Annotated in this window: 40 protein-coding genes and 1 pseudogene; 25 read left to right on the top strand and 16 right to left on the bottom strand. The window is 71.2% G+C overall.

Annotated elements, in window-relative coordinates; all coding sequences use genetic code 11:
- From ACFVH5_RS24050 to ACFVH5_RS24040, 3 genes and pseudogenes are all read left to right on the top strand, one after another.
- Positions 1–218, top strand: a pseudogene (locus ACFVH5_RS24050) (iron transporter); the annotation flags it as partial.
- 75 nt (positions 219–293) lie between these two features.
- On the top strand, positions 294–1,283 hold the full coding sequence (locus ACFVH5_RS24045; protein WP_385835743.1) for an ABC transporter permease: 990 nt from the start codon (positions 294–296) through the stop codon (positions 1,281–1,283).
- A gap of 167 nt (positions 1,284–1,450) precedes the next feature.
- Complete coding sequence (locus ACFVH5_RS24040; protein WP_385835741.1) at positions 1,451–2,167, top strand: hypothetical protein; 717 nt, start codon at positions 1,451–1,453, stop codon at positions 2,165–2,167.
- A gap of 83 nt (positions 2,168–2,250) precedes the next feature.
- Here the strand turns inward: ACFVH5_RS24040 and ACFVH5_RS24035 are convergent, their stop codons facing one another.
- Entirely contained in the window at positions 2,251–2,622 is a 372-nt protein-coding gene (locus tag ACFVH5_RS24035) for a BlaI/MecI/CopY family transcriptional regulator (protein ID WP_385835739.1), read from the bottom strand.
- A 297-nt stretch (positions 2,623–2,919) separates the two neighbouring features.
- Entirely contained in the window at positions 2,920–3,585 is a 666-nt protein-coding gene (locus tag ACFVH5_RS24030; protein WP_385835737.1) for a LuxR C-terminal-related transcriptional regulator, read from the bottom strand.
- A 374-nt stretch (positions 3,586–3,959) separates the two neighbouring features.
- Here ACFVH5_RS24030 and ACFVH5_RS24025 point away from each other — a divergent pair, with 374 nt between their 5' ends.
- Positions 3,960–4,895 carry a M48 family metalloprotease gene (locus ACFVH5_RS24025; protein WP_385835735.1) on the top strand — a complete coding sequence of 312 codons (936 nt, stop codon included), beginning with the start codon at positions 3,960–3,962 and terminating at the stop codon, positions 4,893–4,895.
- A gap of 22 nt (positions 4,896–4,917) precedes the next feature.
- On the opposite strand, the gene ACFVH5_RS24020 is transcribed toward ACFVH5_RS24025, so the two are convergent.
- The 4 genes from ACFVH5_RS24020 to ACFVH5_RS24005 are packed head-to-tail and all read right to left on the bottom strand — an operon-like array spanning position 4,918 to position 10,121.
- Positions 4,918–6,639, bottom strand: a complete 1,722-nt coding sequence (locus ACFVH5_RS24020) for an ABC transporter ATP-binding protein (RefSeq protein ID WP_385835733.1) — start codon at positions 6,637–6,639, stop codon at positions 4,918–4,920.
- Positions 6,636–7,499 (bottom strand): ABC transporter permease, encoded by an 864-nt coding sequence (locus ACFVH5_RS24015; protein ID WP_385835732.1) that lies wholly within the window; start codon positions 7,497–7,499, stop codon positions 6,636–6,638. Before ACFVH5_RS24015 ends, ACFVH5_RS24020 begins: the two co-directional genes overlap by 4 nt.
- A gap of 58 nt (positions 7,500–7,557) precedes the next feature.
- The gene (locus ACFVH5_RS24010) at positions 7,558–8,583 is read right to left on the bottom strand and encodes an ABC transporter permease (protein WP_385835730.1); all 1,026 of its coding nucleotides are present in this window, start codon (positions 8,581–8,583) and stop codon (positions 7,558–7,560) included.
- Entirely contained in the window at positions 8,568–10,121 is a 1,554-nt protein-coding gene (locus ACFVH5_RS24005) for an ABC transporter substrate-binding protein (RefSeq protein ID WP_385835729.1), read from the bottom strand. Before ACFVH5_RS24005 ends, ACFVH5_RS24010 begins: the two co-directional genes overlap by 16 nt.
- Positions 10,122–10,405: 284 nt before the next feature.
- Between ACFVH5_RS24005 and ACFVH5_RS24000 the strand changes: the two genes are divergently transcribed.
- The 5 genes from ACFVH5_RS24000 to ACFVH5_RS23980 are packed head-to-tail and all read left to right on the top strand — an operon-like array spanning position 10,406 to position 16,563.
- The gene (locus tag ACFVH5_RS24000) at positions 10,406–11,398 is read left to right on the top strand and encodes a TauD/TfdA family dioxygenase (protein WP_385835727.1); all 993 of its coding nucleotides are present in this window, start codon (positions 10,406–10,408) and stop codon (positions 11,396–11,398) included.
- A 29-nt stretch (positions 11,399–11,427) separates the two neighbouring features.
- On the top strand, positions 11,428–12,480 hold the full coding sequence (locus tag ACFVH5_RS23995; RefSeq protein WP_385835726.1) for an ornithine cyclodeaminase family protein: 1,053 nt from the start codon (positions 11,428–11,430) through the stop codon (positions 12,478–12,480).
- Entirely contained in the window at positions 12,471–13,898 is a 1,428-nt protein-coding gene (locus ACFVH5_RS23990; RefSeq protein ID WP_385835724.1) for a Y4yA family PLP-dependent enzyme, read from the top strand. The genes ACFVH5_RS23995 and ACFVH5_RS23990 overlap by 10 nt, the downstream gene beginning before the upstream one ends.
- Before the next feature lie 56 nt (positions 13,899–13,954).
- Positions 13,955–14,995 carry a cysteine synthase family protein gene (locus ACFVH5_RS23985; protein WP_385835722.1) on the top strand — a complete coding sequence of 347 codons (1,041 nt, stop codon included), beginning with the start codon at positions 13,955–13,957 and terminating at the stop codon, positions 14,993–14,995.
- Positions 14,989–16,563: an MATE family efflux transporter gene (locus tag ACFVH5_RS23980; protein WP_385835721.1), complete on the top strand. Its 1,575-nt coding sequence runs from the start codon at positions 14,989–14,991 to the stop codon at positions 16,561–16,563. The genes ACFVH5_RS23985 and ACFVH5_RS23980 overlap by 7 nt, the downstream gene beginning before the upstream one ends.
- Here the strand turns inward: ACFVH5_RS23980 and ACFVH5_RS23975 are convergent.
- Both ACFVH5_RS23975 and ACFVH5_RS23970 read right to left on the bottom strand, forming a co-directional pair.
- Positions 16,487–17,119 carry a response regulator gene (locus ACFVH5_RS23975; protein WP_385835720.1) on the bottom strand — a complete coding sequence of 211 codons (633 nt, stop codon included), beginning with the start codon at positions 17,117–17,119 and terminating at the stop codon, positions 16,487–16,489. The two genes, ACFVH5_RS23980 and ACFVH5_RS23975, sit on opposite strands and share 77 nt — an antisense overlap.
- Complete coding sequence (locus ACFVH5_RS23970; protein ID WP_385835745.1) at positions 17,119–18,396, bottom strand: sensor histidine kinase; 1,278 nt, start codon at positions 18,394–18,396, stop codon at positions 17,119–17,121. The genes ACFVH5_RS23975 and ACFVH5_RS23970 overlap by 1 nt, the downstream gene beginning before the upstream one ends.
- 208 nt (positions 18,397–18,604) lie before the next feature.
- On the opposite strand from ACFVH5_RS23970, the gene ACFVH5_RS23965 reads away from it, so the two are divergent.
- Together ACFVH5_RS23965 and ACFVH5_RS23960 are read left to right on the top strand one after the other, a co-directional pair.
- Positions 18,605–19,393, top strand: coding sequence for an ABC transporter ATP-binding protein (locus ACFVH5_RS23965; RefSeq protein ID WP_385835719.1), 789 nt, complete (start codon positions 18,605–18,607; stop codon positions 19,391–19,393).
- The gene (locus ACFVH5_RS23960; RefSeq protein WP_385835718.1) at positions 19,387–21,888 is read left to right on the top strand and encodes an FtsX-like permease family protein; all 2,502 of its coding nucleotides are present in this window, start codon (positions 19,387–19,389) and stop codon (positions 21,886–21,888) included. The genes ACFVH5_RS23965 and ACFVH5_RS23960 overlap by 7 nt, the downstream gene beginning before the upstream one ends.
- A gap of 82 nt (positions 21,889–21,970) precedes the next feature.
- Here the strand turns inward: ACFVH5_RS23960 and ACFVH5_RS23955 are convergent, their stop codons facing one another.
- A complete protein-coding gene (locus ACFVH5_RS23955) occupies positions 21,971–22,804 on the bottom strand; it encodes an IclR family transcriptional regulator (protein ID WP_385835717.1) in 834 nt (277 codons plus the stop codon).
- Between the two features lie 111 nt (positions 22,805–22,915).
- Between ACFVH5_RS23955 and ACFVH5_RS23950 the strand changes: the two genes are divergently transcribed.
- The 3 genes from ACFVH5_RS23950 to ACFVH5_RS23940 are packed head-to-tail and all read left to right on the top strand — an operon-like array spanning position 22,916 to position 26,699.
- A complete protein-coding gene (locus tag ACFVH5_RS23950) occupies positions 22,916–23,917 on the top strand; it encodes a 5-dehydro-4-deoxyglucarate dehydratase (protein WP_385835716.1) in 1,002 nt (333 codons plus the stop codon).
- Between the two features lie 60 nt (positions 23,918–23,977).
- The gene (locus ACFVH5_RS23945) at positions 23,978–25,315 is read left to right on the top strand and encodes a gluconate:H+ symporter (RefSeq protein WP_385835715.1); all 1,338 of its coding nucleotides are present in this window, start codon (positions 23,978–23,980) and stop codon (positions 25,313–25,315) included.
- A 55-nt stretch (positions 25,316–25,370) separates the two neighbouring features.
- On the top strand, positions 25,371–26,699 hold the full coding sequence (locus ACFVH5_RS23940) for an enolase C-terminal domain-like protein (protein WP_385835714.1): 1,329 nt from the start codon (positions 25,371–25,373) through the stop codon (positions 26,697–26,699).
- Positions 26,700–26,956: 257 nt separating this feature from the next.
- Here the strand turns inward: ACFVH5_RS23940 and ACFVH5_RS23935 are convergent, their stop codons facing one another.
- Positions 26,957–28,825, bottom strand: a complete 1,869-nt coding sequence (locus tag ACFVH5_RS23935) for an acyl-CoA dehydrogenase (RefSeq protein WP_385835712.1) — start codon at positions 28,823–28,825, stop codon at positions 26,957–26,959.
- 302 nt (positions 28,826–29,127) lie between these two features.
- Here ACFVH5_RS23935 and ACFVH5_RS23930 point away from each other — a divergent pair, with 302 nt between their 5' ends.
- The 3 genes from ACFVH5_RS23930 to ACFVH5_RS23920 all read left to right on the top strand — a co-directional run bounded on the left by ACFVH5_RS23930 (position 29,128) and on the right by ACFVH5_RS23920 (position 32,065).
- Complete coding sequence (locus tag ACFVH5_RS23930; RefSeq protein WP_385835710.1) at positions 29,128–29,922, top strand: ScbR family autoregulator-binding transcription factor; 795 nt, start codon at positions 29,128–29,130, stop codon at positions 29,920–29,922.
- Positions 29,923–30,003: 81 nt separating this feature from the next.
- On the top strand, positions 30,004–31,281 hold the full coding sequence (locus ACFVH5_RS23925; protein WP_385835708.1) for a cytochrome P450: 1,278 nt from the start codon (positions 30,004–30,006) through the stop codon (positions 31,279–31,281).
- Positions 31,282–31,360: 79 nt separating this feature from the next.
- Positions 31,361–32,065, top strand: coding sequence for a ScbR family autoregulator-binding transcription factor (locus tag ACFVH5_RS23920; protein WP_385835707.1), 705 nt, complete (start codon positions 31,361–31,363; stop codon positions 32,063–32,065).
- 298 nt (positions 32,066–32,363) lie between these two features.
- Here ACFVH5_RS23920 and ACFVH5_RS23915 read toward each other — a convergent pair whose 3' ends face one another.
- The 3 genes from ACFVH5_RS23915 to ACFVH5_RS23905 form a co-directional block, all read right to left on the bottom strand.
- Positions 32,364–33,032, bottom strand: a complete 669-nt coding sequence (locus ACFVH5_RS23915) for a Type 1 glutamine amidotransferase-like domain-containing protein (RefSeq protein ID WP_385835706.1) — start codon at positions 33,030–33,032, stop codon at positions 32,364–32,366.
- Positions 33,033–33,217: 185 nt separating this feature from the next.
- Entirely contained in the window at positions 33,218–34,885 is a 1,668-nt protein-coding gene (locus ACFVH5_RS23910) for an IclR family transcriptional regulator C-terminal domain-containing protein (RefSeq protein ID WP_385835703.1), read from the bottom strand.
- 300 nt (positions 34,886–35,185) lie between these two features.
- Positions 35,186–36,478: a M6 family metalloprotease domain-containing protein gene (locus ACFVH5_RS23905; RefSeq protein WP_385835702.1), complete on the bottom strand. Its 1,293-nt coding sequence runs from the start codon at positions 36,476–36,478 to the stop codon at positions 35,186–35,188.
- 379 nt (positions 36,479–36,857) lie between these two features.
- Here ACFVH5_RS23905 and ACFVH5_RS23900 point away from each other — a divergent pair, with 379 nt between their 5' ends.
- Both ACFVH5_RS23900 and ACFVH5_RS23895 read left to right on the top strand, forming a co-directional pair.
- Entirely contained in the window at positions 36,858–37,502 is a 645-nt protein-coding gene (locus ACFVH5_RS23900) for a TetR/AcrR family transcriptional regulator (RefSeq protein ID WP_385835700.1), read from the top strand.
- A 260-nt stretch (positions 37,503–37,762) separates the two neighbouring features.
- The gene (locus tag ACFVH5_RS23895) at positions 37,763–39,301 is read left to right on the top strand and encodes an MFS transporter (RefSeq protein ID WP_384816177.1); all 1,539 of its coding nucleotides are present in this window, start codon (positions 37,763–37,765) and stop codon (positions 39,299–39,301) included.
- Between the two features lie 560 nt (positions 39,302–39,861).
- Here the strand turns inward: ACFVH5_RS23895 and ACFVH5_RS23890 are convergent.
- Complete coding sequence (locus tag ACFVH5_RS23890; protein ID WP_366784084.1) at positions 39,862–40,365, bottom strand: MarR family transcriptional regulator; 504 nt, start codon at positions 40,363–40,365, stop codon at positions 39,862–39,864.
- Between the two features lie 132 nt (positions 40,366–40,497).
- On the opposite strand from ACFVH5_RS23890, the gene ACFVH5_RS23885 reads away from it, so the two are divergent.
- Entirely contained in the window at positions 40,498–41,298 is an 801-nt protein-coding gene (locus ACFVH5_RS23885) for a dioxygenase (RefSeq protein ID WP_384816083.1), read from the top strand.
- Between the two features lie 69 nt (positions 41,299–41,367).
- Here ACFVH5_RS23885 and ACFVH5_RS23880 read toward each other — a convergent pair whose 3' ends face one another.
- Positions 41,368–41,886 carry a GNAT family N-acetyltransferase gene (locus ACFVH5_RS23880; RefSeq protein WP_385835697.1) on the bottom strand — a complete coding sequence of 173 codons (519 nt, stop codon included), beginning with the start codon at positions 41,884–41,886 and terminating at the stop codon, positions 41,368–41,370.
- Positions 41,887–42,065: 179 nt separating this feature from the next.
- Here ACFVH5_RS23880 and ACFVH5_RS23875 point away from each other — a divergent pair, with 179 nt between their 5' ends.
- Positions 42,066–43,064, top strand: coding sequence for an RNA polymerase sigma factor RpoD/SigA (locus tag ACFVH5_RS23875; RefSeq protein ID WP_384816079.1), 999 nt, complete (start codon positions 42,066–42,068; stop codon positions 43,062–43,064).
- A gap of 602 nt (positions 43,065–43,666) precedes the next feature.
- Here the strand turns inward: ACFVH5_RS23875 and ACFVH5_RS23870 are convergent.
- The gene (locus ACFVH5_RS23870) at positions 43,667–44,632 is read right to left on the bottom strand and encodes a helix-turn-helix transcriptional regulator (protein WP_385835695.1); all 966 of its coding nucleotides are present in this window, start codon (positions 44,630–44,632) and stop codon (positions 43,667–43,669) included.
- A gap of 411 nt (positions 44,633–45,043) precedes the next feature.
- Here ACFVH5_RS23870 and ACFVH5_RS23865 point away from each other — a divergent pair, with 411 nt between their 5' ends.
- The 4 genes from ACFVH5_RS23865 (at position 45,044) to ACFVH5_RS23850 (ending at position 50,730) form a co-directional block, all read left to right on the top strand.
- The gene (locus tag ACFVH5_RS23865) at positions 45,044–46,615 is read left to right on the top strand and encodes an MFS transporter (RefSeq protein ID WP_385835693.1); all 1,572 of its coding nucleotides are present in this window, start codon (positions 45,044–45,046) and stop codon (positions 46,613–46,615) included.
- A 158-nt stretch (positions 46,616–46,773) separates the two neighbouring features.
- Complete coding sequence (locus ACFVH5_RS23860; protein ID WP_385835692.1) at positions 46,774–47,535, top strand: DeoR/GlpR family DNA-binding transcription regulator; 762 nt, start codon at positions 46,774–46,776, stop codon at positions 47,533–47,535.
- Complete coding sequence (gene pfkB / locus ACFVH5_RS23855) at positions 47,532–48,479, top strand: 1-phosphofructokinase (protein ID WP_384816070.1); 948 nt, start codon at positions 47,532–47,534, stop codon at positions 48,477–48,479. The genes ACFVH5_RS23860 and pfkB overlap by 4 nt, the downstream gene beginning before the upstream one ends.
- A 148-nt stretch (positions 48,480–48,627) precedes the next feature.
- A complete protein-coding gene (locus tag ACFVH5_RS23850) occupies positions 48,628–50,730 on the top strand; it encodes a fructose-specific PTS transporter subunit EIIC (RefSeq protein ID WP_385835690.1) in 2,103 nt (700 codons plus the stop codon).
- The last annotated feature ends 95 nt before the right edge of the window (positions 50,731–50,825 follow it).

The following is a 50,825-nucleotide window of genomic DNA, read 5'->3' as shown; positions in this document are numbered from 1 at the left end:
TCCCCCCGGACAGCTGGTACGGCACCCTCCTCAAAGGCATCCTCAACTTCCAACCCGACCCCACCATCCTCCAAGTCGCCGTATGGGTCCTCTACTTGATTCCTGTGCTGGTTTTCTTCCTCTCACCTGGACGCTCTCGGAGCGCACCACGTTCAGGGAAAGCAGCAGGCCAGGCTTCGGAGAACGCATCGGAAGCGGCGGCTGCCGACAGGCCCTAGTCCTCCCCCGCGACCGACTCGCATCCAGAGCGGTCTCCACCGCAGCCAGACGCCAGACACTTCGACGGTGATGCCATGACCACAGCCTCGGCCGCGTTACTTCCGGTGAACGCGGCCCTCGCCTGGGTCCTGGCTGTGCTTCTCGCGGCCGCCGTCGCCGTGACCGCCGTGGCTCGGCTCGCGCCCGATCAGGGCACGGGCCGGGCCAGGGAAGTACTGACCGCCGGTCTGCGGGCAGCTGTTCAGCTCGGGGTGGTCTCCGTGGCCATCGGCTGGGTCGCGCACTCGCCCACGGGCCTGCCCGCGTTCCTCCTGCTGATGTACGCGGTCGCTGTGCGTACGGCCGGGCGGCGCATCACCTCCGACGGCACGTGGTGGTGGATGGCCGTGCCGATCGCCGCGGGCGTGGTACCCGCCGTCGTACTGCTGCTGTCCACCGGCCTGGTGAAGGTCACCGGGATCGCGATGATCCCGGTGACCGGCATCCTGATCGGCGGCGCGATGACGGCCACCGTCCTGGCCGGCCGACAGAGCCTGGCCGTGCTGCGGATGCGTCACGGCGAGGTCGAGGCTGCTCTCGCCCTGGGTTTCGTCGAGCGCGATGCCCGCGTGGAGATCGCCCGCTCGGCTGCTTCGGAGGCGCTCGTGCCCGGGCTCGACCAGACGCGGACGGTCGGGCTCGTGACGCTTCCCGGCGCGTTCGTCGGCATGCTGCTCGGGGGAGCCGACCCTGTCACCGCGGGTGCGGTGCAGCTCTTCGTCCTCGTCGCCCTGATGGCCGTTCAGGCCGTCGCCGTCGTCGTGACCCTTGAGCTGATCGCACGCGCACGGATCACTGCCCCGGCCCACCACGAGAAGGCAGCCGCTCCGCACCGACGGCGGATCTCGTGGTCCCTCGTGCGGCGACAGCGCGAAACCACCCCGTCCGACCCGTCCCATCCGTCCGACCCGTCCGACCCGTCCGACCCGTCCGACCCGTCCGATCGGACACTCCCCGCGAGGACCGCCCGCCGCAACCGGGCACCCACCGCGAAGACCGCCCGCCGCACACGACGGGGCTCCTGACATGAGACCGCCAGCCATGGCGACACACGGGACCACCGGCCGGGTCGGCACACGAGACCACCGGCCGGGGCGACCGCGGCACGCGCACGCGCACACGCACACGCACGCGCACACGCACACGCACACGCACACGCACGGAGACAGTGGTGCAACCGAGTGGGAGAGCAGTGTACGAAGCGAAGAAGCCCGTCACGGAAACGGACACCGCAGCGCCTGCCGTCCGGGTCGTGGCGTGGCTCGGTGCCCGCGAACAGGTCGAACGAGACCTGCGCGATGCCCTGGGCGGACAGTCCAGCCTTCGTGACGACACACTGGCGAAGATGGCCGACGTACTGCAGGCCACGGCGAACGGGCTGGGGCAGGAAGCCGCCGCCGTGTGGGCGGGCGTACCGGGCCGGGTCCTCCAGAACTGGCTCAAGCAGGACCCCGCGTTCGCCTCCGCCCTGGAAGCGGCCACCGCACTGGCCGCCGCCCACGGGCTCGGGACCGGCCGCGAAGCCACTCCCGCCATGCTGCGGGTCGCTGCAGTCGCTTTCATCCGGGGCGCCGACTGGTCGACGGCCGCCCGCGCGGCAGGATTCAAGCCGTACCGGCTCCGGCAGCTGGTGCGGGCCTCGCCCGCGCTCGGCGCTCTGCTGGACGCGGCTCGAAACGCTCGGCCGCGGAAGCACAGGAATCCTCCGCGAGCCTCCCGCCGGTCCGGCGTCACGGGGCGGACGGCGAATGAGTACGGGTACCGCTTGGTGCGCCTCGACGACCCCGCACTCCCGCTACCACCCGCCCACCACCACCCCGCACTCCCGCCCCCACACCCGCCCGTCCAAAGCGACGGACCCGCCCCCGAAGAGCTGGAGGAACGGCCCGGTGGAGGGCGCGTTCCGTAGCCGTGGAGCGAACGTCCTTGACAGGCAACGGCGGTTACGACGGAAGAGGCGTCGCCGTCCGGGTCCGTGCGTCGCCGTTCCGGTCAGTGCCCGTTCTCTTCCAGCAGCCGACGCAGCTCAGCCTCATCGGTCGGACTGAGCCTCTCGACGAAGCGGGCCAGCACCATGCTGCGGTCGCCGTCCTGGTCGAGCTCGCGGTGCATGCGGCGAGCCGTCAGGCCGTGGGCGTCCTCGACGGGGAAGTAGACGAAGCCGCGCTTCACGGGCTTGCGGTCGATGACGCCCTTTTCGTAGAGGCGGATCAGCAGGGTGGCGACTGTCGTCCGGGCCAGTGGTTGCGGCATCTCGGACCTGATCTCGGCGGCCGACCGTGGTTTCCCCGCCGCCCACAATGCGGCGAGGACGCTGGCCTCCAGCTCTCCCGCAGGCCGACGCTCACCGTCACCCCCAGCCATGGTTTCTCCCTCTCTTCGCCAGGCAGACTCTTCACCAGACAGAGCACCGGACAGCAGAAGCGTTTCCGCCACCGGGCGCGGACTGATCCGTCCCTGCGGCCATTATCAGGGGAGAGCCGCTCCGGCAGGGCCCGAGGGACGGGTACAGCAAGGCCCAGGAACCGGTACGGCGGCCGCGTACGTGCCCTGCGCGTACGCGGAGGGAACTTGAGCGGGTCCTTCGACGCCGGTCGGACAGCACTCGGACAGCAGGCGGGCAACTCGCCTACTCCTCCGGACGGCACTCGGACAGCTCCCCTACTCCTCACTTCTCCTGCCGACGAGACCCTTTCGGTGTGCCTCCGCGACGAGTTGGGCCCGACTTCTGACATTGAGTTTGATCATGGCGCGATTTATATGCGTCTTGACGGTGAGATGCGAGACGATCAGGCGGTCCGATATCTGCTTGTTGTCCAGACCGAGGGCCGCAAGGGAGACCATCTCGCGTTCCCGCGGTGTGAGATCACCGAATCTCTCTTCCGCCTCATCGCTGCCGCTGATGTGCGTCAGTGGAAATACCCTGTCGAGAACGCAGCGCGTCGCGGCCGGCGAAAGGTGTGCGTCACCACGAGCGACCGCCTTTATCGCCTCGACGAGAGCCTCCGTCCCACTCTCGACTTCAAGGAATCCGCTGACTCCCGAATTCAGCGCCCCGAGTACCCAGGTCTCGGTGATGACGTCCGCCAGCATCACCACCCGGATGCCGGTCGCCCAGGGAGCGTGCGTGATCTGGCGTGATGCCTCGATGCCGTCGATCCCGGCCGAGTGGACGTGGACCAGGACGACGTCCGGTCGCAGACTCCGGGCCAGGCGGACGCCGTCCATTCCGCCCTCGACCGCTGCGATCAGTTCGATGTCCGGCGCGTCCGCGACGAGTTGTCCGATCCGCGAGTGCACGGAATCCTGGCCGTAGACCAGCAGCACACGGAGCATCATCCACACCTTCACTGAACATTCAAGTAAAGCGCCGGGGCGCGCCCACTGGAGTGGCTTCCTGGGTCGTCGGTCTACTCCCGGCAACTCCCGTACTCCGGCGCGGTTCTGCTGCGGGAATGGCCGATATGCGCAGGCGTGCCCGACCGCGCCGAAATAGCCACCCTTCGATTCCGGCGGCCTTGGAGCGCATGTACCGTGGACCGCAGTAAATGACTGTTGGGGCAGGGCACTTCGATGCGACCTTCCAAGGAAGGAATGGGTCCGTCTACAGTCTTGTAAACGGTCTACGACACTGTAGTCGAAGCTGAGGGTGAGCGTGTAGACGGCCTGCCCGACGGTCTCGCCGTGCTGAAGGACACCTGATGCTGACTCCGCTGTTCGTCGTGCCGCTGGTGCTGCCGTTCCTGCTGTGCCTGGCGACGAGCCGGGTGCTGGTGTGGGTACGGCCGACCGCGGCCCTGTGGATCCTCACGTCGGCGACGCTCCTCTCGGCCGCGGCCTGTGTCGTCTGCCTCGGGGCTCTGATCCTGACCGGCCTGTTTCTCGTGCCGGCCGTCGCGGAGCGCAGCCACTTCGTCCACCATCTGTGCACGCCCTCCGTTCCCGTGGTCGGCGGGATGGCGGTCCTGGCCGGCCTGGCTCTCGTTCTCGGCGGGCTGAGGTTCGGGCATTCCGTGGTGCGGCACAGCCGCACGCTTCGGGCGGCGCAGCGGCAGGTGGCGCGGCTTCCCGTGGTGGGGGATCTGTGCGTCGTCGATTCGCCGCGGCCCGACGCGTACGCGCTGCCGGGCCGTCAGAACCGCATCGTCGTGACGGCGGGCATGCTGCGCAGCCTGGGGGCTGCGGAGCGGGAAGCCCTGTTCGCCCATGAGCGCGCTCACAACGCCCAGCGGCACCACTACTTCCTGACGGCCGCCGAGGCCGCGGCGCACTGTCATCCCGCCCTGCGCAGGGTGCGGGAGGAGATCCGTCTCGCCGCGGAGCTCGCGGCCGACGAAGCCGCGGCCCGAGCCGTGGGGGACCGGAAGCTGGTCGCTGTCGCGGTGGCGCGAGCCGCGTTGGCCAGTCATGACGCGGGTCCCACCACGCGCCCCTATCTGACCCTCGGAGCGGCGACGGGTCCCGTCTCGCAACGCGTCACCACGCTCCTCAAGCCGTCTGCCGTGCCCGGCAGGGCGCGGCGGTGTCTGGCCCTTCTCGTGGCTCTCGCCGTTCTTGGCTCCGTGGGCGTGACCGTGTCGGCGGTGCTGCATCTGCACCATGAGGTGGGCGAGGCGCAGGGCGTGGTCGCTCGCTGACACATCCATGGGCCGGGGATGTTCACGCCTCCAAGTTCTCGCGACCTTCCGGCTTCTCGCGATCCTCCGGCTTCTCGCGATCCTCCGGCTTCTTGCGATCCTCCGGGTTCTGGCGACCCTCCGGGGACGGGGCGGTTCGGTGGCGCCCGCTCGTGCCTGACGTGGGTACGGATGCCGGACGGCCGTCCAGCAGTTCCGCTGTGGCCGTGTGCCGCGGATCCGCGAACACGTCCGCCGTGCGACCGGACTCCACCACCCGTCCGTCGGCGAGGACGGTGATCGTCTCCGACCGGTCCCGGACCAGCGGCACGTCATGACTGATGATGACGAGGGTCATGGAGCGGTCCTGCCGCAGCCCGTCCAGCAGGTCCATGACCGCGTGGCCGGTGCTCCGGTCGAGCGCGGACGTGATCTCGTCGCAGATCAGGATCTCGGGCTCGGCCGCGAGAGCTCTGGCGATCGCGACCCGTTGACGCTGGCCGCCCGACAGCTCGTGCGGATACCGGTCGGCGAAGGCGGCCGGCAGCCCGACCTGGCGCAGCAGCTCCTCGACGGCACGACCCGTGATCCCGGAGGGAGTGCGGCGGTGGATCCGCAGGGGCCTGGCCACCGATGATCCGACGGTTCGGCTGGGGTTGAGCGCCCCGAGAGGGTTCTGGGTGATCAGCTGAAGGCGGCGGCGCTGGTCCCGGCTGCGGCGCCCCATGGCGGCGGGCAGGGCTGCGCCGTCGAGCCGTACGGTGCCGGACCGGCTCTTCTGGAGACCGACGAGTGCACGGGCCAGTGTCGTCTTGCCGGAGCCCGAGGCACCGACGACGGCTGCCGCCGAGCCCTTCGCCACGGTGAGCCGGATGCCGTCCAGCACCGGGCGCCCGGTGCTCCGGCGGCCGAACGCGACGCTCAGGTCGTGGACGTCGAGGAGGGGCGCGTCGACGGCCTCCGTGCCGGTGGCCGACGCCGTTGGTGGCCGCCGGGACGTCGCGATGCGGCCGGAGGGGCGCTCGGCCCTCTCCGCCGGGGCTTCGGTCATGGCCTCGTCCGGGCCCAGCCGTACAACGTCGTCGGCGAGTCGCTCGACGACATCCGTGTCGTGGGAGGAGAAGGCGACGCCGAGATCGTGCTCGTGCGTCAGGCGGCGCAGCAGTTCGGCCATCTCGGCGCGCAGCACCGGGTCGAGTCCGGCCGTGGGTTCGTCCAGGAGCAGCAGGGACGGGCGCTTGGACAGCGCGCGGGCCAGGGCGACCCGGCGCAACTGGCCTCCTGAGAGTTCCCCGGGCCGGCGGGAGGTGAACCGGTGGTCGGCCGGCAGGCGGACCGCGTCCAGCAGATCGCGTACGGCCTCGGGTGTGCGGTCCGTGTTCAGCTCGCGGAGAAGGGTGCGGATGCGCAGCCGGGGGTTGAGTGCCGACGCGGGGTCCTGTCCGACGTACGCGATCCTGGTTCTGCGGAGCTCGCGGCGTGCGCGCTCGTCCAGTTCGAGCATGTCGTGGCCGAGTACCCGCACATGGCCGGCGGAGCGTGCCGTACCGGGCGGCAGGTGTCCGAGCAGTGCTCGCAGCAGTGTCGTCTTTCCGGCGCCCGAGGGGCCGGTGACGGCGACGAGGCGGCCCGGGTGAAGGGTGAGGGACACGTTCTCGAGGAGAGGGTGGCCGTCCGGCGTGGTGACGTCGAGCGTGCTCACCTCGGCCACCGGCGCGGAGGGGTGACTCACTGTGTCCGTGTGCAGGTCGGGGGTGTGGCTCACAGCAGGGTTACCGCCTTCCGGCCGGTCTGCGGGGCCAGGGCCGCCGCCGCGAGGTTGACGCTCAGGGCCAGCAGGCCGATCGCCACGCTGGGGGCGAGGACGGCCCAGGGGTTCAGCAGGATTCCCGGCGAGTTCTCCCGGATCATCAACGCCCAGTCGGCGGCCGGTGGTTGGGGGCCGACCTGCAGGAAGCCCGCCATGGAGACGACGTAGACCGCCTCGACGAATCTCAGGCCCAGCACGGCGAGCAGGGTGGCGCGCAGGTTGGGCAGTACTTCGCGCACCACGAGGAACCAGAGGCGTTCGCCGGCGACGGCGGCTGCCTCGACATAGCCGGACGCGGCGACGGGTGCTGCGGCATGGGCCACGAGGCGGACGGCGTAGGGCAGTCCCAGGACGATTGCGGCGACGGCCACGGCGAGGCGTCCGCCACCGGGCCAGGACAGGGCGACCAGCATGATGCCCAGCACGGCGGGGAGCAGGATCAGCACGTCCGCGGCGCGTTCGACGATCCGGCCGACGGCCGGCCGCAGGGCGCCGATCGCGCCGGTGACGGCGGCGACCGCGGTGACCACCGCGGCGATCAGCAGTGCTGACAGCACGAGTTCGCGACCGCCCGCCAGGACCCTGCTGAGGACGTCGCGGCCGAGTTGGTCGCCGCCGAGGAGCGCTCGGCCCCCGGCCCCGGCGTAGGGAACGGTGACGGGTTCGTCCACCGCGTGGGGGGTGATCCACGGTCCGGCGAGGGCCAGGACCACGAGTGCGGCGGCGGGCAGGACCCGGAGCAGGACGGCCGTCTTGGGTGAACGCCGTTGTTTTCGGGGAGAGTTCACGCCGCGACGGCCTGCCGGTGGCTTCATCTGCGGCCTCCATCGGTGGAGCGGGTCGGCGACAAGGGGTCCACAGGGCTTCGTACGGTCATCGCTGTCCCACCGTCAGCAGGTCGCGGAGCAGGTCCGCCATCAGCAGTACGACGCTGATGGCCGCGCCGGCCAGTACGGTCACCCCGGCGATCACCGGGGTGTCGCGGTCGGCGACCGCGGAGGCCAGCACGGCGCCGATTCCTGGGTAGTTGAAGATGGTTTCCACGGCGACCGCTCCGCCGAGGAGCACTCCGGACGAGGTGGCGAGCCCGGTGGCGATGGTCGGCAGGGCTCCCGGCAGGACGTGGAACAGCACCACCCGGCGCGGCGACAGGCCGTCGAGGACCGCGGCTTCGACGTACGGCGCGCGGGCCTCGTCGGCGAGGGCCGCGCGGGCGATGCGCGTGTTCCAGCCGGTCTGCGGAATGGTCAGGGCCAGTGCGGGCAGGACGAGCATGGTCCAGGACGCGGGTGAGCCGTCGCCGTCGGTGAGGGTGACCGCGGGCAGCCAGCCGGTCCACAGCGACAGCACCAGGACGAGCCCGACCGCGACGACGAACTCCGGGACGGCGAACACGGCGGTCGACGCACCGGTGACGAACCGGTCGAGGCGTCCGCCGGGCCGCAGTGCCGCACCGGACGCGAACAGCAGCGAGAGCACGGCCGTCAGCAGCAGTGCCGATCCGCTGAGCACCAGGGTGTTGGGGAACGCGGTGGTGAGCAGGCCGGTGACGTGCTCCCCGTGTGCGGAGGTGCCCAGGTCGCCTGCGGGCAGTCCGGACATCCAGTCCCAGAACCGTTCCGGGACGGGCCGGTCGAGACCGAGTGTCTCCCGTCGGCGGTCCACGTCCGCGGCGCTCTCACCGCGCTCGGCGGTGGCGTTCGCGGCGTCCCCGGGCAGCAGCTCGACGCCGATGAAGACGACGGCGAGAAGTGTCGCGAGGAGCACGGAACGCTTGAGCACGACGAGGCCGGCACGGGCCGCGACCCGTGCCACGGGCGGTCGGGCCGACCGGTTTTCGGCAGGTACCGCCGAAGGACCCGCCGGCTCTCCGATGTCCGGGATCAACTGGTCAGCCATGCCGTTTCGAGCTGGACCCGGCCGTAACCGGGCAGCGTCGGCAGGCCGCGCACCTTCGCGGCGGCGAGGTCGACGCCGTCGGCCATGCCCCACAGCAGATAGCCGGAGCGGTCGTACTCGATCTGCTGCATCTCCCGCAGCAGTTGGACACGCCGGGTGTCGTCCGCGGTGCCGATGGCCTTCTCGTACGCCGTGTCGAAGGCGGTGTCCTTCCAGCCCGCCTCGTTCTGCCCGCTGTCGGAGACCATGGTCTTGCCGGCGAAGAAGACCACCGAGTCGTTGGTGCCCCAGTAGCTGGTGTACAGGTCGCCCTTCAGCCACGTCCTGTCCCAGAACACCGCGGACTCCTGCTTGACGACCTCGACCTTCACACCGGCCTCGCGCACCTGGGTGGCGAAGAGGGTGGCCGATTCGGCGAGCCCCGAGATGTCCTCGGTGGTCATGAGCTCGTACGTCCTGGACGTGTCGAACCCCGCCTCCTTCAGCAGCTTCCTGGCCTTCGCGAGATCGCGGGCGCGCTGCCTGATGTTCTTGGCGTAGGCGGGGTCACCGGTGCCGAGGATGTCGTTGGCGACCGTGCCGTAGCCGGACAGGACCTGCTTGACCATGGCCTCGCGGTCCACGGCCAGCCGCAGCGCCTCGCGCACCCTGACGTCGGCGAAGGGGCCGTCTGCGGTGCGCATGACGATCGGCATCGCCATGTCGTCGGGGCGGCGGACGGTCCGCACGTCCTTGCGCGTCCCGGCCGTACGGTCCGCGATGGCACCGGCGTTGGAGGCGAGGTCGAGCTGTCCGGCGAGCAGCGCGTTGGCCATGGCCTGCGGGCTCTCGAAGATCTTCACCTCGATGGCGTCCAGGTGCACGGTCCCGCCGTACCAGGAGTCGTTGCGCACCAGACGGGCGTTGCCGCCGCGGAACCAGTCGAGTTTGAAGGGTCCGGTGCCGGGTGCCTTCGCGATGTCCTTGTCGCTCGTGCCGTCGGGGACGACGAACGTGGTCAGGCGGGTGAGCAGCGGGAGTTCGGCGTTGGCGTAGTCGGAGACCAGGACGACCGTGTCGGTGCCCTCGGCGGTGATGTTCTTCGCCTGGATGCCGGGCAGCCGGGAGGCGCCGGCGGGGGTGGCGCGGAGCCGCTTGAGCGAGAAGACGACGTCCTCGGCGGTCACGGGAGAACCGTCGTGGAACGTCGCGCCCTTGGCGAGCTTGAACTTCCAGGTCTTCAGATCGGCCGACGGCTCCCAGCTCGCGGCGAGCCGGGCAGCGGTGTTCGGCCCGGCTCCCGGGACGGTCAGCGCGTCGTATACGAGGCTGAGGATCAGGTAGTCGCTCTCGTTGGACTGGGTGCCGTGCGGGTCACGGGTGAGGGCGCTCGCGCGGCCGAGGGCTCCGACCCGCAGCGTGCCGCCCTTGCGGGGCTTGGCGGACGTGCCGTCGGCGGATCCGTTCGGCTCGGCGTCACCGCCGCCGCACGCGGTCAGCGCGGATGCCGTGGTCAGAGCGGCGCCGGCCCACAGCAGTTGACGTCTCGACAGGTCCACGTGTTCCTCGGCTTCCCAAGCAGGGTTAATTACTTAGGTTTGCCTATCCTAAAAAATCGACCGGTCGCAATACTCCAAGTGGAGTACAGCCTCCCGCGCCGGATCCACCTAACTTAGGTGTGGCTTACCTGAGCCGCCGACCGGATGCGTCAACGGATCGCAACCTCGCCGACCCATGTGTCCCGTGCGATCCACGCAGCTGATCCGCTCCGTACGCCCGCGTCCGGCTCCTTCCCGCCATCGCCCCGCGCCCCCGCACGCGCCCCACGAACGGATGGTTGACCATGCCGACGGCAGTCACGCCTGTGCGCCAGCTCGACCCTCACGCCGTAAACGAACTGACCGAAGCGGCACAAGAACTCCTCTCAGCCTTCGACGGGGACCCCCGGTCCCTCGCCCTCGTACGTCGACTGCCGCACACCGCGGCCACTTTGAGCGCCGGGATCCGGCACGTCTGCCGCCCCGTGGACACCTGTGCCGGTCTGTACGTCGTACGCGGCATCCCCGTCGACGACGAGACGATCGGCCCCACGCCGGACCACTGGTCGACGGCGGGCCGCTCCGGGGCCGTCCACGACGTGGCCCTGCTCCTGCTCGCCACCGTGATGGGCACCCCCATCGCCTGGGAGGGCCAGCAGGACGGCCGGTTCGTGCACAACATCGTTCCCTCGCCCGGTCACGAGGAGGAACAGACCGGAGCCAGCAGCAGCGTGCTGCTCAGCCCGCACACCGAGGACGCCTTCCACCCCGGCCGTGCCCACCTGCTGATCCTCGGCTGCCTGCGCAACCACGACGCCGTCGCCACCACCGCCGCCTCGGTCAGGCAGGTCGAACTGGGTGCCGACGACGTGGAGTTGCTCAGCCGTCCGGCTCTGCCGATCCTCCCCGACGACGCCTACGCCGAGGCGCAGGCTTACGCCGGAACGCCACCGCCCGTACCCACGCTGTGGAGGTCTCCGGACGGGCTCACCCTGCGCTTCGACCTCGCCTACACCCCACTCGGCGACGCGTCCGCGCGACACCGCGCCGCCTACGACCGCCTGGCCGGGGAACTGTCCAGGGTCTCCGTCGCCGTCAGCCTGGAGCCCGGCGACGTCCTGGTCGTCGACAACGACCTCGTCGTGCACGGCCGGGTGCCCTTCAAGGCCCGCTACGACGGCACCGACCGCTGGCTCAAGAGGGCCTCCGTCCGCGTTCCCGGCAGGCGCACCCGCCCGCCCGCCGAAGCCGACGAGCACGGCTACGGCCAGGCCGCCCTCGAAGCGCACGCGAGCTGAACTCCCGTCCCGCAACGGAGGAATCCCCCATGACGCACGCTGCCGCCGTTCCCGCCTCCGCCACCGTTCCCGCCGCCCCCGCCGGCACCCAGGTGTCCGGCGACGACACCCACCTGCGGATCCTGTCCACCAGTGACCTCGCCGGGATCGAGATCTCCCTGGCCGACGTGGTGGCCACGGTGGAGGGCGCCTACCGGACACTCCACGAAGGCCTCTCCGACAACCCCCGCAAACTGACCGTCAAACCGCGGGACGGGCACTCCGTCTCCTACGCGATGCTGGGCCGGGACGGCTCCCGCGACGTCGTGGCGATCAAGACCTCGTACAAGCACGGACTGGACAAGGGCCGTACCCAGCAGCACTACTACACGGCGCTGACGCTCTACGACGACATCACCGGGCTGCCGGTGGCGATGATGGACTGCTCCCGCATCGGCTCACTGCGCACCCCGGCCGTCTCCGCGCTCCTCGCCCGGGAATGCGCCGCACCCGGAGCACGCTCCGCCCTGGTCATCGGCACGGGAACCCAAGGGCGCCTCGCCCTGCCGTTCCTGCTCACCACGCGCCCCGACCTCGACCGCCTGATGCTGTTCGGCACCCACTCCGACGGCATCGCCGCCGTCCGCGAGCAGCTGCGCGCCCATTTCCCCGACCGGGACGTCGAGATCGTCACCGAGTTGCGGGACGCCGCCGCGGACGCCGACATCATCCTCGCCACGGCCGGCTCGCACACCCCGGCCGCCGTCGAAGCGGACTGGCTCAAGCCGGGCGCGCTGTCCGTCCTCGTCGGACACGGACTCGCACCCTCCACGCTGCACCGGGCGGACCGGGTCGTCGCCACCAGCGAGGCACAGATGAACGTCACCGGCACCGACATGGCCGACGCCGAGGGCGAACTCCCGGCGGTCGACACCGAGTTCCCGCCCGTGCTCGCCGGGGCCGCAGCCGGCCGCACCGGCGACACCGAGCGGATCTTCGCCTACAACAGCGGTCTCGTCGTCACCGACATCGCACTCGGCCACCGCTTCTCCCAACTGGCCCTCGCCCAGGGCCTGGGCATCGAGGTGCCGCTGTGGCAGTGACCACCGTCACCGGCCGCCCGGCCCTTCCGGCACTGCCCGACCCCGCCACCGAGGCGCTGCTGGCCGGCGGGCTCCTGCCCGAACTCGCCCACGCCTTCGGCGGCCCTTTCCACTTCCTGCTGCCGGATGCCTTCGACACCAACCTGCGGTCCCTGCGCGGAGCGCTCGCGGCGGCCGGCGTCAAGGGCTTCGTGTACTTCGCGAAGAAGGCCAACAAGGCGGCCGTCTTCGCCGAACGCGCCGCGGCACTGGGCGCCGGAGTGGACGTGGCCTCCGTGGGAGAGCTGCGCGAAGCACTCGGCCACGGCGTGCGCGGGGAGCACCTCATGGTGACCGGGCCCGCGAAGGACCCGCACCTGCTGCGGCTGGCCGTGCGGCACGGCGCCCTCGTCGCGGTCGACGCGCTCGACGAACTGGACGCCGTGATCACCCGCGCCTTCGCCGGACAGCCGTACCCGGCCCGGGTGCTCCTGCGGGTCCTGCCCCCGCTCCAGCCGCACAGCCGCTTCGGAATGGCCGAGGACGAACTGGCCACGGCGATGGACCGGTGCGTGACAGCGGGGGACGCGCTGCGGATGGAAGGCTTCAGCTTCCATCTGTCCGGCTATGAAACGGGACCCCGCGCCGACCTCGCCGCCCGGCTCGCCGGCCTGTGCCGCACGGCCCGCTCCAAAGGGCTGGCCGCCGACCGGATCAGCATCGGCGGGGGCCTGCCCGTCAGTTACACGGACGCCGACAGCTGGCGCACGTTCCTCGAAGCGCAGCGACCCGCCGACTACCACGCAGGGAAGACCTTCCGGAGCGGCGACTTCTACCCCTACCACTCTCCCCTCGCCGGGGCCGACGCGCTGACCGCGCTCCTGGCGACCCGGCCGGGGAACAGTGGGACGACCCTGGCGGGTGTCCTCAGGGACGCCGGGCTGGAACTGCTCCTCGAACCCGGCCGCGCCCTGCTCGACCGGGCCGGAGCCACCGTGTTCACGATCCAGGGCGTCAAGGAACGCGACGGCTACCGGCTGCTGACCGTCGACGGTACGAGCCTGAGCCTGTCCGAGCAGTGGTTCGGCAGCGAATACCTCCCCGACCCCCGGCTGATCCCGCAGTCGTTCGAGGACTCCGAGAAGTGGGCGGAGGGGGCGGAGGGGGCGGAATCAGGGGAGTCCGAGGTGCCCGGCGGGACGTACCCCGCGAGCGTCGGCGCCGCCACCTGCCTGGAATCGGACCTGCTCACCTGGCGCAAGATCGCCTTTCCGCGTCGCCCACGCGTCGGTGACCTGCTGCTGTACCCGAACACGGCCGGCTACCAGATGGACTCCAACGAGTCCCCGTTCCACGACCTGCCCCTGCCGCCCAAGGTCGTCATCGACCGGACCGACCGCACACGGCCGCGCTGGCGCCTGGACCGCCACTTCACCTGACACCACCACCGCACGAACCGGCCCTCCGCCTGCCGTCCCCCTCACAGGAGCATTCGATGCCCGGAGCCCTTCAGCGCCCCGCCGTGGTCTCCCGCCTGTCCGAACTCATAGGCCACACACCCCTGTTGGAACTCGCCGCCACCGAGACGGGCAGCCGCCTGCTGCTCAAGCTGGAGATGTTCAACCCCACCGGAACCGCGAAGATCCGGATGGCGCGCGCCATGGTCGACGCCGCCGAGGCCGCGGGCGAACTGCGCGCCGGAGGCCGGATCATCGAGTCCACCTCCGGCAACACCGGCCTGGGCCTCTCGGTGATCGCCGCCGAACGCGGATACACCTTCACCGCCGTGGTCGACCACCACGCGGCCCCCGACAAACTCCGCGGCATGCGGGCCCTGGGCACCGAACTCGTTTACGTCGTCGCTGACGGAACCGAGGAACTGGCCACCGCCGCCCGCGAGGAACTCGCCGAGGACATGGCACGCGGCCGGGACAACACCGTCTTCACCGAGCAGCACAACAACCCCGCCAACGGGGTCGGGTACCACCCCGTGGCCCACGAACTCAACGAGGCCCTGGACGGCAGGATCGACGTACTGATCGGCGCCGTCGGCACCGGCGGGGCGCTGTGCGGCACCGGCCGGGAACTGAGCAGGCTGACAACCGGCTTCACCGTCATCGGAGTGGAACCCGAGGGCTCGATCGCGTTCGGCGGCCCCGCCCACGACTACTACCAGTCCGGCACCGGCACCCCCGAAGGAGCCGAGATCGGCGCCCTGGTCGACTTCGACCTGATCGACGAAGGAGTCAAGGTCGGCGACGTCGAGGCGTTCGCGACCTGCCGGGCCGTCGCCCGTACCGGCTTGCTGATCGGCGGCTCGGCCGGCGGCGTCGTCCACGCAGCCCTGACCCGCCTTCCCTCTCTGCCGCCGGGCACCACCATGGTCGCCCTGATCAACGACGGCGGGGAGAAGTACCTGGACACCGTCTTCAACGACGACTGGATGAGCGAACGCGACCTGCTGAGCCCCGCCACCGAGCGGGAGATCGGCGAACTCCTCACCAAACTCCGCAGGAACCGGTGGACCACATGCTGACCACCCTCCTCCGCGACAGCCGGGCCCTCGGCGTGCTCGCCGTCCCGCTCGTCCTCACCCAGCTCGCCCAGGTCGCCCTCACGACCACCGACACGGTGATGCTGGGACTGCTCGGCACCACCGAACTCGCGGCCGGCGGCCTGGCCTTCGTGATCTTCAACCAGATCCGCACGATGGGCGTCGGCCTCGTCACCTCGGTCGGCAACCAGGTCGCGGCCGCCGCGGCCCGCGCCGAACAGGCGGCCGGCGGGGCGGACAAGCACGGAACAGAAGGAAAGGGCTACCAGGGCAACGAGGGCGGCAGAGGCGGCCGGGACGGCAAGGGTGGCCGGGACGGCAGGGGCGGCGCCCAGGTGTCGGCGCACGACGAGGTACGGGCCGTCGTGCGCGCGAGTCTGGCCGTCGCCACCCTCGCCGGAATCACCGGCGCCCTTCTGATGATCCTCATCGGGCAGGCGCTGCCGCTGCTCGGCCAGGACCCCGAGATTGTCGGCCTCACCCGGAAGATGCTCTCCGCACTGGCCCCCGGCCTGCTGCCCTGCCTGTGGTTCCAGGCCGTACGCCAGTTCACCGTCGGCATGCGACGCCCGCAGGCCCTGCTGCGGATCACCCTCGTGTCCATCGGCGTGAACGCGGGCCTGAACTGGATCCTCATCCACGGCACCTTCGGTCTTCCCCGCCTGGGACTGACCGGCGTCGGAATCGCCACGTCGAGCGTCCATCTGCTGTCCTTCGCCGCCCTGTACCTCGCGGCGAAGCGGGACGCCGAACTGGCCCCGCTGCTCGGCCTCGACGTCACCCGCACCGACCCGGCCGTGCTCAGGCGGATCCTCGGTCTCGGCGTGCCGATCGCCGCCACCTACGGCTCCGAGGCCGGATTCTTCTCCGTCACCGCCCTCATGGCGGGCTCCTTCGGACCCGACGCACTGGCCGCGCACACCGCCGTCAACCAGCTCGTCTACATCGTCTTCCAGGTCGCCGTCGGTCTGTCCCACGCGGCGTCCATCAACGTCAGCCGGGAACTCGCCCTCGGCAACCACGAGGGCGCGCGACGCATCAAGAACACCGCGCTCGCCTGCGCAGGCGCCGTGACGACCTGCGTCGGCGCCCTGTACCTCACGGCGCCGCGGCTCGTCCTGGCACCGTTCCTGGACACCGGCTCCGGGCAGGCCCTCACCCTCGCCACCCACCTCCTGATCGTCACCGCCTTCCTGCAGTTCTTCGACTGCGCCCAGAACATCGGAGTCGGACTCCTGCGCGGACTCGACGACACCAGGAGCGGCTTCCGGATCACCCTGATCGGCTACTGGGCCGTCGGCCTGCCCGCCGCCTGGCTCCTCGCCTTTCCGCTCCACCTCGACACGCTCGGCATCTGGCTGGGCCTGCTGACCGGCCTCGCCGCCACCGCCGTCCTTCTGCTGCGCCGCTACAGCACCGCCCTCACCAGCGCACACCCGGCCCGTCACCCGCACAGAGAACCCCCCACCCCCCTCACGCCCGTAAAAACGCCAGCACCGCCAGCACCCTCCGATGCGTCCCCTCCTCCAGCGGAAGGTTCAGCTTCGTGAGGATTCCGTTGATGTGTTTGCCGATCGCCGCCTCGGAGACCACCAGGTCCTTCGCGATCGCGCCGTTGGATCTGCCCTCCGCCATCAGTGCCAGTACCTCACGCTCGCGCGGGGTGAGGCGTTGCAGGGGGTCGCGGCGGTGGCGCAGCAGGCGGCGGACCACCTCGGGGTCGAGTACCGTGCCGCCGTTCGCGACCTCGTGCAGGGCGTCGACGAACTCCTCGACCTGGCCGACGCGGTCCTTCAGCAGGTAGCCGACGCCGGATCCGTCGCCGGAGTCCAGGAGTTCGGAGGCGTACGTCCGCTGTACGTACTGGCTGAGGACCAGGACCGGCAGCGTGGGGCGCCCCTCGCGCAGCCGTACCGCCGCGTGCAGGCCCTCGTCCTGGAAGCCGGGCGGCATGCGTACGTCCGTCACCACGATGTCGGGCGCGTGCTCCTCGACCGCCGTGAGCAGGGCCGGCGCGTCCCCGACGGCCGCCACCACCTCGTGACCGAAGCGGGCCAGCAGGCCGATGAGTCCTTCCCGCAGCAGCACGCTGTCCTCGGCCAGCACTACCCGGAGCGTTCGGCCGCCTCGGCCGGGACCACCTCGCAAGGAACCTCCACAAGCAACAGCGTCGGGCCGCCCGGCGGACTGGACAGGGCGAGTCTGCCATCGAGTACCGACATCCGGTCCGCGAGGCCGGTGAGCCCGGTGCCGGCCGAGGCGTCCGCGCCGCCCCGCCCGTCGTCGCACACCTGGAGGATCAGGCGGCCGTCGCGGTGGCCGCCGCTGACCCGCGCGCGGTCGGCCCCGCTGTGCCGGGCGACGTTGGCCAGCGCCTCGCAGACCACGAAGTACGCCGCGGACTCCACCGGGCCGGGCAGCCGGCCCGGCAGTTCGAGGTCGACGTCCACGGGGACCGCCGAGCGGTCCGCGGCGTCGGCGACCGCGGCCCGCAGGCCGTAGTCCGCGAGGACCTTGGGGTGGATGCCGTGGATCAGTTCGCGCAGCTCCGCGAGGGCTTGGGCCGCCTGCTCGTGGGCCCTGGCGAGCTGGTCGGCGAGGGGGCCCGGCGGTGCGTCCAGCCGGGCCAGGCCGAGGGTCATGCTCAGGGCCACCAGGCGTTGTTGGGCGCCGTCGTGCAGATCGCGCTCGATCCGGCGGCGCTCCGCCTCGAAGGCGTCCACCAACCGCACGCGGGAGCCGGCCAGTTCGACGACTCTGGCGTCCAGTTCGTCCTCGCGGGAGGCGATCAGCAGCCGGGCCAGCTCGGCGCGGGCGCCGGCCGCGACACCGAGCACGTAGCAGCACAGGGCCATGAGGAGCAGGCCCAGTACGGTGACGCCGAACGCGGTCGGCCACGTGGTCACCGTCCACAGCTTGAGCACCTTCGTCTCCTCGCCGCCGCCGGCCGTGGCCATCAGCAGGGGCGTGGCGGCCATGGACAGCGGGACGAGCAGGGCGACCGTGACGGCCAGGGCGTCGACCGGCCACAACAGCACGGCGAACAGCAGCGCGTACCCGAGTTCCCGCCAGGTCGCCCGCTCGCGCAGCCTGGTCGTCAGCCAGGCCCGCAGGCCCGGCGCGGTCGGTTCCCGGTGCCGGCCGGACGCCGGATCGTCGTCGGTCAGGCGCAGTCTGCGCCGTTCCGCCCTCGCCACGGGAAGCCCGCTGAGAGCGACCACGACGAGCAGGGGAAGGCCCACCACGAGGAGAGCGAGCGCGCCGCAGACCGCGGTCACCGCCACGATCGCCGCCAGGGCGACAACGCCGGTGACCGCGCCCGTGAGCAGGTACGCGGCAGCGCGCCAGGGCCAGGCCGACAGCAGGAAGCCCGGGCGGGACATGGCCTGCCACACGTTCCGGGGGTGCATGGGGATCACCGTAGGACCGTACGAGCGCGGGATCGTCCGGCGCCATCGGGCCAGGGCGTGGATCGGGGGTAGGCCTGGCCCTACCCCAGGTCTCGTCCCTGCCGTAGCGCGCCACGAGGGTGCGCCGACCGACCCTGGAACCGCCGGCGGACAGCACCGACACCGACCTGAGCGGGGACGCATGACCCACGACGTGACCGACGACCTGACCCGAGACGACGGGACCGACCACGCCTCCGACCACGCGATCCGACTGCGGTCCGTGACCCGGCGTCACGGCTCCGGCGGTACGGCCGTCACCGCTCTCGACCAGGTGTCGCTCGGCTTCTCGAAGGGGACGTTCACCGCCGTGATGGGGCCGTCCGGCTCGGGCAAGTCGACCCTGCTGCAGTGCGCCGCGGGTCTCGACCGGCCCACCTCCGGCTCGGTCGTCGTCGGCGGGACCGAACTGACCGGGCTGAGCGAGACCGGGCTGACGCTCCTGCGCCGCGAACGCATCGGCTTCGTGTTCCAGGCGTTCAACCTCATGTCCTCCCTGACCGCCGAGCAGAACGTGGCCCTGCCCCTCCGGCTGGCCGGCCGCCGCCCTCCGAAGGCCCGGGTCCGCGAGGTGCTGGAACAGGTCGGACTCGGCGGGCGGGCCCGGCACCGGCCGACCGAGATGTCCGGCGGCCAGCAGCAGCGCGTCGCCCTGGCCCGCGCCCTGATCACGCGCCCCGAGGTGCTGTTCGCCGACGAACCCACCGGCGCGCTCGACTCGCGGACCGGCCGTGAAGTGCTCGGCCTGCTGCGCGGCATGGTCGACGGCGAGGGCCGTACGGTCGTCATGGTCACCCACGACCCGGTCGCCGCCTCGTACGCCGACCGCGTGGTCGTCCTCGTCGACGGCCGCGTCAACGGCGAGGTGACCGGCGCCGGTGCCGAGGACATCGCCGCGCGGGTGACCGAGCTGGAGACCGCGCCGTGTTGAGCACCACCCTCTGTACGCTGCGCACCCGCTGGGTCACCTTCGTCGGCAGCTTCGTCGCCCTCTCCTCGGGCGTGGCGCTGATCGCCGTCATGGGACTGGTCCTCGCGTCGTCGGCGGACGCGCCCGACCGCGGGCCCGAACGGTTCGCCGCGGCGCCCGTCGTCGTCAAGGGCATGGACACACTGCGGGTGACCACCCCGAACGGGGTCCGCACCCGCAAACTCGCCCAGCCGCGCGCCGTCCCCGAGAAGCTGGTCGCCAGGCTGCGAACCCTGGGGACCGTCGTCGAGGACCGGTCGTTCCCCGTACGGGTCCGGGGCGGGGCCGGTCCCGCCGATCTGGTCGGTCACCCCTGGTCCACCGCCGCGTTCGCCCCGTACGAGCTGGTCGCGGGACGCGCGCCGAAGGCCGCGGACGAGGTCGCCGTCAGCGGCGACCGGGCCCGCCCCGGCACACGGATACGGACCGACGACGGCACCGTACGAGTCGTCGGCGTCGTGAAAGCGGTTGGCGCCGAACGGGACGCGGGCCCCGCGCCCGGACCCGGTTTCGAGAACGCCGTCTTCCACACCGACACCGCCGCCGCCCGGCTGGCGCCCCGCAGCGTCCAGCTGGTCGTCGACGCGGACGCGGCGGCCGTGCGTGAGGCCGTACGCGAGACCGTGCGCGCGGGCGACGGCGTCCAGGTCCTCACCGGTGACGCCCGCCGGTACGCCGACGCCGATCCCGACCGGGACAGGGAGGCGCTCACCGCGATGAACGCCATGTTCGGCACGGCGGCCGGTGTCACCGGGTTCGTGTCGGTGTTCGTGGTGGCGTCGACCTTCGCGTTCGCGGTGGCCCGGCGCCGCCGGGAGTTCGGGCTGCTGCGCACGGCCGGGGCGACCCCGGGACAGCTCCGCCGCATGGTCGTCCTCGAGGCACTCCTCATCGGTGTGCTCGCCTCGGCGGCCGGGTGCCTGCTCGGCTCGTACGGGGCGCCGCGGCTCGCCGCGTGGGCGGTCGACGAAAACCTCGCGCCCCGCTGGTTCACCCTCGGCGACCACACCTGGCCGTACTGGACGGCCTTCTGGACGGGCCTGCTCGTGGCGCTGTCCGGAGCGGTGGCCGCGTCCTGGCGTGCGGGGCGCACCGGCCCCGTCGAGGCGCTGCGCGAGGCGGCCGTCGACACCGGGACGATGACGTGGGGCCGCCGGCTGTTCGGCGGCGGCCTGCTGCTGACCGCCGTGGTCATGCCGGTCCTGGCCCTGGTGGGCGACCCCGGCGAGCTGCTGCACCGCAAGACCTACATCAGCCGGCCCATGCTGCTGATCACCGCGGTGGCGCTGCTCGCACCGGTGCTGGTGCGCCCGATGGCCCGGCTGATCGCCTGGGCGCCGGCCCGGCTGCCCGGCGCCACGGGGATGCTGGTGCGGGAGAACGCCGCCGCGGGCGTCCGGCGTACGGCCGCCGTCGCGGCGCCCGTGCTGGTCATGGTCGCGCTGACGGGCTCGCTGCTGGGTGCCGTCGCCACCCTCCACGCGGCGAGGGCGGCCGAGGTCCGGGAACGGACCACCGCCGACTTCGTGGTCACCGCGCCGCGCGGGGCGGGCTTCGACGAGGGCACGTTGCGGAGGCTGCGGGACGTGCCGGGAACCGAGGTCTCCGTGACGTCGTCGAGCGCCGTGTACGTACTGGAGGACGGTGCGGCGCTCATCGGGTCCGAGGCCCGCGCCGCCGAACCCGGCCCGCTCACCCGCACCGTCCGGCTGCCGCTCGCCGCCGGGAGCGCGGGCGACCTGGACGACGGCTCGATCATCGTCAACGAGGAGTGGGAACGGCACACCGTGGGACGGCGCGTGGACGTCTGGCTCGGCGACGGCACGCGCAAGTCCCTGAGGATCGCCGCGGTCATGCCGGTCGGCACCGGCGACAACGGCGTGTACGTCACCCCGCGCAACGCTCCGAAGGCGTACGCCGACCGGGTCGACGTACGCCTCACGGGCGCCGGGGACGCGACCGCCGCGGCCTCCGTCGCCACCGAACTGCGGGACGCCGTAAGGGAGTCCGGCGGGGACGTGTTCACCGCCGGGCAGTGGGTGCGGGCGACGTACCCGCAGACCGACCGGACGACCCGCACGGGCTTCGTCCTGGTCCTCGGCATCGCCCTGCTGTACACCGGCATCTCGCTGGTCAACACCATGGTCATGGCGGCCTCCGACCGGCTCCGCGACCTGGCCGTGCTGCGGCTGGCCGGGGCCACCCGGTGGCAGGTGCTGCGGCTGGTGGGTGCCGAGGCGCTGATGGTGGTCGTGCTCGGCGGGGTACTGGGGCTGCTCGTCGCCGGGTTCAATCTGCTGGGCATGTGGAGCGCGCTGCGGCTGCTCTCCGTGCGGACGTCGGTCGAGCTGCCGTGGGCGGCGCTCGGGGCGACCGCGGGCGCCTGCGCGGTGCTCGCCGTGGTCTCGTCCGTGGTGGCCGCCGCCCTCGTCATGCGCCGCGGGGCGGTGGAGTAGGCGGTGGATCGGCCGAGGGAGTAGGGGGTGGATCGGCCGGGGGAGTGGGCGGTGGAGCAGGAGGCGGGGTGGGCCGGACCCGTCACCGCCAGTCCGGCGCCCCCGAAGCCGACGGGAGCGCACTCTCGATCTTCGTGCGGGTCTCCCTCATGACCGCGATCACCCGGGCCTCGTGGGACTCGCTGAGGCGGGCCACCGGCACCGAGCAGCTGATGGCGTCCGTGGCCGGGGAGTCGTACCGCAGGGCGAAGCCGAAGCCCGCGATGCCGGGCACCGTCTCCTCGCGGTCGATGGAGTGGCCGCGGGCGCGGACTCCCGCGAGGTCGGTGAGCAGGGTGGCCCTGGTGGTGTGCGTGTTCTCGGTGAGGGCGGGCAACGGGCCCTCGGGGAGCGGGAGTTCGGTGTCGGGGCGTTCGGCGAGCAGGGCCTTGCCGAGCGCGCCCGCGTGGGCCGGGATACGGCGGCCGACCCTGCTGATGGTCCGCAGGTACTCGTGGGACTCGCGGGTCGCGAGATAGACGACGTCCGGGCCGTCGAGCCGGGCCAGGTGGATCGTCTCGCCGAGCGCGTCCGAGGCCTGGTCGAGATAGGGGCGCACCAGGCGGACGTGCGGGTCGCTGTCGAGATAGCTCGTGCCCGTGAACAGGGCGCGGATGCCGATGCCGTAGAGGGACCCGGTCGTGTCGGAGCGCACCCAGCCGCAGTCGATGAGGGTCTGGAGCAGCTGGTACATGCTGCTGCGCGGTACGTCCAGCTCCTCGGCCAGTTCGTCCAGGCGGGCGGGGCGGTCACCGCGTGCGGCGAGCAGTTCGAGCAGCGCGACCGTCCGGGTCGCCGACTTCACCCCGCGTACGCCCCGCGCTCCCCGTGGTTCCTGCGCTCCCCGTGCCCCGCGGCCCCCGCTGCTCTCCGGCATGGCCTCATCGTAAATCCGCGCTGCCGCACCCATTGACCGTGCCCGGTTCACCGACCTAACCTCCGTTCTCATACATGTACGCCATCTGCATATAGAGATGAGAGGTCGGAGATGAGGTACAGCGCGGAGATCGGGAGCGTGGTGCAGCGGCTGCGCGACGGCATGGCGGGCGGAGTGCTGTCCTTTCCTCTCACCAGCTTCCGCGACGACGGTGAGGATGACGGTGACGGCAGCGGCGGGCTCGACCTGGAGTCCTACCGGGCCTACCTGACCGCCCAGCTGGCCCCCGGGCCCGGTGCCGCCGCCCCCGGTGCCGTCTTCCCCGCCTGCGGGACCGGCGAGTTCTTCTCGCTGGACGAGGACGAGTACCGCGCGGTCGTCGAGGCCACGGTCGAGATCGCCGACGGCCGCCTGCCCGTGGTCGCCGGCATCGGCTACGGCTGGGCGCAGGCCCTGCGTTTCGCCCGGATCGCCGAGGAGGCCGGCGCCGACGCCCTGCTCGTGATGCCCCACTACCTGGTCGGCGCCCCGCAGGACGGCCTGGTCGGGCAGCTGCGCCGGATCGCCGCCGGCACCCGGCTGCCGCTGATCGCGTACCAGCGCGGGCAGGTCGCCTTCACCGCCGACAGTTTGCGGCGCATCGCGGAGATCCCCACCGTCATCGGCCTCAAGGACGGACACAGCGACCTCGACCGGCTGCAACGGCTCACCCTCGCCGCCCCCGACGGCTTCCTCTTCTTCAACGGCGCCTCCACCGCCGAGATCCAGGCCCGCGCGTACGCCACCGTGGGCGTCCCCGCCTACTCCTCGGCCGTCCACGCCTTCGCCCCCGAGATCGCGAGCGCCTTCTTCACCGCCCTGCGCGGGAACGACGAGGCCACGCTCACCAAGCTCCTGCGCGACTTCTACATCCCGCTCGTCGAACTGCGCGACCGCGTGCCGGGGTACGCCGTGTCCCTCGTCAAGGCCGCCGCCCGGCTGCGCGGCCTCCCGGTCGGGCTCGTACGGGCCCCGCTCACCGATCCCGGCGCCGCCGACCTCGCCGAACTGGAGGCGATCCTCGACACCGGCCTCGCCCTCGTCGGAGCGCCGCTCCGACGCACCACCGCCTGATCCGCCCCACGTTCCGCCCGATCCACCGCTTGACACACGGCCAGTTCAAAGGGGAACTGCATGCCTCTGCTCGTAGTCGGGATCAGCGTCCTGGTGCTGCTGTTCCTGATGACCCGGATGAAACTCAACGGCTTCGCCGCGCTGCTGCTCGTGGCGGTGGGCGTCGCCCTGGTCCAGGGCATTCCGGTGGCCGACATCCCCGACGTCCTCGCGGACGGCATCGGCGGCCAGATCGGCGACACGATGCTCACCATCGGGCTCGGCGCCATGGTCGGCCGGGTGATGGGGGACTCCGGCGCAGCCCAGCGGATAGCCGGCCGGCTGCTCGACGCGTTCGGGCCGCGCTGGGTCCAGGTCGCCATGGTGGTCACGTCCATGCTCATCGGCGTGACCATGTTCTACGAGGTCGCGTTCATCATCATCGTGCCGATCGCGTTCACGCTGGTCAGGGTCACCGGGGCGAAGCTGCTGTGGGTCGGCCTGCCGATGTCGATCGCCCTGTCCACGATGCACAGCTTCCTGCCGCCGCACCCCGGCCCCACCGCCGTGGCCGCGACCTTCCACGCCTCCGTCGGACACACCCTGTTCTACGGCCTGTTCATCGCCGTCCCGGTGGGCGCGTTCATCGCGCTGCTGTGGCCGCGGCTGCCGTTCATCCGGGCCATGGACCCCTCCATCCCCAAGGGCCTGGTCAGCGACCGCGCGTTCGAGGACGGCGAGATGCCGGGCCTCGGCTGGTCGCTGTCCGTCGCGCTCTTCCCCGTCGTCCTCATCGCGGGTGCCGCGGTCATCGACATGACGGTCGCGGGGGACGGGCCCGTCCTGCACTTCGTCGCCTTCATCGGCTCGGCGCCGATCGCGCTCATGCTGACCCTGCTCCTGGCGATCTGGGCGTTCGGACCGCGCATCGGCCGCAGCCTCGCGGACGTCAACACGTCCTGCACCTCCGCCGCCCAGTCGATGGCGATGATCCTCCTCGTCATCGGCGCGGGCGGCGCGTTCAAGAACGTCCTCGTCGAAGGCGGCATCTCCGACTACATCAAGGACGCCACCGACAGCTGGTCCATCTCGCCGATCGTCCTGGCGTGGCTCATCGCGGTCATCCTCCGCGTCGCGCTCGGCTCGGCGACCGTCGCCGTCGTCACCGCCTCCGGGGTGGTGCTGCCGCTCCTCGCGGGCAGCGGCATCCACCCCGAGATCATGGTGCTCGCCGTGTCCTGCGGCTCGATCGCCTTCTCCCACGTCAACGACCCGGGATTCTGGCTCTTCAAGGAGTACTTCAACCTCTCGGTCATCGAGGCGATCAAGGTGCGCACCACCTATACGACGGTCCTCGCGGTCCTCGGCCTGGGCGGGGTCCTCGCGATGGAGTGGGCCCTGGACGTCCTCAGCCTGTGAGTTCCCCCCAAGAGCCCCAAGAGACCCCTCCCACTCCGAAAGGTCATGGATCCGCATGAGTCAGCCGACCGTCACCGAGTTCGCCGTCTACCCCGTCGCCGGCCGCGACAGCATGGAGCTGAACCTCTCCGGCGCGCACGGCCCCTGGTTCACCCGCAACATCGTGGTCCTCAAGGACTCCGAGGGCCGTACGGGGCTGGGGGAGGTGCCGGGCGGCGAGAAGATCACCCGGACCCTGCGGGACGCCGAGTCCCTGGTCGTCGGCGCCAAGGTGGGCGACTACAAGCGCGTCCTGCGGGCCATCGGGGACCGCTTCGCCGACCGCGACTCGGGCGGCCGGGGAGCCCAGACCTTCGACCTGCGCACCACCGTGCACGCCGTGACGGCCGTCGAGTCGGGACTGCTCGACCTCCTGGGCCAGCACCTGGACGTACCGGTCGCGGCGCTCCTCGGCGACGGCCAACAGCGCTCGTCCGTACGGGTCCTGGGCTACCTCTTCTACGTCGGTGATCCCGGCCGCACCGACCTGGAGTACGTCCGTGAGCCTGACTCGGACGTCGACTGGTACCGCGTCCGGCACGAGGAGGCGCTCACGCCGGAGGCGATCGTGCGACAGGCCGAGACGGCGTACGACCTGTACGGCTTCCGGGACTTCAAGCTCAAGGGCGGTGTACTGGCCGGTACGGAGGAGGTCGAAGCCGTACGGGCACTCAAGGACCGCTTCCCCGGAGCGCGGGTCACCCTCGACCCGAACGGGGCGTGGTCACTGAGCGAGGCCGTCGAACTGTGCAAGCCGCTGGTCGGCACGCTCGCGTACGCCGAGGATCCGTGCGGGGCGGAGAACGGGTACTCCGGGCGGGAGATCCTGGCGGAGTTCCGGCGGGCGACCGGACTTCCGACAGCCACGAACATGATCGCCACCGACTGGCGGCAGATGACGCACGCGCTGGCGCTCCAGTCCGTCTCCATCCCGCTCGCCGACCCGCACTTCTGGACCATGCAGGGGTCCGTGCGGGTGGCTCAGCTGTGCAACGCCATGGGGCTGACGTGGGGATGCCACTCCAACAACCACTTCGACATCTCGCTCGCGATGGTCACGCACTGCGGGGCGGCGGCGCCGGGGGAGTACAACGCGCTGGACACGCACTGGATCTGGCAGGAAGGGCTGGAACGGCTCACCGTCAGCCCGCCGCGCATCGTCGACGGGGAGATCGCCGTGCCGGACGCGGGCGGACTGGGCGTCGAACTGGACATGGAGCGGCTGCTCGCGGCGCACGAGTTGTACCTGAAGAAGGCGCTGGGGGCTCGGGACGACGCCGCAGGCATGCAATACCTGCTCCCGAACTGGCAGTTCAACGCAAAGCGCCCGTGCCTGGTCCGCTAGCGCGCCACCCGTCTGCACCCACGCCGTGGCTGCCCGCGCAGTTCCCCGCGCCCCTGAGGGGCCGAAGGCCCCATGCGTGTTCACACGTGCGGGTGCGTCGTGGCTGGCCGCGCAGTTCCCCGCGCCCCTCAAAAGCGGGGCTGCGCCCCTGCTTTTGCCCCTAAGGGGCGCGGGGAACGGCGCGCCCAGCCCCCACCGAACCCGCAGCCGAACAACCATGGGGCAAAGCCCCTTAAGGGGCGCGGGGAACTGCGCGATCAGCCCCCACCGGGGGCGCAGCCGGACAGTACGGCTCCCGCACTCACCAAGTCGCCCCCCACGTCCGCCCCGCCGACATACCCCCCGCTGGCGATCGGGATGCTCGACAGCACCTCCGCCGGCAGGTCGAACGCGTCGACCAGGGTCATCAGGTGCGGCGCCAGAGACCCCACGACCGTGTCGACGGCCTTCGGCAGACCCCGTACGTGGTCGGCCGTGATGCGGCCCTCGGCCAGCAGGTCACCCGTGTGCGCGCCCACCTGCCGAAGCAGGAACAGCCGGCACAGGTTCCGCATCAGATGCCCCGCCCGCGCATCCGCGGTCCGCGCGATCGCCGCCAGGAACGCGTCCGCCGCCCGGAGCCGCGCGTGTGCGGAGACCATCTCCAGCGCCGCGTCGGACGTCACGTTCCAGCGGCCGACCGGGTCACCCGAGGGCCCCTCGCGCAGGGCGGCCCGCGCCCGGTCCTGCCAGATGCGTTCGACATCGGCCAGCAGGGAGCGGAGGTAGGGGAGTTCGGTGATCTCCCGGTCGGCGGGAGGGGCAGGGGCGTCGTCCGTCCGTGTCACCTGATGGCCGAAGACCATCTCGGACGCGGCCTTCACCCAGATCACCAGGTTGTCGCCCTCGGCGGTGATGCCGCCCTCGATGTTGAGGGGAAGGTCGGCGAGCCCGTTGGCGGGGAACAGCCCCTGCGCGCCGCAGCGTTCACGGCATTCGGTCGTGATCGCCCGTGCCTGCCAGGTGATCCACCCCTTGGCCACGGCCACTTCCCGTTCCACCTCGGCCCGTTCCTCCTGGGCGTGCGTGGCGAACAGGTTCACCGTGGACCGGTGCAGGAACGTCATCGCGTACGCCGTGGCCAGCGAGTGCAGCAGCCGGCCGTGGTGGCTGCGGTGGGCGGCGAGCGGGATGCGTTCGCCCGCCCTGGGGCCGGACAGGAGGCGGCTGTGGGCGTATCGCACCGCGATCGTGAGCGCCGCGCGGGACATGCCCAGGGTGCCGGCGCTCATGCAGAGCTTGCCCATGGTGACGCGGTTGATGGAGCGCAGCAGCCGCTTGCGTCTGTTGCCGAGGCTGCTGGTCAGCGTCCCGTCGGCGGCCAGTCGCCCGTGCTCGGCCTCCAGGAGGGCCTCGCGCGGCAGCCACACCTGGTCGAACGCGGTGAGGCAGTGGTCCACCGGGGTACCGGTGCGGCCGGGCAGCGGACGGACCCGTACGCCGGGAAGGTGGCCGCTCTCGTCGCTGAGCGGGGTCAGGAAGAGGAACGTTCCCCGGTCCTCGCCGTCGACGAGGAGACGGGCCGCGACCACGGCGGTCTTGGGGCCGCCGGCGAGGCTGGTGTTGGGCATGAACTTCTGTGCGCCCTCGGTGGGCGTGGTCAGCCGGAAACCGCCCGTGGCCCGGTCGAACACCGCGACCGTCTCCATCGACGCCACGTCGTTGCCGTGCTCCAACTCCGTGCAGAGAAACGTTCCTGTGCTCTGCAGGGACGTAAAGCGGGAGAGGTCTCTTTCACGGCCGCCGTCATGGTCGATGACGCTGCCGAGGAAGAGGTTGTAGTGGATGCTCGCGAGCGTGGTCAGCCCGCCGTCCACCGGCCCCGTCCACTCGTGCAGACCCGCGAGGCGGTACGGGTCGGCCGCCAGCGCCACCGGGTCGCCCACCGCCTCGTTCAGCAGCCGCAGCCGCTCGTACGAGAGTGCTGTCCGCTCCTGCGGCGAGAGTTCCGCCCGGTAGGCGAACTCCCTGCCGCGGACGAGCCGGCGCCAGTCCCCGTGGACGCGCTCGCGGTCGGCGCCCTCGAAGAGGAGCCGGGCCAGCTCGTCGGCGACGGGGTGGGTCTTCGTGTGTGCGGGCACGGACATCGAACTCCCCAGGGTGTGGGACCGGTCGGATGCGGACCACTGCCCCACGAAGATACGTACCAACCGGTTTTCTTTTCAAGGTGCCCGGAGGGAGGTGGCGGGGCTCGATCGGGGAGCACCGGGAGGCACCGAAGGTGATATCTCTCCATCATCGCAGCTCAGTGAGGCGCGGCCAGTTCGGGCCGGAGGACTCCTTGAGAAACCGTTCGGCTGGTTTTATTCTGAGCCGCGAGGTCGCGAGCGTACGGTACAGACCTCATGGTCTCTTTTTCCCGGTGAGCGGGATGGTACGGAGGTTCCCCGTGGCGCGGCAAGAGCGAGCCATTCGGACGCGACGCGCGATCCTCGTCGCGGCGGCCCAGGTCTTCGACGAGGTCGGATACGAGGCGGCGACCATCTCGGACGTCCTCAAGAAGTCCGGCATGACCAAAGGCGCCCTCTACTTCCATTTCACCTCCAAGGAGGAGCTGGCCCAGGCGGTCCTCGCGGGACAGGTCGACTCCCTGCCGCGCGTGCCCGAACAGCAGCTGAAACTGCAGCAGTCGCTGGACGAGGCGCTGCTGCTCGCGTATCTCCTCAAACAGGACACCGGGGACCCGATCGTCCAGGGCAGTGTCCGGCTGACCGTGGACCAGGGCTCCCCCAAGGACCATCTCAACCGCCGAGTGCCCATGCAGGCCTGGCAGGAACACACCCACGCCCTCTTCCGGGAGGCCAAGGCCAAGGGCGAGGTGCTGCCGCACGCCGACGTGGACGCGCTGGCCAAGCTGTTCGTCGGCGCCTTCACCGGCGTCCAGGTGTTGTCGCGGATCATGACGGGCCGCGCGGACCTGGCGGAGCGGGTGGCCGACCTCTACCGGCATCTCATGCCGTCGATCGCGGTGCCCGGCATCCTCGTACGGCTGGACTTCTCGCCGGAGCGGGCGGCCCGCGTCCATGCGGACGCCATGCGGCTGCACGAGGCGGAGGCGGAGGCCGAGGCGGAAGCGGAAGCCGGGGGTGACCTCGACTCGGAGAGCGCGGACGGGGACGCGGACGCGTACGGGAAGGCGCCGCGGGCCGTGCCGGCGGCGGAGGCCGTGACCGCCGTCCAGTGAGACGCCCGCGCCGGGCGCCCCGGTAAGACGCCTCCCCGTGTCGGCGGGGCGTGCCAACGACCTACCGAACGGAGTGCACGGATGGACATGCCCGCTTGCCCGTACGCGCTGGACGTGACGGGACGCGATCTCGCCTCGGAGGCCGGGAAACTGCGCTCGCGAGGGCCGGTGGCCCCGGTGGAACTGCCGGGCAAGGTGACCGCCTGGGCCGTCGTACGGCAGAAGTACGTCAAGCAGCTCCTCCTCGATCCGCGGGTGTCCAAGGACGCCCGGCGGCACTGGCCCGCCTTCGTCGACGGGCGGATAGACGCCGAGTGGCCGCTGTATCCGTGGGTCGCCAACGAGAACATGCTGTTCGCCTACGGAGAGCACCACGCCCGGCTGCGACGGCTCGTCGCGGGCGCGTTCACCGCACGCCGGAGCGAGGCACTGCGCCCGCGCGTCGAGGAACTCACGGCCGGGCTGCTGGACGAGCTGGCCGCCCGCCCGGCCGGTGAACGGACGGACCTGCGGGCCGAGTTCGCCAAACTGCTGCCGATGCGGGTGATCTGCGAGCTGTTCGGGGTGGCGGAGGAGGCACGCGAACCCCTTTGCACCGCACTGGAGTTGGTGTTCGGCACGGCGGTGCCGGCCGTGGAGATGGCCGCTGCGCAGGTCGAGGTCTTCGGCATGCTGGCACAGCTCGTCGCCGAGAAGCGGGAGCGCCCCGGCGGCGATCTGACGTCCGCGCTGATCGAGGCCCGCGACCAGGACGGCGGACTCAGCGAGCAGGAACTCCTCGGCACCCTCTACCTCATGATCGCCGCGGGTCAGGAGACGACCTGCACCCTCATCACCAACGCCGTCGGCGCGCTCCTCGCCCATCCCGGCCAACTCGCCCACGTACGCGAGGGACGGGCGACCTGGGCCGACGTGGTGGACGAGACGCTGCGGGCGCACAGCCCGGCGGCGTACTCCCCGATGAGGTTCGCGGTCGACGACATCACGCTGGGGGACGGCGGACCCGGGACGGACGCGCGCGAGGATGATGACGGGGGTGTGGTGACGATCCGTCAGGGAGACCCCATCCTCATCTCCTTCGCCGCGGCTTCCGGCGACCCCGAGGCGTACGGGGACGATGTCGCCGTCTTCGACGTACTGCGGCCGGGCCGGCGCGAGGACCTGGCCTTCGGGCACGGGGTGCACCGGTGCCTGGGGGCCCCGCTCGCCCGGATCGAGGCGGGCGTGGCGGTGGCCGCGCTGTTCGAACGCTTCCCCCGACTGGCCCTGGCGGTACCGGTGGACGGGATCGAGCCCGTGGAGTCCTTCATCGTCAACGGCTACGGCTCACTGCCGGTACTTCTCACGCCGGCCCCATAGGCACTATAGAAACCGCGCGCGCGGTTTGTTATCGTGATTCTGCCTTTCCGGCATGCCCTCGCAGCAACGGAGCGTTCTGATGGCCCAGCAGGAGCGAGCGGTGCGTACGCGCAACGCGTTGATCGAGTCGGCGGCCGAACTCTTCAGCAAGGACGGCTTCGACGTCGTGTCCCTGTCCACGATCAGCAGCCGCGCCGGCGTCAGCAACGGCGCGCTGCACTTCCACTTCGCCAGCAAGGCCGCGCTGACCGCGGCGGTGTGGGAGGCGGCGGCGCAGCGACTGCGCCAGATCACCCACGAGGGCGCGGCGCGCGGCCAGGCCGCCGGCAGCGGGGGGCCACTGCAGGTGCTGGTCGACACGACACACGCCCTGCTGCGGGGGCTGCGGCACGACGTGATCCTGCGGGCCGGGTTCGACCTGAGCGAGAGTCCCCTGCCGGTGGCGGCCGGGGCGGATCTGCGGCGGCGCTGGCAGGCGTGGGTGGAGAGTCTGCTGATTCAGGCGGCCAGGGAGGGCGCGTTGGCGCGGGACGTGGCGCCGCAGGACGCGGCTCACGCGGTCGTCGCGGCGACCGTCGGGTTCGGGGCGCTGGGCAGCCGCAACGCGCAGTGGCTCTCCCAGTCCATGCTGACCCGGTTCTGGGCCCTGCTGCTGCCGCGCCTCGCGACGGAGCCGACCCTGAAGGAACTGGTCGCCTCAGGCCGCCGCCGAGACCTCACGCCCACGCCCACGCCGGAGGTGCCCGCACCCCAGCACCGCCCGGTATCCCGCCAGACGGCATGATCCGACACCGCCCAAAGACTGCGCAGTTCCCCGCGCCCCTAAAAGGGCCGCGGGGAACACCGCAGTCCTTCGTCTTCAGGGGCGCGAGGAACGGCGCGGCCAGCCCCCACCGGCCCGCACTCGACTGTCGACCCCCGGTCTTTCAGGGGCGCCGGGAACGGCGCAGTCTTTTGTCGTTTAGGGGCGCGGGGAACTGCGCGATCAGCCCCCACCGGCCCGCACTCGGCTGTCGACCTCCGGTGGATGTCTGGAGCTCAGGCAGCGGGTGGGCCGGGAGGGCGCGCCGGTCGCGGGCGCGTCACGGGTGGAGTTGCCAGCGGCCTTCGGAGACCACGTCCACCTTGCCGTCCCTGACGCGGACGGCTGTCTCGTCGTCGATGAAGTAGATCGGGAAGTCCGCCCGTTCGGCGATGCGATCGGCCCAGGCGTCGTCGCGTTCGGGGAAATCCGGTGAGTACAGGTGGGGCTTGAGGTACCAGTCGAAGAGGCCGAACGGCGGTTCCAGGGTCGTCGCGCCGAGGACGTGGAGGTCCGCGGTGTCCCCGATGACGTCGGCGGAGTGTGCGGTGAGATGACGGCTGAAGATCATGGATCCGGCGCTGAATCCCACGTAGACCCGGCTCTCCAGCGCCTCCAGGAAGCCGTCGGCCAGGCCGTTGCCGGTGATGCTGCGCGCGAGGTGGTAGTGGTTGCCGCCCCCGAGATAGATGGCGTCGGCGTGCAGCAGCCGGTCGAGCACCAGTTGCCGGGGCAGGCCGTTGAGTTCCAGGACGTCGAACTCCCGCCAGCCGAGGGCGCGCAGCCGGTTCAGGTCCTCGACGAACCACCCGTGGTCCCCGGGCTCGGCGAGCGACGCCGTGGGAACGTACACGACGTTCGCCGATCCGAACGGCTTCCCCAGCATGTCCCGCAACGCGTCCCGCTGCGTGCCGTTACGCAGACCACTGGCCGTCAACAAAAAGTTCATCGCCCGACCCAAGCACGACCGCCGCGCACACGCAACGAACCCCTGTCGCACATCAGGGCGCCCAAGGGGCGCGGGGAACGGCGCAATCCTTTGTCCTTGAGGGGCGCGGGGAACTGCGCGGCCAGCCCCCACCGGACCCGCACCCGACCCGCAACACCCGCAACCCCGTTCCATCCCCCCGCCGGCTAGGCGACAGGTACGCGCGTGAAGCGCCCCGCAACCCGCAGGTCCGCCTCGATCGCCCCAGCCGTGGCCGCCAGTTCCGGGAGCACCTCGGTCACACACCGCTCGACCGTCCGCCGAGAGCTGTGCATGGCCACGTTCACGGCGGCCACGACGGCCCCCGTGCGGTCCCGGACCGGAGCGGCGATCGACCGCAGTCCCTCCTCCAACTCCCCGTCGACCAGCGCGTACCCGGCCGACCGTACGCGGTCCAGGACGGCCGCGAGGGCCGCCGGGTCCGTGACGGTGTGCGGCGTCAGCGCGTCCAGGGGGCCGGTCAGGAACGGCTCCCGCCCGGCGGGGGAGAGGTCCGCCATCATCACCCGCCCCAGCGAGGTCGCGTACGCCGGCAGCCGTGTGCCGACCGTGATGTTGACGCTCATGATGCGGCTGGTGGCGACACGGGCCGTGTACTGGATCTCGTCGCCCGTCAGGACCGCGAGGGACGCCGAGTCGTGCAGCCGTCCCGCGAGATCGGCGAGGTGCGGGGCCGCGATCTGCGGCAGCGTCGTACGGGAGAGGGGTGGGAAGCCGAGTGACAGGACGCGGGGCGTCAGCGTGAAGTGCCGTCCGTGGGAGGCGACATGGCCCAGGTGTTCCAAGGTGATCAGCGCACGCCGTGCCGTCGCCCGCGCGAGCCCCGTCGCCTGCGCCACCTCGGTGAGCGTCAGCTCGGCCCGCCCCTCGCCGAACGCCGTGATCACGGTCAGCCCGCGGGCCAGCGACTCGACGAACTCGCGGCCCAGTTCCTGTTTGGAGGCGCCGGTCCAGGCGGCGAGCCCGGCCGGCGCGGCGGGCGGCCGGGCGGGCGCCTCGCGCAGATCCCGTTCCATGGCGTGTACGGTCGCCCGCAGCCGCGGCAGCATGGTCTCCCGCAGGGAGTCCGCCGTGTGGCGGCTGGTGTGGCTCACCACGCTCACCACACAGGCGACGTGGCCGCCCCGGTCCCGTACGGGCACCGAGACGGCGATCAGGCCCGGCTCGATCAGCTGGTCGTCGAGGGCCCAGCCGCGGGTGCCCGCCTGGTGTGTCCGTTCCTCGAACTCCGTGTCCCGGGTGGGGCGTTCGCGCGGGGGTACCGCCGGGAAGGTCCGTTCCTGCGGGTCTGCCGCCCGTCTGTCCCGCCACCGCGCCCAGTCCTCCAGCGTCCACTCGGTGGCGAACAGCGGGCCCGGCGCGGTCCGTTCGGCGGGGAGCAGGTCGCCGATACGGAAACTCAGGGACATCGCGCGCCGGCGCGTGGCCTGGTGGATGAAGCGGATGCCGTCCCGGTCGGCGACCGCGAGGGAGACCGACTCGTCCAGCTCGTCGGCGAGGGCGTCGGCGCGGGTGTCCAGCAGCCGGGGGAGCCGGAGCGCGGCGAGGTAGGCGTTGCCCAGCTCCATCAGCCGCGGGGTGAGGACGGCGTCGCGGCCGTCCAGGCGCAGATAGCCCATCCGGGCGAGGGTCGCCGCGATGCGGTCCACCGTGGATCTGGCGAGTCCGGTGGTCTTCTCCAGGCCGCTGAGGCTCTGCGTGCCGTCCGCCTCGGTGAGGCGGTGGAGCACGGTGAGGCCGCGCATCAGCGGGGCCACTGCCTCGGCGGGTTCGACCGCGTCGGGCTTGGGCGGGGTGAGGTGGGTCGGTGGCATGGCTCCCCATAACGGTGTGCCGACCACGGTAATGAATGGGAGGGGGGAGGCGGGGCGGGGGCGTAGGTGACCTGCGGACCCGGTGGGGGCCGGTCGCGCCGTTCCTCGCGCCCCTTACGGGCAAAGGATTGCGCTGTTCCCCGCGCCCCTGAAAGACCGGGGGTCGACGGTCGAGTGCGGGCCGGTGGGGGCTGGTTGCGCCGTTCCCCGCGCCCCTTAAGGGCAAAGGATTGCGCCGTTCCCCGCGCCCCTTAAGGGCAAAAGACTGCGCCGTTCTGCGCGCCCCTGAGAGGCGCGTTCCTACTGGGGGCCGCGGGTCACGTATACGCGGTGGTTGCCCTTGGGGTCCTTGCCCGCGACCGTGATGCGGATGCCGGATTCCAGGTCCTTGAAGTACTGGCCGGGGGAGAAGGGGGCGTCGGAGAGTTCGGCGTGGACGTTCGGGCTGCGGGTGCAGCCGCCGCTGTCCTTGGTGGAGTCGATCACCGAGATCGGGCCGTGGCCGGTGTCGACGTCCGCGTTCACCTTGTAGATCAGTACGCCCGCCTTGCAGACCGACTCGTCGTTGCCCGCCTGCGTGCGCAGTTCGGCCGCGTACCCCGTCTTCGCGTCGACCGGCACGAAGAGCAGTTTGCTGCCGTTGCCGGGCTCGGTCAGCGGGGTCAGCACATGCTCGGTCGTACCGGGTGAGGCCGCGCAGCCGACCTGGGAGTCGTCGAGCCAGCCGAGCTTCCACTTGTGCCAGCCCAGCAGGTCGTTGTCGGCGCCCCAGTCCTCGCTCATGATGTCCCAGTGCCCGACCGCGCCGCCGCCGTCCTGGGTGTAGAGGTCGGGCAGCCCGAAGACATGGCCGTTCTCGTGGGGGAGTACGCGGTACCCGGTCTCGGCGTACGTGCCGGAGCCGTCGTCCTGGCGGCTGTAGACGAAGGACGCGTTGGCGACGGGCACCCCGTCCGCGACCGGCGCCTCGGTGTTGCCCGCGAAGGTGACGGACAGGACGGTGTCCAGGGCGGAGGGGCCGGCGTTCGGCGTGATCAGGACGTTCAGCAGGTCGTAGTCCTGGAAGTTCACCTTCGGGTCGGCGGTGCTCACGATGTCCTGGACCAGCTCGCGGTAGCCGGGGTCGAAGGGGGCGCCGCGTTCTATCCCGTACTCCTTGAAGGGCTTGGGCATGCGCAGCCAGTCGCCTATCGGGGCCTGCGGACGGTAGTCGAGACGGCCGTACGAACTGGTGCGGAACCAGTCCGTGGTCTGCGGGAAGAACTCACCGAAGCGGTCGAGCGCCTTGCCCTGGCCGGGCGCGTCGGAGAAGTCGACCATCAGGTTGAGGGCGCGGACCGTGCCGGTGGAGCGGGCGTAGCCCGTGGGGGTGGGGATGCCCTCCGACATCTGCACGGCCGTCGAGCCGCTGATCATGCAGGGACCGAGCGGGGAGGTCCCGGCCGCCGGTGCCACGGGGCCCGCCGCCGAGGTCGAGCCGGCCGTCAGATGTCCGGACCCGGCGGAGGTGCTGACCGCGAGGGTGAGGGCGGTGACCGAGACGAGGGCTGCGGTGCGGCGGCGCGGGCGTATCCGGCGGCTTGTCGGCTGCATGCGAAGCCCTTCGCTCCGGGCAGCCGGCCGTTGTGGGCTGCACCCTGTCCGATCACCCTGTGCCGCCGGATGCGGGGGCGCGCGCTGGAGGAGACCGATCGTGGGAGGAGGCCGGGGAGACGGGGCCTTTCCGGGGGCGGCAAACCCCCCTGGAGGTACATGTGACTCAGGTCACAATGAATCTCTTCGGGATCGGGAAATAACCGGGGACCCTCTCCCCGTTTAGCCATGTGTCCGCGTGAAACGGGGAGCGGATCCCCGGATCGCCCGGACGGCAGGAACCAGCAAGAGCAAGAGCCACCGACTACGAACACGAAGCACGAATCACCGACACGAACCGCTGACCACCGACCACTGAGAGAACGCGAAGGAGTACGCCGTGGAGACCGCAACCGTCGCCCAGCGCAAGGTGCCCCGCCCGAGGGCCGATGCTCTGCGCAACCGGGAGCGGATCGTCGCCGCCGGACGAGAGATGTTCGTCGAGTTCGGTGCCGAGGTGCCGCTCGACGAGATCGCCCGCCGGGCGGGTATCGGCAACGCCACGCTGTACCGCAATTTCCCGGACCGGGCGGCCCTCCAGCGCGAGGTCGTCTGCTCGGTCATGGACCGCGTCTCGGAACAGGTCGAGCAGATGCTCGCCGAGACCGGTGACGCCTTCGAGGCACTCTCACGGTTCGTGCACGCTTCGGCCGACGAGCGGATCGGCGCCCTGTGCCCGATGCTCTCGGAGGCCTTCGACGAGAACCACCCGGACCTGGTCGCCTCGCGCGAGCGGGTCGAGGAACTGATCGCCACGCTCATGGGGCGGGCCCGGACCGCGGGCCAGCTGCGTCCCGACGTCGCCGTCGGGGACCTCATGATCGCCATCAGCCAGCTCACCCGCCCACTGCCCGGTACCGCGTGCCCGAACATGGACCGCTTCGTACACCGCCACCTGCAGCTGTTCCTGGACGGGCTACGGGCGCCCGCCCGATCCGAACTGCCCGGTGCGGCCGCGACCATGGAGGACCTGCGACGAGCCTGACCGATCGAGCGACCACCCGACCGGCTCACTGACCGACCGGTTCACCGACCAATCGGCTCACTGACCAATCGGCTCACCGACCGGCCGACCGATCAGATCCGCGCGTTTCGAAAGTCACCACTCACACCACAAGCCACCGGTCGTCATCGACAAGGACGTCGAGGAGGGCGTCGACAACGTAGTCGACGAAGACGTCACCGGTGACGAGCCGTCCCTTCCGTCACGTTTTTTCGCCACGAAGTCCTGAAGTGGGTACTCCCATGTCTGAAACAGTCCAGGCCAACGCCGCCAAGGCGCCGGCTCCCGATTCCAACCGCTGGAAAGCGCTGGTCTTCATCGCGCTCGCCCAGCTCATGGTCGTGCTCGACGCGACCATCGTGAACATCGCCCTTCCCTCGGCCCAGCAGGACCTCGGGATCTCCGACGGCAACCGGCAGTGGGTCATCACGGCCTACGCGCTCGCCTTCGGCGGACTCCTCCTGTTCGGTGGCCGCATAGCCGACCTGTGGGGCCGCAAGCGCACCTTCGTCGCCGGTCTGATCGGCTTCGCCGGCGCCTCCGCGCTCGGTGGCGCCGCCACCAACGAGGCGATGCTGCTCGGCTCCCGCGCCCTGCAGGGTGCCTTCGGCGCACTGCTCGCGCCCGCCGCGCTCTCCCTGCTCGCGGTGATGTTCACCGACTCCAAGGAACGCGCCAAGGCGTTCGGCATCTACGGGGCGATCGCCGGTGGCGGTGGCGCCGTCGGCCTCATCCTCGGCGGCTTCCTCACCGAGTACCTGAACTGGCGCTGGACCTTCTTCGTCAACATCCCGTTCGCGATCGTCGCCGCGGCCGGTGCGTACTTCGTCATCCGTGAGCCGGTCGGCAGCCGCAACCGCTCGCCGCTCGACATCCCGGGTGTCGTCCTGTCGACCCTCGGTCTGATCTCCCTCGTCTACGGCTTCACGCGTGCCGAGTCCGAGGGCTGGACCGACTCCACCACGATCGGCCTGTTCATCGCCTCGGCGCTGCTCCTCGCGGCCTTCGTCGTCGTCGAGTCCAAGGTCAAGGCCCCGCTGCTGCCCCTGCGCGTCATCACCGAGCGCAACCGTGGCGGTATCTACCTCTCGCTCGGCCTCGCGATCATCGCGATGTTCGGTCTGTTCCTCTTCCTGACCTACTACCTGCAGATCGTGAAGGGCTACACGCCGGTCAAGACCGGTTTCGCCTTCCTTCCGATGATCGCGGGCATGATCACGGGCTCCACGCAGATCGGCGCCCGGCTGATGAACCGCGTTCCGGCGCGGCTGCTGATGGGTCCCGGCTTCCTGGTCGCGGCGCTCGGCATGCTGCTCCTGACCCGGCTGGAGATCGGTTCCTCGTACGCCGGCGTGCTCCTGCCCGGCATGCTCCTGCTCGGCCTCGGAATGGGTACGGCGTTCATGCCGGCCATGTCGCTGGCCACGCTGGGTGTCGAGCCGCGTGACTCCGGTGTCGCCTCGGCGATGGTCAACACCTCGCAGCAGGTGGGTGGCGCGATCGGTACGGCCCTGCTGAACACGATCGCGGCCTCGGCCACGACCGCGTACGTCAAGGACCACATCGGCGGTGCGACCACGCAGTCGCAGCAGCAGCTCGTGCAGCTGCAGGCGCAGGTGCACGGGTACACGAACGCGATCTGGTTCGCCGTCGGAATCCTCGTGGCCGCCGCGGCGATCGTCTTCACCTTCGTCAACGCGGGCAGTGTGGACATGAACGCGGCCTCCGAGTCCGTCGACGGGGCCGAGGACGACCTGAAGGTGCCGGTCATCGCCCACTAGCCGCCTCGCGGTGAGCGGGCCCGGGACCGACTGGGTCACCCACTGACCTCGTGCGTACGCAGGGGTGGGGACGCCTTCGTACGCACGAACCCCGATCTGCCCCGACTCCGACGACGGAGCCGGGGCAGATCCATGCCTTGAGCTCCGCGCCTGAGCTCCGCACCACGACGGCCGGCCGGCACTCGACCTGCGGCTGCGTCGTGGCTGCCCGCGCAGTTCCCCGCGCCCCTTAGGGGGCCGACGGCCGTCTTGCGCCTGCGGGCTGGTGGGGGTTGGCCGCGCCGTTCCCCGCGCCCCTTGTGGGGGCTGGCGGCCGTCTTGCGCCTGCGGGCTGGTGGGGGCTGGTCGCGCAGTTCCCCGCGCCCCTTACGGGGCCGACGGCCGTCGTTTGTCTGTGGGGCGGTGGGGGTTGCCCGCGCCGTTCCTCGCGCCCCTTAGGGGCAAAAGCTGGGGCGCAGCCCCGCTTTTGAGGGGCGCGGGGAACTGCGCGACCAGCCACGACGCAGCCGCACCCGACCATCGACCCCTGCACCGTCAGGGGCGCGAGCACCCGGAGTCGGCTACCGGAGCCAGGGAAGGTCCGCCCCCGCCCCCTCCGGCTGAAGGCCCTCCGCGATGAGCAGCATCGCCTCCCCGAGCGCCTTCTGCTGCTCAGGCGTGAGCCGGTCGAACAGCGCCTGCCGCACCGCGGCCACATGCCCGGGAGCGACCCGTTCGAGAACGGCGTACCCCTCGTCCGTCAGGACGGCGAACTGCCCCCGCTTGTCGGACGGACAGTCCTCCCGCCGCACCCACCCGTTCTTCTCCAGCCGGGCGATCGCATGCGAGAGACGAGACCGCGTGATCTTCGCCCTCATCGCCAGCTCGGTCATCCGCAACCGCCGCCGCGGCGCCTCGACCAGCTGTACGAGCAGCCCGTAGTAGATGTGCGGCATGCCCGCGTCACGCTGCAACTGGCGGTCGAGATGGTCCTCAAGAAGCGTGGTCGCGTGCATGAACGCACGCCAGGTGCGCTGTTCCTCGTCACTGAGCCAGCGCGGCTCGTCAGCGGATGCCGTGTTCATACACCTACTGTACGAGCCCCTTCTTGAATCTTAAACAAGTAGGGAGTAGGCTCCGCCCAGGAAAGCTTGATACTTCAAGCATCAGCTTCAGGCAATCGATCGCTTCGAGCAGCAAGAGAGGGAGCCGCAGTCATGTCCGCAGCCACCGAGGAACGCCCCGCCGTGGAGCGCATGCCCGCCCTCTACCTCTCGCACGGCGCCCCGCCCCTGGCCGACGACCCCATCTGGCCCGGTCAGCTCGCCGCCTGGTCCGCCGACCTCCCGCGCCCCAAGGCGATCCTGATGGTCTCGGCGCACTGGGAGGAGGCCCCGCTCGCCCTCGGTGCCGTCGCGCCCGTCCCGCTGGTCTACGACTTCTGGGGCTTCCCCGAGCACTACTACAAGGTGCGGTACGACGCCCCGGGCGCCCCCGCTCTCGCGGAGTCCGTCCGCAAGCTGCTGCGCGCCCCCGGCACGCCGGTCCAGGACATCCCGGACCGCGGTCTGGACCACGGTGCGTACGTCCCGCTCGTGGAGATGTTCCCCGAGGCCGACATCCCGGTCCTGCAGGTTTCCATGCCGACGCTGGACCCCGTCCGCCTGATGGAGATAGGCCGCAAGCTGGCCCCCCTGCGCGACGAGGGCGTCCTGATCGTCGGCTCCGGCTTCTTCACCCACAACCTCGCCGCCCTCCGTCAGGGCGGTATCCCCGGCTGGTCGGCCGAGTTCGACGCCTGGGGCCACCAGGCGCTCGACTCCGCGGACGTGGACGGCCTCCTCGACTTCCTCCACAAGTCCCCGGCCGGGCAGCTCGCCCACCCGCGTACGGAGCACTTCGCCCCGCTGTTCGTGACCATGGGCGCGGCGGACGCCGCCGGCGACCTGGCGTCCCAGCGGTCCGTGATCGACGGCTTCTGGCTGGGCCTGGCCAAGCGCTCGGTCCAGTTCGGCTGACGGAAACCGCCTCTTCTCAAAGAAGGCCGCCTTTCCCCCGCGAGGACCGCCTCCTCGTGGGGCCCGGTCTCAGAGGTCCTTCTCGTACCGCGCGACGTCCCAGTACCGGCCGAACTTCCGGCCCGCCTCCCGGTACGTACCGAGGTGCCGGAAGCCGAACCGCTCGTGCAGCCGCACGGACGCCTCGTTGGGCTGCGCGATCCCCGCGTACGCCCGGTGGAGGTCCTCGCCCGCGAGCGCGTCGAAGAGGGCCTGGTAGAGCTGCGTGCCGATGCCCCGCCCGCCCGCGCCGGGAGCGACGTACACCGTCATGGCCACGGACGTCGCGTACGCGGGCTTCGGCCGGAACTCGCTCGATGTGGCGTACCCCAGAATCCGCTGTGAGTCCGCGTCCACGGCAACCATCAGCCGATGCGGGCCGTCTTCAGGGTGAGAGAGCAGCCAAGGACGTCGCTCCTCCGGGGTGAAGACGGCCGTGTCGAAGGTGATGGGCGTCTCACGGACGTAGTGGTTGTAGATGTCCGTGAGGGCGCCGAGGTCGGCTTCGGCTCCGGGTCTGACCTGGACCTCTGTACGTTCCGACGGCACCGCGCCTCCTTTTATGGCGGCACAGGGTACTGCAAGATCAGAAAAATCGAGGGCCGGGTTGGGAATTCTGTCCGGATTCCAGTCGTTGTTTCCATCGGAAGCAGGGCACTCGGGAGGGTGTCCGAGCCACCAAAGCCACCACTTAGGACCCGCAAGCCCACCATCGCAAGGGAGCACGCATGGCAACCCGTGCCGTCGCCCGTCGTAAGTCCGCCTCCGGCGAGACCGACGCGGCACGCAGTGTTCGCGTCGTAGGCGGCGAGATCGCCGACCGCGACCTGGTCGGCATGTATCTCGACGAGATAGCGCGTACACCGCTGCTCGACGCCGCCAAGGAGGTCGAGCTGTCCCAGACCATCGAAGCCGGCGTCTTCGCGCGGCAGCTTCTCGACGGTGAGACCACCGACACCAAGGTGAAGGCCTCCCACGAGGAGCTCGAAGCGCTGGTCGCCGAGGCCGAGCGGGCCAAGGAGGTCTTCATCAAGTCGAACCTCCGCCTGGTCGTCGCGGTGGCGCGGCGCTACCCCCGCAGCGGCCTCCCGCTGCTGGACCTGATCCAGGAGGGGAACGCGGGCCTGGTGCGCGCGGTCGAGAAGTTCGACTACCGCAAGGGCTTCAAGTTCTCGACGTACGCGACCTGGTGGATCCGGCAGGCCATCACCCGGTCCATCGCCGACCAGTCCCGCACCATCCGGCTCCCCGTCCACCTGGTGGAGGAGCTGGGCCGGATCCGCCGTGTGCAGCGCGAGTTCAACCGCGAGCACGGCCGCGATCCGGAGCCCACGGAGATCGCGGCGGAGCTGGACTCCAAGCCGGAGCGCGTCATCGACGTCCTGGACTGGGCCCGCGACCCGGTCTCGCTGAACATGGCGGTGGACGACGAGGGCGACACCCAGTTCGGAGACCTGCTGGAGGACACCTCGGCCGTGTCGCCCGAGCAGTCCGTGCTGACGCTGCTGCGCAGCGAGGAGCTGGACGACCTCATAGGCCGCCTCGACCAGCGCACCGCCTCGATCATCAAGATGCGGTACGGGATAGACGACGGCCGCGAGCGCACGCTGACCGAGGTCGGCAAGGAGCACGGCCTCACCCGTGAGCGCATCCGCCAGATCGAGAAGCACGCGCTGATGGAACTGAAGAAGCTGGCCCGTTCCACGGGGTTCGACGCCGCGGCGTAGACCGCCTGCGGGCTCCGGCGGCGCCCCGGTCCGGGCAGCGGTTCAGGCCCTGGTCCGGGGCCCGGTCCGGGATGAGGAAAACTCGTCCTCTTCGAGGGGATTGGGTCCCCGTTTCGGGGGCATGCGAGCCTACCGCGGGACGGACGAGCAGATCTGTGTCGGCCACGCCTCACGGCATGGCTGGTCAGAGCCGCTCACCGGGTCGCACAGAAGTCCGTTTACAGCCGCTTCAACACATCGGTCCCGGGGCACAAACCCCAGGACCCCCCAAAGCCGAGTCCCGACGCACTCCCCCCGGTGCCGGGACTCTTCCAGAGCCGAGCTCCGGCGCCTCCCCCCCCTGGCGCCGGGGCTCGGCTCCATGTCCGGGGTCGTACGGCCGTTCTGCGGGGGACCTGCGACACGCGGCGGGCGGCGCGCTGGGTCCGGCGTCCGGCGTACGGCGTTCGGTGCTCCGTGTGAGGCATGCGGACACGACGACTGGGCCACCCCGAACCTGAACCCCGGGGTGACCCAGGCGGCACATTGTGTCACGGAGGCGCGCCGCCCCGGCGGACACGTCGTTCGCCGGGACGGGCACCCCCTGCCACCCGCGCAGCCCGCTACCCCTTGACGGCCCGGCTGAGCCGTCCCCCCAAGTCCCTTACACACGCCACGAGTTCCGCGGGCGCGTGCACAGTGAACTCGCAGTCCACCATCGCGAGCCGCACGGCCATCCACTCCACCGCGTCCCCCGTCGAGGCACGCAACCGGCACCGCCGGTCGTCGATCGGCTCGGGCGCCCCCAGCCACGCGGGCAGCCGCGCCGTGACGAAGTCCGCCGGTGCCACGAACGTCACGTCGAACTCGTACGTCTCCTGCCGCCGGTACATCGACTGCCGCAGATACTCGGCCGCGTCCCCCGTGGGCAGCTCGCGCTTCGTGAAACGGGCCCCGGTCGCGAAGGGCTCAGACACCCGGTCGACCCGGAACGTACGCCAGTCCTCGCGGCCGAGGTCGTACGCGACGAGATACCAGCGGCGGCCGGTCGACACGAGCCGGTACGGCTCCGTCCGGCGCCGGCTCTCGGCCCCGTCCCCCGCGCGGTACGCGAACCGCAGTTGCTCCTGCCCCGCGATCGTCGAGGCCATCGTGGTCAGCGTCTCGGGCGCGATGCTGGCGCCGTCGCCCGTCGTCAGGGGAGTGGTGGCGGCCTGCAGGGTGGAGACGCGGTGGCGCAGTCGGCTCGGCAGGACCTGTTCGAGCTTGGCCAGCGCCCGTACGGAGGCCTCGTCGACGCCCTCGACGGCGTGCCCCGCGCCCGCGCGCAGGCCCACCGCGATCGCCACCGCCTCCTCGTCGTCGAGCACCAGCGGAGGCATGGCCTTCCCGGCGACCAGCCGGTAGCCGCCGTCCGCGCCTTTGGTCGCCTGCACCGGATAGCCCAGCTCCCGCAGCCGGTCGACATCCCGCCGCACGGTCCGCCGGGACACCCCGAGCCGCTCCGAAAGCTCCCCACCGGGCCATTCCCGAGGAGTCTGAAGAAGAGACAACAACTGCAACAGCCGCGCCGGAGTATCCGTACTCATAGATGTCTCCCTCTCATGGAACCGACCGGGGACGCGGACCCCTAGGCCCTGTCGTCAAATTCCCGCCTGCCGGGCGACGCCTGGCACGCACTCTCGCTGCACCGGGCGAAAGCCCAAGTACGTCCAGTACGAGGGCTTCCGCCCGGCACACCGAGAGCACGCACCAGACGCCGCCCGGCCCGCCCTCCGGGCGGACGTCGGGAATTTGACGACAGGACCTAGGGGCGCGGACCCCAAGGGGCGCGGGGAACGGCGCAATCCTCTGTCTTTCGCTCTCAGGGGCGCGGGGAACGGCGCGACCGGCCACGACGCACCCGCACCCTCCGAACGCACCCACCCCGTCCGCCCGCACCCCGAGCATCCCCCACAACTAGGACACGACCTGACCTACATCCCCCCTACCGTCAAACCATGACCTCACCGAGCACCACCCCCGCGTCCCCCCAGCCGGAGGCAGACCGCCGCCGCTGGTACGCCCTGGCCATCGTCATGACGGCCGCCTTCATGGACCTGGTCGACGTGACGATCGTCAACATCGCGATCCCCTCGATCCAGCGGGACGCGGGCGCCACGTTCAGCCAGATCCAATGGATCACCGCCGGCTACGCGCTCGCCTTCGCCGCGGGCCTGATCACCGGCGGACGCCTGGGCGACATCCACGGCCGCAAGCGCCTCTTCCTCATCGGCATCGGCGGCTTCACCCTCGCGTCGGCCCTCTGCGGCTTCGCGGTGAACCCGGACATGCTGGTCGCCTCCCGCATCCTCCAGGGAGCGATGGCCGCGCTGATGGTCCCGCAGGTCCTGTCGATCGTGCACGCCACCTTCCCGGCGCACGAACGCGGCAAGGTCTTCGGCCTGTTCGGCGCGATCGTGGGCCTGGGCGCGGTCTCCGGCCCCCTCTTCGGCGCGCTGCTCACCGAGTGGAACCTGTTCGGCCTGGAGTGGCGGCCGATCTTCCTCATCAACCTCCCCGTGGGCATCGCCGGCCTGATCCTCGGCCGGAAGTTCATCACCGAGTCCAAGGCCCCGCGGGCCCTGAAGCTCGACCTCGTCGGCGTCGCCCTGGTCACCCTCGGTCTGCTGATGCTGCTCTACCCGCTGATCCGCGGCCGCGAGCTGGACTGGCCGACCTGGGGATACGTGTCGATGGGCGGCTCCCTCGTCGTCTTCGGCGCGCTGGTGGCGTACGAGAAGCACAAGACGGCGCGTGACGGTTCGCCGCTCGTCGAACTCTCCCTGTTCAAGGTGAAGAGCTTCGCGGCGGGCATCGCCGTCCAGACCGTCTTCGGGATCGGCCTGGGCATCTTCTTCCTGATCTGGACGCTCTACATGCAGACCGGCCTCGGCTGGAGCCCGCTGCGGGCCGGCCTGACGGGCGTACCGTTCTCGATCGCGGTGTCGCTCGCGGCGGGTCTCTCGGTCCAGAAGCTGGTGCCGCGGTTCGGCCGGAAGGTGCTGCAGGCGGGCGCGCTCACCATGGCCGCCGGTGTGCTGCTCTACATCTGGGAGTCCGAGCGGTACGGCCTGTCCATCGCCTCCTGGCAGATGGCCCTCCCGCTGGTCGTGATGGGCCTCGGCATGGGCCTGATCGTCGCCCCGCTCACGGACGCGGTGCTCTCCGAGGTCCCGCGCGAGCACGCCGGTTCGGCGTCCGGCCTGATCAACACGGTTCAGCAGATGGGCAACGCCCTCGGCCTCGCGCTGGTCTCCGTCGTCTTCTTCGGCACGATGTCCGACCGCCTGGCGCCGCCGGAGGTCGGCGCGGCGTTCGTCGACGCCTTCCAGCACGCGCTGGTCTATGTCGCCGTCGTGATGGCGGTCATCTTCCTGCTGATGCTCGCCCTGCCGAAGCGCCCGGCCCAGCACGTGGAGGGCGCGGAGGCGACGGACGCCACGGAGGGTGCGGATGTCACGGACGAAGCGCCCGCGGCGGCGACCGCGTCCACCCCCGCCGACGACCAGGAGCCCGAACTCGTCCGCTGAGCGGCGGCCGGGCAGTGGCCGAGCAGCGGCCGAGCAACGATGTCCGCTCGTGCCCGTTCATGCCCACATCGGTGCCCGAACCTGTTTACTTTCCCGAAACGCGGGCGTAGCCTGCGAGTGAAACCACAGGTTCGGGCACGGAGTGGAGGCGAACGGGCATGTACGCACCTGAGCGGCAGCAGGAGATCCTCCGGCTCGCACGTGACGGTGGACGCGTGGACGTCGTATCGCTGGCCGAGGAGTTCCAGGTCACGGCCGAGACCATCCGGCGGGACCTGAAGGCCCTCGACCGGGCGGGACTCCTGCGCAGGGTGCACGGCGGTGCCCTACCGGCCGGGCGGCTCGACTTCGAGCCCGACCTCGCCGAGCGCGAGACCACCGCCGCGGACGAGAAGGACCGCATCGCCAAGGCGGCCCTCGCCGAACTGCCCGAAGAGGGCACGATGATCCTCGACGCGGGCACGACCGTCGCCCGCCTCGCCGGGGCCCTCCCGCTGGAGGCCTCGCTCACCGTCGTGACGCACAGCCTCCCCATCGCGGCCCGCCTCGCCGACCACCCCGGCGTCCAGCTCCATCTCATCGGGGGCCGCGTCCGGCACCGTACGCGCGCGGCGGTCGACGCCTGGGCGCTGCGGGCGTACGGCGAGATCCGCGCGGACGTGGTCTTCCTCGCCGCGAACGGCTTCTCCGCCGAACACGGCCTGACCACCCCCGACCTCGCCGAAGCCGCCGTGAAGCGCGCCGCCCTCGCCGCGGCCCGCCGCGTGGTGCTGCTCGCCGACTCCGCCAAACACGGCCAGGAACACTTCGCGCGCTTCGGCGGCCTCGACGAGGTGGACCTCCTGATCACCGACAGCGGTCTGAGCCCCGAAGACGCCACCGCCATCGAGCGCGGCGGCACGGAAGTAGTGCGCGCATGATCCTCACCGTCACCCCGAACCCGTCGCTGGACCGCACGTACGAGGTCCCCTCGCTCGACCGCGGTGAGGTCATCCGGGCCACCGGCGAGCGCATGGACCCGGGCGGCAAGGGCGTCAACGTCTCGCGGGCCGTCGCCGCGGCCGGCCGGCGCACCGTCGCGGTCCTGCCGCTCGGCGGCGCCCCCGGCGCACTCGTCGCCGACCTCCTCGACGCACAGGGCATCGAGGTCGCTCCGGTCCCGGTCGCCGGCGCGACCCGCTCGAACATCGCGCTCGCCGAGGCCGACGGCGTCCTCACGAAGATCAACGCACCCGGACCCGAACTCACCTCCGCCGAGGAGGAGTCGCTCCTGGAGACCGTGCGCGAGCAGTCCCGCGACGCCGACTGGATCGCCTGCTGCGGCAGCCTGCCCCGCGGCCTCGCACCCTCCTGGTACGCGGAACTGGTCGCCCGCGCCCACCGGGCGGGCGCCCGCATCGCACTGGACACCTCGGGACCGGCCCTGCTCGCGGCCCTGCGCGAACGGCCCGACGTCGTCAAGCCGAACGTCGAGGAGCTCGCCGAGGCGGTCGGCCGCCCGCTCGCCACGGTCGGCGACGCGGTCAAGGCCGCCGAGGAACTGCGGGAGCTGGGCGCGCGGGCCGTGCTCGCCTCCCTCGGCGCCGACGGGCAGCTGCTCGTCGACGAGGACGGCGCGTGGTTCGCGAGCGCCCGCGTCGACGTCGTACGCAGCAACGTGGGCGCCGGCGACTCCTCCCTCGCCGGTTTCCTCATCGCGGGCGGCAGCGGGCCCGGCGCGCTCGCCTCCGCCGTGGCGCACGGAGCGGCGGCCGTCCAGCTGCCGGGCAGCGTGATGCCGAGCCCGGCGAACCTCGACCCGGGCGCGGTGACGGTCACCGCGGAGATCCCGGTCGACCGCGTACTGACGGAGCCGGCGTCATGACCACCCCCTCAGCCCACCCCGCACCAGCCGCAACAACTGCACCAACCGCACCGGCCGCAGTGGCTGAGGCGACCGAAGCAACCCCCGTCCCCGTCCCCACCCTCGCCCACCACTCTCCCCGGGCGATACGCGAGCGAAGGAGCCCGCGATGAGCGAGATGATCACCGCGGAACTGGTCGACCTCGACCTGTCCGCCGATACGAAGGAAGCGGCGGCCCGTGCCCTCGCCGAGCGCATGGTGTCTCTGGGGCGGGTGACCGACCTGGACGGATTCCTCGCCGACGTCGCCGCCCGCGAGGCCCAGATGCCGACCGGCCTCGACGGCGGCATCGGCATCCCGCACTGCCGCAGCGAGTACGTCACCGAGCCGACCCTGGCCTTCGGGCGCAGCGCGGCGGGGGTCGACTTCGGCGCACCGGACGGCCCCGCCGACCTGATCTTCCTGATCGCCGCTCCGGCCGGTGCGGACGACGCCCACCTGACGATCCTGTCGTCGCTGGCCCGCCAGTTGATGAACGCCGAGTTCACGACCGCGCTGCGGTCGGCGGACGACGCGGAGTCCGCGGCGGCGCTCATCCGCGGGGACGAGACCCCTGGGGCCGCACCCGAGCCCGCGGCAGCCAAGGAGGCCACCGCCGACGCTCCGGCCGAGCCGGCGTCGACCCCCTCGGCTCCGTCGACTCCCTCGGCCCCGTCGGCCACAGCGGCCCCGGCCGGGGCCGAACCCGTGGCCGAGGGCCACGCCCGGCAGCCGTTCCGGATCGTCGCCGTCACCTCCTGCCCCACCGGTATCGCGCACACCTACATGGCGGCCGAGTCGCTGGAGAACGCGGGCCGCGAGGCCGATGACGTCGAGATCGTCGTCGAGACACAGGGCTCGGCCGGCTTCACCCGGCTCGACCCCGCCGTCATCGCCGCGGCGGACGGCGTGATCTTCGCGCACGACGTGCCCGTACGGGAGAGGGAACGGTTCGCCGGGAAGCCCACCGTCGACGTCGGTGTGAAGGCGGGCATCAACAAGCCCGCAGAGCTGATCGCCGATGTGCGCGGCAGGGCCGAGCGCGGCGAGTCCACGTCGGCCGCCCGGCCCGGCGGCACCCCGGTGGACCGGGCGGGCGACCCCGGCGACGGCTACGGCACCAAGCTCCGCAAGTGGCTGATGACCGGCGTGAGTTACATGGTCCCCTTCGTGGCCGCGGGCGGTCTGCTGATCGCGCTCGGGTTCGCGATCGGCGGCTACCAGATCAACGAGGCCAAGCCGGTCACCGAGGTCTTCAACTGGGGCCAGATCGACAGCTGGGGCGCGCTGCTGTTCCAGATCGGCGGCGTCGCCTTCGGCTTCCTGATCCCCGTCCTCGCCGGCTACATCGCCTACGGGATGGCCGACCGGCCGGGCCTCGTGCCGGGCTTCGTCGGCGGCATGATCTCGGCCAACATCAACGCCGGTTTCCTCGGCGGTCTGGCCGCCGGTCTGCTGGCCGGCGCGGTGGTCCTCGCCATCCAGCGGATCAAGATCCCGCCGGTGCTGCGCGGCATCATGCCGGTGGTCGTGATCCCACTGATCTCGTCGATGGTCGTCGGCTTCCTGATGCTGATCGTGATCGGCAAGCCCATCGCCGAGGCCCAGAAGGCGATGACGGACTGGCTCGGCGGGCTCTCCGGCACGAACGCGGTGCTGCTCGGCGTCCTGCTCGGCCTGATGATGTGCTTCGACCTGGGCGGCCCGGTCAACAAGGTCGCGTACGCCTTCGCCACGGCCGGGATCGCCGTGCAGGACCCCAGCGACTCCGCGATGAAGATCATGGCGGCCGTGATGGCCGCGGGCATGGTCCCGCCGCTCGGCATGGCACTGGCGACCACCCTCCGCAAGAGGCTGTTCACCCCGGCCGAGCAGGAGAACGGCAAGGCCGCCTGGGTCCTGGGCGCGTCCTTCATCTCCGAGGGCGCCATCCCGTTCGCTGCCGCCGACCCGCTGCGGGTCATCCCGGCCTCGATGGCGGGCGGCGCGGTCACCGGCGCCCTGACCATGGCGTTCGGCTCGACCCTGCGCGCCCCGCACGGCGGCATCTGGGTCACCTTCCTGATCGGCAGCCCGTTCCTCTACCTGCTGGCCATCGCGGTCGGCACGGCGGTCACGGCCGGCCTGGTCATCGTCCTGAAGGGCATGCGCAAGCAGGCTCCCGACGGCGGTACGAAGAAGTCCGCCGAGACGGCGACGGCACCGCAGCTGAAGGAGCCGGTGGCGGCGTAAGCACTCAGCCGCAGAACCAGCACACGGCCGTGGCCGCGGGGGGCAAACAGCCGGAACCGCAACCGCCGCTCCAAAAGAAGCCATAAAAATAAAAA

The sequence above is a fragment of the Streptomyces sp. NPDC127119 genome (genome assembly GCF_042677425.1).
In the GTDB taxonomy this organism is placed as follows: Bacteria; Actinomycetota; Actinomycetes; order Streptomycetales; family Streptomycetaceae; genus Streptomyces.
This window is presented reverse-complemented; position numbering and strand designations above follow the sequence as displayed.

Coding starts and splice junctions, on each gene's coding strand:
- ACFVH5_RS24045 (WP_385835743.1), top strand. CDS start 294: ATGACCACAGCCTCGGCCGCGTTACTTCCGGTGAACGCGGCCCTCGCC.
- ACFVH5_RS24035 (WP_385835739.1), bottom strand. CDS start 2,622: ATGGCTGGGGGTGACGGTGAGCGTCGGCCTGCGGGAGAGCTGGAGGCC.
- ACFVH5_RS24025 (WP_385835735.1), top strand. CDS start 3,960: ATGCTGACTCCGCTGTTCGTCGTGCCGCTGGTGCTGCCGTTCCTGCTG.
- ACFVH5_RS24015 (WP_385835732.1), bottom strand. CDS start 7,499: ATGAAGCCACCGGCAGGCCGTCGCGGCGTGAACTCTCCCCGAAAACAA.
- ACFVH5_RS24010 (WP_385835730.1), bottom strand. CDS start 8,583: ATGGCTGACCAGTTGATCCCGGACATCGGAGAGCCGGCGGGTCCTTCG.
- ACFVH5_RS24000 (WP_385835727.1), top strand. CDS start 10,406: ATGCCGACGGCAGTCACGCCTGTGCGCCAGCTCGACCCTCACGCCGTA.
- ACFVH5_RS23995 (WP_385835726.1), top strand. CDS start 11,428: ATGACGCACGCTGCCGCCGTTCCCGCCTCCGCCACCGTTCCCGCCGCC.
- ACFVH5_RS23985 (WP_385835722.1), top strand. CDS start 13,955: ATGCCCGGAGCCCTTCAGCGCCCCGCCGTGGTCTCCCGCCTGTCCGAA.
- ACFVH5_RS23980 (WP_385835721.1), top strand. CDS start 14,989: ATGCTGACCACCCTCCTCCGCGACAGCCGGGCCCTCGGCGTGCTCGCC.
- ACFVH5_RS23970 (WP_385835745.1), bottom strand. CDS start 18,396: ATGTCCCGCCCGGGCTTCCTGCTGTCGGCCTGGCCCTGGCGCGCTGCC.
- ACFVH5_RS23965 (WP_385835719.1), top strand. CDS start 18,605: ATGACCCACGACGTGACCGACGACCTGACCCGAGACGACGGGACCGAC.
- ACFVH5_RS23955 (WP_385835717.1), bottom strand. CDS start 22,804: ATGCCGGAGAGCAGCGGGGGCCGCGGGGCACGGGGAGCGCAGGAACCA.
- ACFVH5_RS23950 (WP_385835716.1), top strand. CDS start 22,916: ATGAGGTACAGCGCGGAGATCGGGAGCGTGGTGCAGCGGCTGCGCGAC.
- ACFVH5_RS23945 (WP_385835715.1), top strand. CDS start 23,978: ATGCCTCTGCTCGTAGTCGGGATCAGCGTCCTGGTGCTGCTGTTCCTG.
- ACFVH5_RS23940 (WP_385835714.1), top strand. CDS start 25,371: ATGAGTCAGCCGACCGTCACCGAGTTCGCCGTCTACCCCGTCGCCGGC.
- ACFVH5_RS23935 (WP_385835712.1), bottom strand. CDS start 28,825: ATGTCCGTGCCCGCACACACGAAGACCCACCCCGTCGCCGACGAGCTG.
- ACFVH5_RS23925 (WP_385835708.1), top strand. CDS start 30,004: ATGGACATGCCCGCTTGCCCGTACGCGCTGGACGTGACGGGACGCGAT.
- ACFVH5_RS23920 (WP_385835707.1), top strand. CDS start 31,361: ATGGCCCAGCAGGAGCGAGCGGTGCGTACGCGCAACGCGTTGATCGAG.
- ACFVH5_RS23915 (WP_385835706.1), bottom strand. CDS start 33,032: ATGAACTTTTTGTTGACGGCCAGTGGTCTGCGTAACGGCACGCAGCGG.
- ACFVH5_RS23910 (WP_385835703.1), bottom strand. CDS start 34,885: ATGCCACCGACCCACCTCACCCCGCCCAAGCCCGACGCGGTCGAACCC.
- ACFVH5_RS23905 (WP_385835702.1), bottom strand. CDS start 36,478: ATGCAGCCGACAAGCCGCCGGATACGCCCGCGCCGCCGCACCGCAGCC.
- ACFVH5_RS23895 (WP_384816177.1), top strand. CDS start 37,763: ATGTCTGAAACAGTCCAGGCCAACGCCGCCAAGGCGCCGGCTCCCGAT.
- ACFVH5_RS23890 (WP_366784084.1), bottom strand. CDS start 40,365: ATGAACACGGCATCCGCTGACGAGCCGCGCTGGCTCAGTGACGAGGAA.
- ACFVH5_RS23885 (WP_384816083.1), top strand. CDS start 40,498: ATGTCCGCAGCCACCGAGGAACGCCCCGCCGTGGAGCGCATGCCCGCC.
- ACFVH5_RS23875 (WP_384816079.1), top strand. CDS start 42,066: ATGGCAACCCGTGCCGTCGCCCGTCGTAAGTCCGCCTCCGGCGAGACC.
- ACFVH5_RS23870 (WP_385835695.1), bottom strand. CDS start 44,632: ATGAGTACGGATACTCCGGCGCGGCTGTTGCAGTTGTTGTCTCTTCTT.
- ACFVH5_RS23865 (WP_385835693.1), top strand. CDS start 45,044: ATGACCTCACCGAGCACCACCCCCGCGTCCCCCCAGCCGGAGGCAGAC.
- ACFVH5_RS23860 (WP_385835692.1), top strand. CDS start 46,774: ATGTACGCACCTGAGCGGCAGCAGGAGATCCTCCGGCTCGCACGTGAC.
- pfkB (WP_384816070.1), top strand. CDS start 47,532: ATGATCCTCACCGTCACCCCGAACCCGTCGCTGGACCGCACGTACGAG.
- ACFVH5_RS23850 (WP_385835690.1), top strand. CDS start 48,628: ATGAGCGAGATGATCACCGCGGAACTGGTCGACCTCGACCTGTCCGCC.